This is a genomic window from Thermosynechococcus sp. (genome assembly GCF_046299635.1).
GTDB lineage: Bacteria > Cyanobacteriota > Cyanobacteriia > Thermosynechococcales > Thermosynechococcaceae > Thermosynechococcus.
This window is the reverse complement of the sequence record NZ_JBKBHV010000003.1, coordinates 1-55,679: the sequence shown is the minus strand read 5'-3', so window position 1 is coordinate 55,679 and position 55,679 is coordinate 1. Positions and strand designations below refer to the sequence as shown.

The window sequence follows — 55,679 nt, the reverse complement described above, 5'->3', positions numbered from 1 at the left end:
AAAGCAAGCACGAGTGACTCTGGACGGTTGAGGGGCGATAAAGCTGCTCCCCTCAATGGCAGTGATGACAATTTGATGGAGTCGATGCGGCTAGAGCTAGAGGCAAAAATTGCCCAAATCAATGAAGCAGTAGATGACCTACAAAACCGCCTCAGCAATGAGGATCAGCCTTGATCGGCAGGTGAGTAAAGGTTCGGGTTGGTGCTAGATACAGCAAATAAAAGACTTGAGACGTAGGGATGTTGCCTCAAGCCCAATCAAGAATTTGATGAAAGTTTCACAAAAGGGGGGACTAGTAGGCTAGACCCATGCTGCGGGTGGTTTCTGCACCCAGATAAACACGAATGCTCAAAAAGTCAGTAGGACAGGCCGTTTCGCAGCGTTTGCAGCCAACGCAATCTTCTGTGCGGGGGGAGGAGGCAATTTGGCCAGCTTTGCAACCATCCCAAGGAACCATTTCCAGCACATCGGTGGGGCAGGCCCGCACACACTGGGTGCAGCCAATGCAGGTATCGTAGATTTTGACAGTGTGAGCCATGGAATAACCGCTCCTAAAACGATCAGGATGACAGGTGGATGCCCTGACGCCAACTCAGGAAGCCCCTAAGCTACGACAATAAGGGCAGTCTGGAGATAAATACCGAGATTTAGGATACCGCAGTGGTTGATTGCTGGGCGGGGTGGATGAGCAAACTTCAAAGAATGTAACTTTTTTGTAAAGTCTGGTAAATTTACTTATTGCACCCTCAATCTTGGCCAAAACAGTTTTTAATCCGTGGTGCTTGCCGGCGTTGAGGAACTTGAAGGGGTTCTAGGGATTCCAAGTACAGTGTAGTCGGATGTGTTGTGTTTGGTGGTCAATGTCTTGGAAGTGGTTGCCCCTTGGTGTATGTAGTGCAGGTCTGCTGCTGGCACCTGTGTCTTTACCTCGTTCCTTGGCTCAGGCTGCCCCACGCCCAGAGATGATTGACCCGTGGGAGATCATTAACTATGCCCGCGTGGTTCTCGAAATTGAACCCATCCGCCAAAAATACTATCGTCAAGCCCAAGTAGCTTTCCAAGGTCAAGTGCCTCGGAATTCTTGCTTTGGTATGAATCCCGAAAATATTCCCATTGGCCTAGAAACTATTTGCGCCAACTATATGCGCGAGGCAATACAAGTACTGAAAAGATATAATATGAGCCTAGATCAATTCAATGGGATTACACGGCGAGCGCAGCAAGACAGTGCCCTGAGCCAACGTATCCAAGCAGAGATGTTGCGCTTGCAGCAGCGTCGATAATTAGAGCCACGTTTTTCCTAGCTTTCCAAGCAAGCCATCAACAGTACCTTTAACGCAAGCATAAATCTTTAAAAGCTTTTCAGAGTCCTCGAACAGCAAGATCACAATAATTTTCCTGAAACACTTAAAAAGGCGATAGAAAGTACTAATAAGGAAAAATAAACGATTTTTGGCCAATCTTGTTTCTAGGTAGGTATGGTTTCTGTGAACATAAAAATATCGTAGAGAGGAATACAGGTAGATGATTTTTCTTTTGTCAAAAAATCGAATACGTTTTGAATTGCAAAATCGGTGATTGATTTTTGCATTGTAGATAATAAATATTTTGTATTTCTTCTTTCTTAGTTTCATGCAGTAATCAAAATCAACGGCATCAATAAACAAAGATTCATTTGGCAAACCAACTTCTTTTGCTGCATGGCAGTTAAGTAATGTTCCCGAAGTAATGACAGCATCACATTCATAAATTGGATTTGAAGAATTAATTGTTTGCCGGCAAAAGTGATAATCACCATAAATAAATCCAAAATCAGCTTGGCCTGTTTCTCGGTCTTCTGCTACACAACAAAGAATACCAATCTCAGGCTTATTGGTATAGTTTTCATAGAAACTAATTAGGACTTCCAGAGAATTTTCATGGGCAGTGCTATCTTGATCAAATAGCCAAATGAAATCAAATTTTTTCTGAATTGCGTACTGAATTCCAATTGCTAAGCCACCAGCTACACCAATGTTTTGAGGGTAATGTTGGATTTCTATGAGAACATTTCGTTTGAGTGCCGTAATGGCAATAGGCTCGGGCGAATTATCAATAATAAGCAATTGGTCTATCATATAAGTTTGGTTAAGCAGACTGTCTATACATCTATTGACAGCAAATGAATCATTATACGCAGTAATATAGGCTAGTATTTTATATTTCATTATAACCCATCTAAAGATAACGGTAGTTTTTGATCAATCGATAAATCAGTAGTAGCAGCTGGATAGACTTCGGAAAAAATTGTTTCTGGATAAGAAATAGCTCAAAGAGAATACTTGCTTTATGGCGATGGGATAATCCTTTGGTATTGTATTGACCAGCAATAAATTCAGCAATTGCAATCTTGCCACCGCCCCGTTGAATCTTCAGAATAAACTCTGCATCCGCAGCCGTAGGGTAGTAATGGGAGTAATAGCCATACCGTTCATGTAGATTTCGCTTGATGAGTGTACCGACAGATTGAGCGGTCGTAAATGCTTGTACACCATGATGCCAAATAGCTCCCCCGGTTGGTTTAATCACTTCTTTTTTTTCTGTGTAGATATAGGCCGAAATTATATCTGCTTGAGAACTGGCAGCTGCCTGCTTATAGTTGGCTATTGCTAGGGGGTCAAGGCGATCGTCGGCACCAACGACGAGATAGTAGTCACCTGTTGCTCGTTGAATTCCTTTATTCAAGGCATGGAAAATACCAAAATCTGGTTCACTCACATAGTCGGTAATGACATCTCGCGCAGATTGAATCAATTCAAGCGTGCCATCCTGAGAGGCACCATCTATAACAATCCATTCAAAGTCGCGATCGCTCTGCTGACGAACAGATTCAATTAAGCTTGGCAGGTGATCGGTAGCATTATAGGTGGCTGTGATCAAGGAGATAGATGGAAAATCTGTCATGATTGATCGCAACCAGTGAGAAATGACGAGTATACCCCCCTTCTTTGATTTTAGATTTTATCGAGGAGGGGGGCAATCGCCATCTTCTGTTAAAAATTCTGACTTCTAGGCGCAGGTACAGCCTAGATGGCCACAGCCACCGCTTTGTTTGCAGGTACCGTTGGCACAGGCTTTAGAGCAGTAGGGTTTGCCGTCAACCAAGATCGCATCGCTAAGGGAGACGATGCAGAGGCAGTGGGGGCAGGCACATTTCATTTGCGTAACGGTGGTCATGGCTATTTCTCCAAATTGGGGAGTGAAGGGAGGCGCAGTCGGCCTCTCTTTCAATATATCTGAATAATTGTTCAAGTGTCAAATAGCTAATGGCTGAGGAGCGCCTATGATGGAAGTATGAATCCTAAAACTGTTGCTATCACTCATCCTTCTCATCCCGAAGCGTTGGCAAGGGCAAGCGATCGCTTGCTCTCCACGGAAAAGGCTCAACGAATGGCGCAATTTTTTGGCCTATTAGCTGACGCGAACCGACTGCGGATTGTGGCGTTGCTGGCGCAAGGGGAGTTTTGTGTCGGCGATATTGCTGTGGCTCTAGAAATGAGTGAATCTGCCGTCTCCCACCAATTGCGGATACTCAAAGCGATGCGACTGGTGAGTTTCCGTCGCCAAGGACGACATATCTTTTACCAATTACTTGATCACCACGTACTGGCGCTCTATGAGGCGGTGGCAGAACACCTAGATGAGGAAGACTCAGAAATAGCCTAGGGAGGAGAAGGGCAGCTTGCCGGCGAAGCAATGCTAGAACCCACAGGAGAGGTTTCTAGGATTTGGGTTGTGGTCAATGTGCTGAAGGTGGCGTAGGTGCAACCCGTAAAGGCTTTTAGCTCGGCTCGCTCAGGGGTAGCTTGAAACTCAGCGTAGAGACTATCGGCTTGGGTAATCTCATATCTATAGTCGGGCGTACCACTAAAGCCGATTTGTAGGCTTGCGATATCGGTGGTGAACGTGGGATTGGCTAAGCGGTAGGCCTGCTGGGCACGGTTGACGGCGCCAACATTGGTTTTGGCTTGGGATTCGCGGGCTTTTATGGCCTGATTCAACATGGAGGGGAGGGCGATCGCCGCCAAAACGGCAATAATAGTGACCACGACGAGCAGCTCTATGAGGGTAAAGCCTTTCGAGACGATGAGCGATAGATAGAGCCAAGGCAGATTAGTACGATAGGGAGACATAGGGATACTCCAGTGTTGGACTCGTCTTTACCCTAAAGTGTTCCCACAAATCTCCGTAAAATTACAGAGATCTTCCTTAAAGTCCCAGTAGTTTTTTCTTGGCCGCTTGAAACTCTGCCTCTGAGAGTAACCCCTGCTGGTACATGGCCATAAGTTGTTGCAGTTGCTCTAAGCCAGAGGAACTCGCTGAAGCAGTGGTTTCAGGTGTCGGTTCGGGTTGGGGCGAGGGTGGTTCAGGGGCAGAAGAGACGGGTGATGGGCTAGGAGCTGGTGTTCCTTGAGCCAATTGATAGGTTTGGATCACCTCTTGGAGAATGGCGGCTTCCCGCTTGTATTCAAGGCTATCGCGTCCCCCGGCTTTGTGGAGTTCGGCCTCGCGTCCCTTGAGGTAATTCAGTAAATGCTCGTAGAGGGCTTGCTTTTGTGCCGGGGTTTCCGCTGCGTTGAGGATAACAGTGACTTGCCGCTGAATTTCCTCTAGGTCGGGACGGCAGGCCAAGACCTCTAGAACTTGGGTGACTTCCTCCCAGTTGGCGGCAATGTCCACATCTTCAAGACCAACGGTGGTATGCCGAGTGTAGCGGATGGTAACTTCGCGGGTAGCACGGTTTTCTGCCTGTTTGAGGACATCAAGGGCGCGGGCAATCACCACCAGTTTCAGAATTTGTGGGCTTTCTGGGAAGACATCCCAGAAGGGGGGATCCTTTTGCAGATGGACAGGGATGGGGAGATCGCGGTTTTCGCCCCGCAGGCGGGCACGCTTGGCGGTAATCATTTGGCCTCGCCAATCTTGATAGGACTGGCGCAGTTCGGCCATGCCCTCAATACAGCGCAGGGAAAAGCCGCCCATCTCTTGGACAAAGACAATGCGGTGGCGCTCGCGATCGCCCAAAGGTTTAATGTCATCACTGGTAATACTTTGGCCGTTGGGTTTGACCAGGTTCTTAAGGAGGGGAATCAGTTTTCTGGCCGCCAAATCCGCTGTATTGTCACCGCCGACAATGGCAATGTTGGTATTCACCGAAGGCGTAAAGCCGGCATCACGGCCACTCATGACCGCTTGGGAGAGCAATAACAGCGGCTTGGATTTCTGGTAAGCCATGCGCAGGGCATTGAGAATCTCGGCTTCGTCATTGCGATAAAACTGCCAGAGGCGATCGCAGGCGGTGAGATCCCGCACAAGGCGGCTGTCTTCGGGGGCATTTTGCACCGTGCGCCGTACCGTTTCTTGGATAATCTCCCGCAAGTCACCTTCTTGAACCTCTGTCAATTGCGCCAAATCCAATAGGCGCATCACCTCATTGGCGGCACGGGTTTCCTTCCAGAGGGGGCTGGCTTCCTGCAACACCGTTGTTGCTGTTGTAGCACAGAGTTGATTGAGACCAATCGTGAAGGCGGATTCAGCACCGGTATTCGCCCCTGCATAGCGCTCGATGAGGTCTTGATAGAGGCCGTTGAGTTCTTGGCGATTGTAGAGCTTTACGCCGTTAATACGCAGGGCATCGGCACTGTCGGCTTGGGCGTCGGCCATGGCCTTAAAGCCATCCCGTAAATTGAGCAGCCGCTGGTTGAGCTTGGCCAAACGTGCCTCCATCCCCTGCAGCCATTCCTCGAGTTTGCTCATCACCTCTTTGGCCAGAAAGCGGGCTTTGGCCTGAATGATGGCGTTGAAAGTTCCCTCGATCCCTTCTAGGGCCTGCTGGCAAAATTCCTCCATTTTGGCTTGCTTAGAAATGCCAAAGAGGGTGCTGAAGTGGGTAATGTCTTGCAGGGCATTTTCGTATTGCCGCTGCCGATTGGCGATATTGGGCTGCCAAGTGTGCTGAATTTCGCGGTCATATTTTTCCGCTTGGCTCATGAAAATCTGGCGAATTTGCAGCAAAAAGGCGTGGGCAAACTTTAGGCCCCGATTGCGATCTTCAACAATGCGGTAGAATTCCTCTTCAAGGCTTTGGCGGGCCTGCTGGATAATTTGATTGCGGTTGTCGTACATGCGCTGCAAAAAATCCCCGTGGAGGCGCTCATCGGGGCTAAGTTCGCGCAGGTGGGCAGCTCGGTAATTCTCTACCTGTTCACTGAGCCAAGGCACAAACTGCAAAATTTTCCCCCTTTCGGCACCGAGGATGCCCCCTACCCCTTGTTGGGTACATTCCAAGAGGTTTTCACGGCTGATTTGGTTGCGCAGCTCGTTGACCCAGCGAGAAATTTCCTGCATGTAGGGGCGATCGCCCGCTGCTGCCAAGGCCAGCACCAAATCCATATCCAGCAAGTTCATGGGTTTTAGAAGACTGCGGGTGACCTCCAACAGCTGGGGGGGCAGCTGCACCGACTCGTTGAGCCACCAGCTCATAAAATCTTGGCAGAGGCGATAGGTGAGGGAAGCACGAATTTGGGCAATGGGAATTTCGATGCTGGAGAGGCCAAAGGCCATAAAGCTTTTGGGATAGCCTCGACCCCCTGCATCCTGAGACGCCCAAGCGGCTTTGATATTGTCGCGGATGGAGCGTTTGTGGGGGGCAAAGTCGGAAGTGAGATCCAAAAAGATGTTCTGGGCAATCATTTCGCGGATCTCATCCAGCTTGAACTCGCTCTCGCCATTTTTGGTGCCCACAAGGTACGTAAAGTCAAAAGGGGGGCAGGTGTAGCGCACCTCATCGTTGAGACTACTGCTAAATTGCGCCACGTACTCGGTGCGATAATCGGCAAAGTAACTGAGTTCCATAAGGGCAGCATACCCATTGGCCAAGACGCGATCGCCGACACTAATTGCGGCAAAGGCATCGGGCATGGGGACAATTCCCGTGACCAAAGGGCTAGACTGTCCTTTGAGCCAGTGGCGCACACAATAGCCCAAGTCAATGAGCATGCCGCTACCGGTGCCGCCGGAGAGAGACCCCGTAATAAAGACATTTAAGCTACTGTTGTTGACCTTAAGGCCGTAGCGGCTTTGCATGAAACTTTCATGACCCTTGACGCGATCGCAGGCGGCTTGGAATTTTTGTTGAATGGCATGGTAGTTGCAAAAGAAGGCAAAGCGACCACAGGCACGGATTTGTCCTGCACCGGCCTCTAGGGCAGTAATGTTGCGCTCTAGTTCTCTAGGAAACCAAGAGGCAATCCAAGGGTAGTTGTCGAGGTTTTGAAGGATTTGCTGCACGTTTTTGCCGCTGACACTGGCCCAGTGCTTTTCGTTGTCTTTGAGGGGAGAGCCGGCGGCGAGGGGGTTACTGACTTTGTAGTCGCGATCGGTGTCAATGGCAAGGAAGCTGATCACGGGAAACTGCTTGAGACTGCCGTAGGTTTCCTCCACCAAACGACGTACCCGCGAGAGCACCTCAAGGCCGGTTCCGCCAACGCCAACAACGACCGTCGGTACAATTGACTTTTCTTCCACCGCTGCAGCCATAGTAGCTATCTCCGCCGCAATTATCCCTATCCTAGCAAGGATGGTTTTCAAGTCTGGCGATCGCCCTTCTGCCCCGCCAACAGCTGGATCAAGAGCACATCCCCCTGCGGGAAATGCCCTTGGGGTCATTCCCTTATGGAACCGAATTTAAGATTGCTGTTAGATGCCTACGGTCAAAAACTTGCCCGTTTGTTCCGGTGGCAGCAAGCCGCAGCCGTTTCTAAAATTTGAGGCGCCTTCACGATAGATTGAAAAGTGTCCGCGCCCTGAGTCTGGTCATGACAGCTTCTTCTGCCGTTTCGACAACCCCTAGCCCTTCCCTCATGCCGGTGGCCGTCCCCCGTCGTGATCTGGCCGTTCCTCTCTGGTTGGCGCTGGCGATCGCTGCCGTTGCCACGGTCATCCTGTACATTTTCTTTTTGCCCTTTCAGGGCACCTATATCGGCCAACTGCTCCTCAATCGCGGCTGGACACAACCGGTGGCCATCTTTTTTGCCTGGACGGTGCTGATCTTTACGACGTTGAAGGCGATCGCCCTCTTGCAACAGGCACCCAGTCTGCGGCAAATCTGGATCCCCGCCAACTACCCCTTCACCTCGATGCGGGATATTTTGCAATTACAGCAAACCCTTGCCCAACGGCGGACGCTCCTTCCCAATCGCTGCGCCCGTGTTCTGGCGGCGTTTCTCAGTAGTGGCCAACGAGAGATTGCCGCTGAAGCCGCCGCCGAGGAGAGTGGCAGTGCCGCCGCCACCACCGATGCCTCCTATACGATTCCGCGGGTCTTGGTATGGGCGATTCCCCTCTTGGGCTTTATCGGCACCGTAGTCGGAATTAGTCAAGCGGTCAGTGGCTTTTCCAGCTTTTTGGAGACGGCTCAGGACGTAAACCAGATTAAGGAGGGGATTGGCGGGGTGACAACGGGGCTAGCCGTGGCCTTTGATACCACGCTCGTGGCTTTGGTGCTCAGTGTTCTGGTGATGATCCCGATGGTGATCGTTGAGCGCTGGGAGAATAAACTGCTGCTGCAGATTGACACCTACATTAACGATCAACTGCTGCCGCGGCTGCCCGTCCCCAATACCTACGGCGGGGTGGATCAGGAAACCCTTCAAGAGGTGATTCAGGCAACAATTCGCACAGAGTTGCCCACGGCAGAACGGCTGCAACAACTGTTGGACAACCTCAATCAACTGACCCATGCAGTGGCCAAGGATCGGCAGCAATTTGTGGACACACTGGAGGAGCGCCAGCAACGATCCATTGAGCAGTTCGAGCGCCTTGTGACCCAGATCCAGCAGCGGCAAGGGGAACTGCTGGCGCAGGTCAATCAGGAACAGACTGCCATTGCCCAAGAACTACGGCAACAGAGTCAATACATTGCCCAACTGCTTGCCCAGAGCGATCGCACCCTGCAACAGCGGTTACAACTGTTAGAAACCCTCCACCAAGCCCTGCAAGCCCTTGCCGATACAGGCAATCTGCACCTGCTCCTCAGCAACCTCAACCACACGTTGGGGACTCTGCAGCCGGTGCTGCGGCAACTGGCTCAACCTCGACGGGTCACCCTCGTGGAGCAGCCCGGTGCCGTGGAGGGGGGCGATCGCTTCCCTGAAATCGGTTAAGACGGAGAGCAATAGCCTTCAACCCGGCGGCCACTGCATCGCTCGCCCCCCCAACAGGTGCAGGTGCAGATGATAAACCGTTTGACCACCATCGGGGCCGTTGTTAATCACAATGCGATAGCCGTTGGTTAAGCCTTCTGCCTCGGCAATGCGTTTGGCCGTGAGGAGCAGGTGCCCCAGCACCCCGTGATCCTCCGGTTCTGCCAAGCTAAGTTGGGGAATCGGCTTTTTGGGGATCACCAGAATATGCACCGGCGCTTGGGGATGGATGTCGCGAAAGGCCAGACACAGCTCATCCTCGTGGACAATGTCGGCGGGCACCTCGCGGCGAATAATGCGGCTAAAAATAGTTTCGGTGGTCATTGTCTGAGTCCTCACAACTGCTTAATGGTTTAAGGATCAACCCAGCGGCCGTCGGCCTTGATTAACTCCACAAGGGCAGCTACTCCCTCAGATTCAGGGACTTTCTTGACCTCTTCACGACCGCGATAGAGGGAGATATAGCCGGGTTGTTTGCCCACATAGCCATAGTCGGCGTCGGCCATTTCACCGGGGCCATTGACAATACAGCCCATGACGGCAATGTTCAGACCCGTTAGGTGCTTTGTGGCTTCCCGCACTTTGTGCAGCACTTCCTCAAGGTTAAAGAGTGTCCGCCCACAGGAGGGGCAGGCCACGTATTCCACCATGGTTCGCCGCAGTCCCAAGGCCTGCAAAATGCCGTAGCAGACGGGGATTTCGTTTTCCGGCGGTTCGGTGAGGGAGACGCGAATCGTATCGCCAATGCCCTCCGCAAGAAGGGTGGCAATCCCGGCGGTGGACTTGATGCGGCCGTACTCGCCATCGCCGGCTTCGGTGACCCCGAGGTGCAGAGGGTAGTCCATGCCCAGTTCGTCCATGCGCTTGACCATGAGGCGGTTGGCGGCAATCATCACGGGCACCCGTGAGGCCTTGAGGGAAATTTCTAGGTTGTAGAAGTTCAAAGACTCGCAGATACGGATAAATTCAAGGGCAGATTCCACCATACCTTCGGGGGTATCGCCGTAGGTAAAGAGCATCCGCTCGGAAAGGGAGCCGTGATTGACCCCAATGCGCATGGATTTGCCCTGATCCCGCAGCGAGATGACCAATGGCTCAAGGGTTTCGCGAATTTTGGCTCCGATTTCTTCAAACTCAGCTTGGGTATATTCGGTGCGATCCGGCTTGGGTTTCTCAAAGACGTATAGCCCCGGATTGATGCGCACATTGTCCACATATTTAGCCACTTCGAGGGCAATTTTCATGCCATTGTGGTGCACATCGGCAACAAGGGGCACGGGTTTATAGGTTTTGTAGAGGCGATCGCGAATTGCTTCCATGGCCTTAGCATGGGCAAGACTGGGCACTGTCACTCGCACAATTTCGCAGCCAATTTCATGGAGACGCCGAATCGCGGCCACTGAGCCTTCAATATCCAAGGTGTCTTCATTGATCATCGATTGCACCGCGATGGGATGACCACCTCCAATCGTGACAGAGCCAATGGGCACAGGACGGGTTTTGCGACGGACAATGGCGGTTTCTGTCGGCGTAGCTTGAACAGGACTCGGCAGCGTTTGCATAGGATTTGCGTGGCCAAATTGCGCAACTTCTCCCTTTCAGGATGCCACAGAAGTTGTCTGATGCGGCAGGCGATTCCCCCATTGGCAGCGGTGGTCTGCGAAACCAAGTTCGACCGGCGGGCAGCTTGGCGATCGCCCCCACCTCCGCTACGATCAACATGAATTCCGTTTCCGCCAATGGCTATGAATGCGACACCGAACTACTTTATTGCTAGCCAAATGACCATTGAGCCGCAGATTATTGTGGCCCAAAAGTTCAAAGATACCCTCGGCGAAGACGTGGCCAAAGCGTGGGCCAATTTCGTTGATTCAGGTCAACTGTGGGCGGTGATTATCGGCTTTGCCATCGGTTGGATTTTTGGCAAGCTCCTGAATTTTTAGCCCTGAGAACGACCTGTGAGCGCCCAACCCCAGCCTTGGAGCCAGCGCTTTGAACAAGCCCTCCATCCGGCGATCGCCCGCTTTAACGCCAGTATTGGTTTTGACATTCGCCTCATTGAATATGACCTGAGTGGCTCTCAAGCCCATGCTAAGATGCTGGCTCAAACAGGCATTATTTCCCCCGCCGAAGCAGAAACCCTGATCCAAGGCCTAGAACAAATTCGCCAAGAATACCGAGCCGGCCAATTTACCCCCGGCATTGAGGCGGAGGATGTTCACCTTGCCGTCGAACGCCGCCTTATCGAATTGGTGGGGGAGGTGGGGAAAAAGCTGCACACGGCGCGATCGCGCAACGATCAGGTGGGCACCGACATTCGCCTTTATCTGCGCGCGGAAATTGACGGGATACTTCAGCAGTTGCGGCAGTGGCAGCGCACTCTTTTGGATGTAGCCGAATCCCATGTGGAAACCCTCATCCCCGGCTATACCCACCTGCAACGGGCACAGCCCCTAAGTTTAGCGCACCATCTGCTGGCCTATGTGGAAATGGCCGAGCGGGATATCGAGCGCCTGCGGCAAATTCGTGAGCGGGTGAATGTCTCTCCCTTGGGGGCCGGGGCACTGGCGGGCACCACGTTCCCGATTGATCGCCACTACACCGCCCAGTTGTTGGGCTTTCGTGAACCCTATCGCAATAGCCTCGATGCCGTCAGCGATCGCGATTTTGCCGTTGAATTTCTCTGTGCTGCCAGCCTAATCATGGTGCATCTGTCGCGGCTGTCGGAGGAGATTATTCTTTGGGCTTCTGAGGAGTTTGCCTTTGTCAAGCTCAGCGATAGCTGTGCCACCGGCTCTAGCATCATGCCCCAAAAGAAAAATCCCGATGTGCCGGAGTTGGTGCGGGGAAAAACAGGGCGGGTCTTTGGTCACCTGCAAGCGCTCTTGGTGATCCTGAAGGGGCTACCCTTGGCCTATAACAAGGATCTGCAAGAGGACAAAGAAGCCCTGTTCGATGCCGTGGATACCGTCCGTGCCTGCCTAGAGGCAATGACGATCCTGATGGCGGAGGGGGTGGTATTTCAAACGGAGCGCTTGGCGGCGGCGGTTGCCCAGGATTTTGCCAATGCCACCGATGTGGCCGATTACTTGGCGGCCAAGGGAGTGCCCTTCCGCGAGGCCTACAATCTAGTGGGGCAGGTGGTGAAAACCTGTCTTGCCCAGGGGAAACTCCTCAAGGATCTTACCCTTGAAGAATGGCAAGCCTTGCACCCGGCCTTTGCAGCGGATATTTACGAACGGATTGCACCGCGACAGGTGGTGGCTGCCCGCAATAGCTATGGAGGCACAGGGTTTGATCGGGTGCGCCAAGCCCTTGCGGCGGCTCGCGATCGCCTTAATGATTTTTAATGAAAAATAGTGTCATTTCCCCTTAGCCTGAGAAATAGACTGTACTCACGGTCGCTTTTAGAAACAAAACGTTGCAAATTTTTAAGAAGGATCTCGTGATGACCACGTCTCTAGCGACGAAATTGCGCGAAGGCACCAAAAAAGCTCATACCATGGCCGAAAATGTGGGTTTTGTGCGCTGCTTCCTTAAGGGCACAGTAGAAAAAAGCTCTTACCGCAAGCTCGTTGCCAGCCTTTATCACGTGTACAGTGCCATGGAAGAGGAGATGGAGCGACTCAAAGACCATCCCATTGTGGGCAAAATTTACTTTCCCGAGCTGAACCGCAAAAACAGCCTTGAGCGAGATCTCATCTACTACTTTGGTTCCAACTGGCGAGAAGAAATTACCCCCTCGCCGGCTACCCAAACCTATGTTGCCCGCATTCACGAAGTGGCCAATACTGCCCCAGAACTCTTAGTGGCGCATTCCTATACCCGCTACTTGGGTGATCTTTCTGGCGGTCAAATTCTCAAGGGGATTGCTGAGCGAGCCATGAATCTCCAAGACGGCGAAGGCACGGCATTTTATCGCTTTGAATCCATCAGTGACGAAAAGGCCTTTAAGCAACTCTATCGCCAACGCCTCGATGAACTAGCAGTGGATGAGGCAACGGCCGACCGAATTGTGGAGGAGGCCAATGCGGCCTTTGGCATGAATATGAAAATTTTCCAAGAACTGGAGGGCAACCTGATCAAGGCCATTGGCCAGCTGCTGTTTAATACCCTCACCCGTCGCAAGCAGCGGGGCAGCACCGAATTGGCCACTGCCGAGTAGCCTAGAGGGTAAACTGGAAAGCCTTGACCAGCATCCCCGGTACGGTAATGCCCCCAAGGGAGCGCTGCTCATAGGTGTCCGTATTGGTAATCCAAACCGGCGCATCGGTCAAGGCCTCCAGCTGGCTGCCCCAAAACGCGTAGAGGCTATCATCGAACCGCAAATCGCTAATGGGGGCAACAATTTTCCCCTTCTCGACCCAGAAGCAGGCGTAGCGGGTCATACCGGTGATGCGGCCATGGGGGCGATCGCTCCAGTTGAGGTAGTGCAAATTCCCCACATAGAGGCCTGTATCGAGGGCAGCCAGCACCTCCTGCGCTGGTAGGGTTCCCGGTAAGACAAGGGGCGATCGCAGGGTTTCTTGGCGATTGGCACCGTTGGCCACAAGATTGTATTCCTGAGCGGTGCGCCGACTAATGAGCAGTGTTTGCAATTTGCCGCGATCGATCAAACACAGGCGAGGGGGCGCAATATCGCCATCGGCATTAAAACGGGGGACGGTTCCCGTCGTAAAGTCCTCCTGCAAACTAAAAAGGGGAGAGAGGGTGGCTCCCTCCCGGAGCTTGGCCAGGGCACTGCCGCCTTGGCGATAGGCGGCTTCACTCACGGCTCCCCAAGAGAGCATACCCACCAGCTCGGCCACAGCCGCCGGGGCAAAGTAGGTGCGATAGCGGCCGGGGGCTACCTGACGAGGCGGCTGGCTTAACTGGGCTAACTGCCGGCGATCGCCCTCAATTTGCGCTTGATACGTGGCATTGTCCCAATGGGTACCGGCGTAGCTGTTTTTCACCGCCTTACCCGCCGCCGTAAAGAGGGAGTAGTCCAAGCAAAAGGTTTCCGTGGCAAACCAGTGTTCCTGACCGGCAGAGTTAAAGCTGCCGCGAACGATCGTCCCACCGCTGTAAATGCCGACAAAATCAAGGTCTTGAACGGGCGTCAGAATTGTCTCTACGAGGGCATCAGGGTCGGGTAAGCGGCCAAGGTAGGTGTCCTGAATAGAGCCTGTATCCATTGGCGGCACAAGGTAAGGATCCACAGGCAGTTGCACCGTTTCGGAGCGCAATTGTGCCAAGTGGTCTAGAGCAGCCCCTAGATCCGCCGTCCCTGTGTACGGAAAAGAAGTGCTAGCCGTCCGTTGCTGCGATTGCAGGCGCAGGGTTACCACCGTATCTTCCACCATGCCAATTTGACGAACCCGCGCCTGGTTGAAGCGAATAAACTGGCTGGATTCACTCGCAATCTCAATGAAAAGTGCCTCTGTCGGTTTCAGGACAGCAAATAGCTCATGGCTCAGGTGCTGAGCAGCAGAAAAATCAAGTGTCATGCGGCGCAGAGTTCTTCTGAAGATTCTCAAGGGTATTCCTTAGAGTAACGTATTCTTTCTCTGTCCTCTAATATCGGCTTGCATTGCGGCTCGTGCTAAGGCACGCTGAGACAAGAACCCCTTAATAGTTCCGCTTCATGTACTTGGTCACGGGTGCCACAGGACAATTGGGTTTGCGGGTGGTACGCCGCTGTATCAGGCTGGGGCTACCCGTACGGGCGTTTGTGCGCCTGACGAGCCAATACGATCTCCTCAAGGAATGGGGTGCCGAGATTTTCATTGGCGATCTGCAACAGCCCCGCGATATTCAGGCTGCCATGGGGGGGGTAGAAGCCGTCATTTGCTGCCATGGTAGTCAGTTACTCAGCCGTGCCATTCAGGCCATTGATTACCGTGCCACATTGGACGTGATTCAGGCGGCTCAGGAACGGGGAGTGCGCCATGTCACGCTGATTTCTCCTTTGGCGGTGACAGGCGATCGCCGGCAGTCCCCCTTTCTCAAGGCCAAGTACGAAGTCGAGCAGGTGCTCATTAGCAGTGGCCTGAACTACAGCATTTTCCGCTGTCCCACCCTCATGTCCAGTTTGCTTCCCCTTGCGGAGCGCTTTCAGCAGACGGGGGTTTACATTGTCCTTGGGAATCCGCAGCATCGCTTGCAACTGCTGAGTCCTGAGGATTTAGCCCGTTGTATTCTCATTGCCAGTCAAGTGAGTCAGCCAGCGATTTTTAGCATGGCACATCCAGAGGTCTTGACCCGCCAAGAGATTGCTGATCGCCTCGGCCGTTTTTTCAATAGGCGCCCCTTTGTGATGACGCTGCCCCTGAGTGTGATTGATGGTGCTCGCCAGTTTCTCGGCATCATGAGTCGTGATTTGGAGGCCAGTCTGGGAACGCTACGGACACTGTTGGCCTATGAAAGTCTCTGCCCTACTAGTGAAATTGAACGTGCCCAAGCCTATTTTCAACTCTCCTTTGAATCCCTAGAGACGTTTTTGGGTCGCTACTTTTAGGAGGGGATCTCCCCACAGGGGCGATCGCGATAGAACTGCAAATAGCGATTAAACTTAGCCCACTCAAAGCTGCGCGGATCCCTGCGCTCCCCAGAGCGATCCACCGCCGCATGGGTCGTAATCCGCTCCGGGTCAATGCCTGTTTGTGCTACCAGCCATGCCAAGGCACGGTATTGGGCATCGGTATAGCCTGTGTGTCGCGAACCATTGTGCCAGCCTTGGGGCGGTGTTTCTAGAGAGAAGTGGAGGGCAAAGTTATTCACTGAAGGGGCAAGGCGGGGATTAGTCTGGACAGTTTCATTGCCAAAAACGGAGTTCCCCGCTCCATAGGCACGTTTTGACCAAGGCACTAAGTGCAGCAGCCAACCCCTGAGGGTGATCAATTCATGGTAGCTGGCCTGATCCTCATCCCGCGGATGGGGTGTCCGGAAAAAGTCAAGCGTTGATTGGGCAGAGGCCGCCGTTTCATGGAGAACAATCAGGGGGGCATGCTCCACCACTTGGCCGCGAATATCGGTGCGGTAGCGATCGCCGAAATTGGTGGGATGCGCCGGCACGCTGTACCAAGGGGGAGCTAAGGAACACTGTTGATGAACTTGGCGCACTTGGGCAAAAAGGTTCTCATAGATTGCGCCGTCACTGCGTTGCAGGGGCAACAGGGAAGGGGGCGATGCCTCAGGTGAGGTTGCCGGTGAATCAAATTGGGGATCGTCAATGGACACCGCTTGGCGCAGGTCAAGGGGGCGATCGCCAGCGGGCATCGAACCGATCATCGCACTCCACAGCGAGAGGACAACAACGGTAGCGATCGCTAGGGAAATCAAAAACCGCAGGGCTTGGGGACGACGGCGCATAGGGCCGAACCAATCTGGCACAATACAATCAAACCTTAAGCCGAAATGTTGGGATTAGCAAGCCGATGATCATCGTTCTAAAAAGTGGCACCCCCACTGAAGAGATTGAACGGGTTAGCAGCGAGATGCGCAGTTGGGGACTCACCCCCGAAAAAATCGTGGGCAAGCACAAGGTAGTGATCGGTCTTGTCGGTGAAACAGCAGAACTCGATCCATTGCGAATTCAGGAAATTAGTCCTTGGATTGAGCATGTGCTCCGGGTTGAGCAGCCCTTCAAGCGAGCCAGTCGCGAATATCGCCACGGTGAACCCAGTGAAGTGGTGGTGCCCACCCCCAACGGAGAGGTGATTTTCGGCGAAGGCCATGATGTGGTGGTGGTGGCCGGCCCTTGTTCCGTTGAGAATGAGTCCATGATCATTGAAACGGCAGAGCGGGTGAAAGCGGCAGGCGCCAAATTCCTGCGCGGCGGTGCCTACAAGCCCCGTACCTCCCCCTATGCCTTCCAAGGTCACGGCGAGAGTGCCCTTGATCTGTTGGCGGCAGCCAAGGCAAAAACGGGTTTGGGCATCATTACGGAGGTGATGGATGCAGCGGATCTGGAAAAAATTGCCGAAGTGGCCGATGTGCTGCAAATCGGCGCCCGCAACATGCAAAACTTTTCACTGCTGAAGCGCATCGGTGCCCAACCCAAGCCCGTCCTCCTGAAACGGGGAATGTCCGCCACGATTGAGGAATGGCTGATGGCGGCGGAGTATATTTTGGCGGCAGGAAACCCCAATGTAATTCTCTGTGAACGGGGGATTCGTACCTTTGACCGCGAATATACCCGCAATACACTCGATCTGGCGGCAATCCCGGTGCTGCGCAAGCTCACCCACCTGCCGATTATGATTGACCCCAGCCATGGTACCGGCTGGGCGGAATTTGTTCCTCCCATGGCCAAAGCTGCCGTGGCCGCAGGCGCCGATGCCCTCATGATTGAAGTGCACCCGAACCCGGCAAAAGCCCTCTCCGATGGTGCCCAATCCCTGACGCCGGATCAGTTTGACGAGTTGATGCAGGCGCTGCAACGTCCCCTAGTCAGCCTTAGCCGCTAGGAAAGCACTCTATGACCGATATGCTGGTGAAGCTCTACGATCTCACCGTGGACTGGCCTGCCGTGATGGCGCATCAGCAGCAGGGAATTCACTATCGGCAGCCCTTGGGATCGGAAGTGGAGCATATTGTCCAATGGGTGGGCGATCGCTTTAGTGGGGGTTGGCGCAGTGAAGTAGCCGTTGCCCTGAGCCGGCGGCCGCCCCGAGGACTGATTGCGGTACAGGAGGGAGAATTGCTGGGCTTTGCCTGCTACGATGCCGCCGCCTTGGGACTCTTTGGGCCGATGGCCGTGGCCGAACCCTACCGCGGGCAGGGAATTGGTCGGCTGCTGTTGCAGTTAACGTTAGCGCAAATGCGTGCGGCCGGCTATGCCTATGCTGTCATTGGCTGGGTCTCCGCGGAGGCTTTTTATGCCAAGACCGTTGGCGCCATCCCCATTCCCGATTCTCGCCCCGGACTCTGGGCAACTGCCTTGCAGATTAGCCCATCAGGCTCTTAACCAGCAGGCCAAGGACAAATCCCAAGCCGCCAAAGCGAACCAATTGCCAAAAGTTTTCTTGGGCGAGAATTTCTTGCCAGCATTCCCGTGCCGCCTCCCCCAGATGAAACAGCAGGGTCAGGCCAAACTCCGCCTCCAGTTGCCGCAGCTCCTGTTGCAAGCGATCGCGCTCTTGATCTAAGGCCGCTTGATTACGTGCTTTCAACCGCGCTTGGGTGGCCTTGATCTGCTCATACTCACGATAAAGCTGTGCCATGCGCGCCTGCGTCTCTTCATAGACCTGACGCACCTCATCTTGGGGTTCCACAGTCTAGCCCCCATGACTGCGGGGATCATCACTGCGCCGGCGGGCCAGAGGACTTGGCAGTTGGGACATTTCACCCACCTGTTGACCGTAGGGGAGGGGGAGGTTATTGACGAGGGCTTCCAAGTTTTTGGCCATCACTTCCTTGGGTTGGTGGCCGATCGCCACCGCTTGGGGTTCTAAGTGCCGATTCAAAAAGACAAAGTGGGGAATGCCGTCCACATTAAACCGCTCAATTTCCGGTAGCCATTTGGTGTTGTCCACATTCAGCATGACAAAGTTCAGGCGATCGCGATACTGTGCCTTTAATTCCCCCAAGTCCTTGGCCATAGCGCGGCAGGTGCTACACCAGTTGGCGTAAAACTCTAAGAGCGTGGGCTTGCCATTAACTTGAGCCTCCTCCCAAGGGGTGGCGTGCTGGGCTTGCTCGGCGAGGGTGAGGGGTTGATGGCGACTGCGCAAACCGGCAAATAGGGCAAGACTAATGAGAATGGCCACAACCGCAATCACAAAGTTGCGTAGCCGTTGACCACTGGCTGCCGTTGCTGCTCCCATAGGGTGTTCCTTGCACGTCTCGACACGTTGATCCTAACGGATTTTCTTAGCGCAAGATGACTTTAAGGGTGAAAAGGACTGTTAAAAAGGCTGTACCTTTGCTACAATTTATACTCTGGAGTCTGGGCGGTTAACTCAGTTGGTAGAGTATCTCGTTTACACCGAGGCTGTCGGGGGTTCGAGTCCCTCACCGCCCATCGCAACATCAATGCCTCAAGCGTCTTGACTATCCTTGATCTGGGACTGCCGTTGCTGGTGTAACCATGTGGCTTCGTCCAAACTATCTTTGGCCACAACAATGTACTCATTCTCTTGGCGATCAATAATTAAAATTTCCTGACCATGCTGCGGGGTTACGGTTGCCCAAGAAGGCACTACGGCGGGCAGAATTAAGCGATTGCGATTGGCATCCAAAACACTCACTTGACCAATACCCGTACCACTGCGGGGAATATGGGCAGAACTGACGTGGCCACTACACCCCAGTAGGCGATCGCGACTGGTATCTTCGCTAAACTGCGCAAAAATCTGTCCCAAAGGCCGCGAACACAGGCTCCCAATTGTTAGCGCTAACAGCAGGGCAGCGATCGCAATGACCCCCGACCACACCACCCCCGGCCAACTGCCCCTCAACGTGTAAAAGAGGACATTGAAGAACCAGCCCAACACGCCCAAAAGGCTAAAGTCCAAGGCGAGCAAGAGAATGAGGGGTGCTCTCCCCACCCCCAACCAATGCAAAATCGTCAGAAACGAGATGCCCTCCTCCAGTTCGACCTCCACTTCCAAGGGATCGGCATCTCCCTCTAATTCAACCTCTTCATCGCTCACATCACCAAAGATCACTGTCAAAAAGAGCAAGACCCCCATGCCCAAGACAATCCAGTAGGGAGTGTGAATCAAGTGAAACAGCATTGCCCTAGTACATAAAGGGATTTTCAGGCTCAGGAATCGGCGTTATTCTCTCAGCAACCAGTACCAATTGGCGGCGGTCATTGAGGGTTTCTGTGGTCATCCGACCTTCCACGCGAAACCACTGATCTTGGGGATAGGCTTGGCGCGATCGCCCCAATTTTACCGGCAGTCCGACGGGATAGGCATCCGCTGCACAACAGGTAATGACAAAACGGGTGAGGGTGAGATAGGTCTCCGGCAATTGGGGACTATGGACGGCAAATCCCTCAATGCGAGCAGGCAAGCCCCTATAGGCATCGGGTTCGGGATAGACATCAAGGGTGCGAATCCAGTCAATGAGCGTGCGCTTCTCAGGCCGTTGATTGAGGCGAAAGGCCACCGGACTATTGCGTGTCACCGTCAAGCCATCCTCGAGACCGCGATGAATGGCCGTTGCACTATTGAAAGGACGGGGCGTAATCACCAACCCCACTACTGCCGCAAAAATCAGGACACTGAGCGTCCAACGGGCTGGTAAGAGCGCAACATGCTGCACAGGTGTCAGGCGCCCCCGCCACAACCGCCACCCTTGCCAACCACTCACAACAACTAAAAGAAACCCGGCAGCGATCGCCAGCCCAAAATAGTTAGGGTGAATCAGCAACCCCAGTCGCCCCTGCAACCAATATTGGAGAAACAAGGTTCCCCAGAGGAGGAGTGCCACAACCGTCCACCACTCCTGCTGTAGCCAGCGACGGCGCGTGATCATGCGTTGGACACGCGGAGAGTAGTGATTGGAGGAGCTAGAAAACATGGGGCGGTGGAGAATTCACCATGCCTAAATATTCTAGGGGGAATCCTGCCATTGCGGGCGTAGCTCACGAAAGTTAAACAGGGTGGCCTTGGGATGACATTGAGCACAACCATCGAGGGTGACTGGCTGCGATAGCTCAACACGGGGATGGAGGATGCGAAAGAAGGGCGATCGCCCGACGCGAAAGGGAATTGGGGCATCGTTAGGCAGGGGTCGAGAATAGGTGCGCAAATAGTTCCACAGGGGAACCAACTCGGGGCGGGGAATGGGTTCGAGCGTCGCACCGTAGTGATTGGTATCTTGAATCAGCACCTGCCATGCCTGCGTGGGCAATGTTTCCGGGGGCACTGCCAGATGACAACTGCCACAGCGCCGCAGATAGAGTTGCGCGCCCAACTGGGCATTGAAAGGCAAAACATCAACTGTGCCGCTCAAGTCTGGGGTGGCGATCGCTGCCAAGGCACTCCCCACAAGGGCACAGAGCATTAAAGAAACTGCCCCTACCCCCCAGCGCCAGTGTTGTCTAATCTTGGATATACTCAAGTCCTTCATCCAAACAAAACTGTGCCCGCATCAATTCACGACCGAGATAGGCCGCATGGTCAAACATTGTCACCAGTTGGCGATCCTTTTCAAACAGTTCAATACACAACTCCTTGGCTGTACGACCGCTGAGTACAAGATCGGGTTCCCGCGTTACTTTCCCTCTGGTGGGAATCGGTTCCCCCGTATCGGGATCCACCGCTAAGCCCTTCTCATTAATGTCATTGGGATAGTGTTTCATCCAGATCAACTCTTGCTCAGGGTCAATGTAGATAATGAAATACCCTGCTGGATCAAGATGAATAAATCGCTGCGATAGCTTGTTGTCAAGAGCCGTGCGTTCTGCTTTGCTCAACGCCTATCTTTCCTCTAACAGATCCACTCTTTATTGTACGGTGAACTCGACTTGAATCTGCTGGCCAGAGCCTTGAGTTTTGGGAGATTCGCGTTATAATGAAAATTACGCAAAAATTTCGGCTCAGTAGCTCAGTGGTTAGAGCAGGGGACTCATAAGCCCAAGGTCGCAGGTTCAAATCCCGCCTGAGCCACTCATTTCAGAATTCAAACTATACGGTTGCCGCTTCTAGCTCCACTCCCTCCAGCAAGTCATTCACGGGGAAGCGATCAAGGAGGTAACGTGCCTGCTGAGCACTTTGGCGCAGTTGGGGACTGGTGTGCGGCGCATGGGGAATCTGGGAAAGAAAATCGAGCGTCCGCCGCAGCAATCGCACAATATCGCCGGCATCGAGATTGGTTTCAGCACACAATTCATGCCACGGCGTGCCCAAGGCCCACTGCTCTACTAGGCCAATGAGATCCCATTCGTACCACAGGGGAAAGATAATGCGATAGCGGCGCTGTACCTGAAACAGGCGACGGCGAATCGGACTGAGGGCAGCAAGGCGTTCTTCCACTTCACTGGGAATGGGGTAGTTGCACCAACTGTCGGAACGGGGTGTTTCCGTGACCAGAGCCGCGATCGCCGCCGCCAAGAGATGGGGGGGCAAGTCATCGAGTTCGCCAGAGGCCAAGGCTAAGGCCAACCAGAGTTCGTTTTCGCCACGCAGGGCAGCGGCCATTTCCCCAAGGGGGGTGGGGGTTAGGTCATTAAGGCCGCCAAAGTCTTGTAGGGCAGCAATGAGGGCAAGAAATTGCTCCCAGTGGCGTTGGGACTGTTGATGCAGTTTTTGCTGACGATCGCGCAGTTCCGTTTGCAGCCGTTCTTCGCGACGAACTAAGCGCAGCAGCGCATGGACATTTTGCGGCAGACGCGCTTGCAGTTGGCTGAGTTTGGCTTCAAGGTCAGCAATTTTAGCGGCTTGGGCAGCCACTTCCGGCGCTGGTAAGACCGGTGGCAGATCGGGGAGGGTTCCTAAGTAGTGGCTCGCCTCATTGCAGGGATGACTTTCCCCTAGGCGCAGTTTCATCCCCTCTGGGGGTGGAGGGAGATTATCACAGGGGGGGCGATCGGGATAGACACCCAAAATGTCATCAATGCCAACTACCCGAAAACGACCATCGGCCGCGAGGCACAGCCAGTGGGGCAACTGTCCAGAACCGGCAACAGGTTGACAGAGGGCAGCGGCTAAGGGAGGATGCTCCCGAATCGGGGATTTGATATGCAGCCACGTTCCCGGCAGCACTGCCATCATAAAAGGGAGGAGTTCTTGAGCACGTTCCTGCTCCGCCTGCTGTTCAAGAATTTTCAGAAGCCGTTGATCCTGCCGTAGCCGTTCCCGCAGCTTTTGATACTGCGCCAGTTGCTGCCGATCAATGCCGGTAAGGCGTTGTTGTACGGTTTGCAGCTCTGTTTCTAGTTGGGCGATCGCCTGCCGTTGCGGTGTCAGTTGCAATGTGGCCAAGTACTGGCCAAAACTACGCTCCACCAATTCCCGTGCTTCTTCGAGAGTGTGGCGTTGCAACAGATTCAAGACCATGCCATAGCTGGGGGTAAATTGACTCATCAGGGGATCGGGAGCAGCTGTAGCCAAAAACGCCGCCTCATGGGCACCCTCAAAGGGGGTTTGCAAGGTAACCACATGACCCACAGTATCCATGCCCCGCCGCCCGGCTCGTCCTGCCATTTGCAGAAATTCCGAGGCTGTCAAGAGCCGATGACCGCTGTCGGTGCGCTTCGAGAGCGTAGAAATCACAGTAGTGCGCGCGGGCATATTGATCCCTGCCGCTAGGGTTTCCGTGGCAAAGACAAGTTTGATCAGGCCTTCCTGAAAGAGGGTTTCCACCAGGGTTTTCACCACAGGTAGCACCCCAGCATGGTGAGCGGCAATCCCTTGGTAGAGGGGGGCAATCATTTCCGGGGCGACAATGTCCTGATGCTGGCTTAGAAAAGTTTCAACCCGCTCAGCCAGTGCCTGTTGTTCAGCCTTGGTGAGGAGATTCATGCCCAAGACCTCTTGAACTGCTTGGTCACAACCCCGGCGACTAAAGATAAAGTAAATGGCCGGCAGCATCTCCCGCTGTTGCAGTTGGCTGACCACATAGCGGATGCTCAAAAAGTCTCGCTTGCTGCCGCGTCGCCGCAGTTCCGGCTGGCCGTGGAGTTTGGGGTTGAGGCGTTTGCGTTGGCCATCCAAGAGGGGAAAGAGTCCCTTGCCATTGCAGAAGTAAAAGTGCAGTGGAATTGGTCGCCAGTCGGAGTAGATGAGTTCAGCCTCCCCATGAACGGATTGAATCCAGTCGGTGAGTTGCTCGCCGTTGGCGATCGTGGCAGAGAGAGCCACCAGTTGAATTTCCTTGGGGCAGTAGATGATGGATTCTTCCCAAACGGTGCCCCGTTGGCGATCGTTCATGTAGTGGCATTCATCGAGCACCACCACTTCTACCCCCGCAAGGGAGGTACCCACTTCACCAATGGGGGTGCCGTAGAGCATATTGCGGAAAATTTCCGTTGTCATTACCAGAATCGGGGCATCACGGTTAATCGAGACATCCCCGGTCAAGAGGCCGACCTGCTCCGTACCAAACTGCTGCTGAAAGTCACGCCACTTCTGGTTCGAGAGCGCCTTCAAAGGGGTGGTGTAAAAGACCCGCTGCTGCCGCATCAGGGCACGGTGAATCGCATACTCACCAATGAGGGTTTTCCCTGACCCCGTAGGAGCACAGACCACCACCGAGCGACCCGCCTCAAGGGCAGCGATCGCCGCTTCTTGAAAGGCATCCAGTTGAAAGGGGAGTTGGGCAAGAAAGTCAGCTAGGGCAGGCGATCGCTCACGCATGGGATTCATGGAGTAGGTGTCGGCTCCTGCTGCACAAGGACTTCACCCCTGAGGAGGCGCGCAGCGGCATCCAGTAATTGCTCCTCTAGATAGGGCTTCGTAAAGTAACCCCGTGCCCCTAGTTGGGCAGCCATCTTGCGGTGGCGATCGGCACCCCGTGAGGTCAGCATGGCGATCGGTAAATGGTTGAGTTTGGGATCCTTCTGAATCCGTGAGAGCAACTCCAAGCCATCCATGCGCGGCATCTCAATGTCACAGAAGACCAAGTCACAGGGTAAGCCCGAACGCAGTTTTTCCCACGCATCTTGACCATCCCGTGCCTGCTCAACGCGATAGCCCGCCCGCGTAAACGTCATTGAGAGCAACTCCCGCACCGTAATCGAGTCATCAACGATCAGTACCAAGGGTTCGGAGGCTTCCTCTGGTTCCGCAACATCCACTGTGTAGCCAAATCCACGCCAATCGCGATCCATGCGTCCTAAGGAGAGATCAATAATCTCCAGTACGTCGGCGATCGCCATTGCGCGGCCATCCCCTTGAACGGTTACCCCAGCCACACCCACCGGCTTCGGCACAGGACCCGACAACTGTTTGATCACGATTTCCTGTTCGCCGATGACCTGATCCACCTCCATGGCCACAAGATCATCGCCACTGCGCAGCACGACAATCGAGACCATGCCATCATCTTGGGTACTCCCGCCATAGACATTGCTACGGCTAATGTTGCGGCTGTACTTCAGCAAGTCCCCAAGTTTACGCACCGGCAGCGGGCGATCGTGCCACGAGAGGACACGTTGACCATCTTCTAGGGTTTGGATGCGCTCTTGAGGAATATCCAGCATATCCTCCACGCCGTCAATGGGGAAGGCAATGCGGCAGTGGTTATCAATGCAGCAGAGGGCTTTGGTAATGCTCAGGGTCAGCGGCAAGCGGATGGTAAACGTCGTCCCTTTGCCCACGGTGGAGTCAATGTTAATCGTGCCGCGAATGTCCTCCAGATTTTTGCGCACCACATCCATCCCCACACCGCGACCGGCCAGGGCATCCGCTTGATCTTTGGTGCTAAATCCAGACTGGAAGAGGAAGGCATAGACCTCTTGGCGCGACAGGCTGGGGGCATCCGCCTCCTTCAGGAGACCCTTCTCAATGGCCTTGCGTTTTACTCGTTCGGGGTCAATCCCCGCCCCATCGTCACTGACGGAGATAATCGCTTGACTACCTTGGTAAAAAGCCCGCACGCGAATCAGCCCTTTTTCCGGTTTGCCCAAGCGCCGCCGCTCTTCGGGGGGTTCAATACCGTGATAGACGGCGTTATTGATCAGGTGGGTCATCGGGTCAAAGAGCTTTTCGAGGATGCCCTTGTCAATGAGCGTATCCTCCCCTTCAATCTTTAGTTCCACCTGTTTGTTGATGGTACTAGCCACGCGGCGCACAGCTCCTGGTAAACGGGCAGACATTTCACGGAAGGGCACCATGCGTGAGCGGCTCAAGCCCTCTTGGACTTGAGTGGTGACTTGCCGAAATTGTCGCGCTACCTGCTCTACTTCATCAACGACGTATTCGATGTCATCTGCTGCCTCCCGTATCCGCACAATCCGCTCAATGATTTCTTGGGAGAGGGTGTGGAAGCCGGTAAAGCGATCCATTTCTAGGGCATCAAACTCAACCCCTGTGGCGTGGGTTCCCCGCTCCCCTTGGCCGTTGGCTGCCCGGGCTGTCCTTATCCCCAGCAGTGAACTCTCAAGGAGCGATCGCTCGTAGAGGTCTTGCATCTGTTGGCTGACCTCCCCTAGTTGTTGCACTTGGTAGAGCAAATTATCGAGAAACTGCCGCAGGCGTTCTTGGGTGTCTTCCAGGCTATTGCGGTTGACCACCAACTCCCCAACGAGGTTACTCAGGGTGTCGAGGTGACGTACCGGTACGCGCATGGTTTGTTCTACCAAGGAGCCACCTTTTGCTGCTGCTCCTGTTCGCCGCGGGGTGGCCGCCTTCGCACTACTTCCTGCGGGTTGGGGAATTAATTTCTCTAAATCGGCAAAACTATCCTCAACGGTGGCGGGTGCTGGGGTGGGTGCCGCAGGTGTGGCTTGACCCAAGAGTTGCTCTAGATCCTCAAAGGCTGGCGGAGGTGGCGTCGCCGTCTCTAAAAGCTGATCCAATTCGCTGAACGTGGCAGACTCTGGTGGGGTTGTACTGGTTATACTTTGCTCAATCAACCCCTCCAATTCCTCTAGGACGCTTTCGGGGCTAGCAGGCACAGTGGCATCATTCACCAGTGCTTCCAGTTCTGCCATGCTGGTCGCTTCAGGGGAGAGGATCGATTCCTCTGCCACCACGTCGAGTTCCGGGATGCCGGCAACTTCAGGCGACGGGACAGACTCTTCAAGGAGTGATTCTAGCTCGGCAATGCTGGTAACCTCAGAAGAGGGTACAACCTCCTCTGTTGGTACTTCAGGTTCAGCAGCTGCTGTGAACTCAGGAAGACTCGGCTCAGCGATCGCCGCCGCCTCCGAGGCGGATAGGGTTTCTGCCCAAGGATCATCAGTGCTTGGCGGGGTAACAAATTCTGCGAGGGCTTCTTCCACCGCATTATCCACGACCAAGTTTTCCAGGACATCATTGAGACCCGGCACCTCATCGAGAAACTCTGCCACATCCTCAGTAACATCGCCAAAAGCGGCCACCTCCATCTCCTCTTCTAGGGGAAGCAGATCTGGGGTATCTGTGGCCTCACCCAAGAAGTCTTCTAGGGAAGCAACTGCCTCATCAAGAGCGGCCATCTCTGGGGGGGCTTCCTCAGTGAATTGTTCAAGGAAGGCATCTAGACCAAGTTCGGCTGTTTCTGCAGTTGCACTCTCCTCAGCAGGACTGTCAAGTGTCAAGGGCGCCTCAAGAGCCTCAGCCATGCTTTCGGCGATCGCTGGCGGCGTGAGATCATCGAGGGATACTTCCGCCACCTCCGCAGAAACCACCTCACCAGAGAGTTCTTCAATTTCATCGAGGATGGCATCGAGGCTGGGTTCTGCTTCAGGCAATTCCTCAGCAGCGGTCATGTTCAAAAAGTCGGAAATCTCCTCATCAAAGGCGGCTTCATCCCCCAGCCCTAAACTGGCCAAATCCTCCTCAAGAGTGTCCTCCAACCAGTCTGTCGGCAGTGCCGTTGCATCACTAAAAATGTCACTCAATTCTTGGAAATCAGTCCTGCTCTCTTCACCGAAAACAGTGACACCATTGCCACCGCTGGCTGTTGGCGCCATTGGCTCAGAAATCTCTTCTTCAGGTAGACTGGCCTCCGGCGGCGCTACCGAGGAGGCAACTTCGGGGGGAGCTGGTGGTATTTCAGGGCTCACGGGTGCCACAGCCGCGGCTTCTGGCGCTTCTGGCACAACAGCCGGAGCTTCCTCAACTAAAGGGGGCTGAAGCGCCACTAAACTATCGCTAGGGCGAATAGCACTGCCTTGACCATTCAGCACCAAGTCGCGAGCTGCCATAATCTCTTTGATCACCACCGGTGCCAAAGCCGTGAGGGGCTGAGCAGTGTTACTCACCACCTGTTGGGCGATCGCCAGCAGTTCAACCCATTCAGGCAGCGCAAAGGTTTCCCCCAATTGACCCAGATTAGAACAGGCCTCCGCCAATTCTTGGCGCACTTGGGGTGAATCAGGCTGCTTAAAGAGTTGCAACATTGCCCGCAGGCGATCGGGCACCTCCGTTTGAAAGACTAAGCGATAACTCGAATCGGCAACGGGTTGTACCGGCGGTTTAACGGGTTCTGCCACGGCTGCAGAAGGAGCAACCACAGGAGGCGCCGCCTCTGCTCCTTGGGTCAGGCGGCTTAAGTGGGCTTGCAGTTGATTAAAGACCGGCTCCACCCGATTCAGCGTTGCGGTTGCTGTCTCCTCCGTCAAACCAAAGGGGCCTTGCAATTCATCGAGGAGTTCCCGCAGCGCATCAAAGGCTTGCAAAAACAACTGCTCTAGGGTTTCATCCACCGTTACGGGGTGTTCCCGCAGGATTTTGAAGTAATCCTCCAGCTTGTGGGCCGTGTGTTGAATACTGTGCAGCCCGAGCATTGCCGCCCCCCCTTTGACCGAGTGCGCCGCCCGAAACATTTCACTCATGGCCTCGGGGTCATTGACCACCTGCTGAAGATTCATCAAACTGTCTTCAATGGTGGTCAGGTGTTCCTGCGCCTCCTCAATGAAGTAGCCGAGAATGCGCTTTTGTTGATCGCTTTGCATAGCCCCCTCCCGGATTGCTTAGGCTTGATCTTCAATATTTTCAACGCGGAACCGTTCCACCGATGCCTGCAAGTTGCGTGCCACACTCACTAGACCTTGCAACGAGTCGGACACCCGCTGTGCCTCCTGAGAAGTGGCCTGCGCTGTCAACTCAATGGATTGCATCACCTGAGCCATGGCGCGTGCCGATTCTGTTTGTTCGACCGTAGCGTTGGTAATCGAGCGCACAAGCGTATCAATTTGCGACGACACTTGGATAATGTCCTCGAGAGCATGCTTGGCCTGTTCTGCCCGCTTGGTTCCCTCAATCACCTGTTGGGTGCCCTCTTCCATTGCCGTCATCACGGCACCGGTTTCACTTTGAATTTGCAATACAATTTGTTCAATTTCCTTCGAGGCCTTTGCCGAGCGATCGGCGAGTTGCCGCACCTCATCGGCCACCACCGCAAAACCGCGACCGGCTTCCCCGGCCCGTGCGGCCTCAATACTGGCGTTCAAGGCCAAGAGATTCGTGCGGTTGGCGATTGATGAGATCACACCGACAATCTTGGCAATCTCCTGGGACGATTCCGCGAGGCGTTTCACCTTGCGAGTGGTCTCTGCCACCGTTTCGCGAATCTGTAAAATACCCGCCACCGTGCGTTCCACCGCCTCACCGCCACGGAGGGCTGTTTCTGAGGCATTGCGTGCCACTTCATTGGCTTCTTGGGCACTTTCGGCCACCCGCTGAATAGCATTCGTCATCATCTGCACCGAGTTTAGGGTGACGGCTAGCTCCTCCGCTTGCCGCAGGGCATCTGCTGAAAGGCTACGGGCAAAGGTTTCGTTTTCGGCGGCACCGCGACTCACCTGCTGGGCAGCAATCTTCACCTGTTGCACAATCGTACGCAGGTTGTGAATCGTCAGGTTAAAGGAGTCCGCCACTGCCCCAAGCACATCCGCTGTCACTTCTGCTTGTACGGTCAGGTCACCTCGGGCAGCCCCCTCCACATCATCAAGGAGGCGAATCACTTGACGCTGCAAATCATCCCGCTGCCGTTCGTTTTCCTCTGCTTTTTTCTGGGCATCAGCGGTAATTTGCTGGATGGTATCCGTCATTTGGTTAAAGCTTTGGGCTAAAAGCCCTAGCTCATCGTTAATGGTGACCGGCATCCGCGCCGTCATCTCACCGGCAATCACGGCATTACACTGTGCCTGCAAATCCGTACAAAAACGCTTGATGCGACTGACGCTGCGCTGCCCCATCGCATAGACGGCCACTCCGGCGGTGAGACCAGCAGCAGTACCACTAACCAACGGCGCAGGGCCAGGGGCACTAAAGCCTAAACTGACCGCACCGGCAGCCAAAGCGGAGAGTACGCCGGTGGTTACTGCCGATGTAATATTTTGTTGGCCAAAGGAACTCGTGGCTGTTGTGGCTGCTGGAACGGTTCCAGCCACAGGACTAGGACTACGGGAAGGAGTTGGCGGAGTAGCCACTGGTGCTGCAATGGACACTTTCTCGGTAAAGGCCGAGAGATCCTGACTTTCTGGAGGGACTGTGGCTTCAGCACGGCTGGCGGTGCTTTGGCTCAGGTCGAGGCTAAAATCGGCTAACTCGTCTAGACCTTGCTGGCTGAGATCAAATTCGTCCGGTAAAACCGCAAAGGTCTCTGTACCCGCATCAGTCATGCTGGTTGTTTCCGCACTGCCTGTGCCCATTCCATGCGCTTGGGGATTGGCGATCGTCATTTCATCGTCAAAAGCAGCACCTGAAGTTTCTGCATTACCGAAGGACAAATCGTCTAAGTTAAAATCAGCAATTGATTCACAGGGTTCAGCACCCCCAGGGCTAGCTTCCCCTTCAGCGATCGCTGGTGCCTCTGGCTTCCTCGCGTCTTTGGCAACGGCTTCACGTCCGGGAAACTCAGACATCGCGAGCGTTGGCTCATCCTCAAAGCTGGCGGGGTCAAAGGCCTCAGGAGACAGGGGTTCTGCCACAATATCTGGGGCTTCAAAAGCCTCAAAGGAAGCTGAGAAGCCACCAAAGAGATCGTCTTCCTCCTCGGTAGCATGATAAGAACTCAGTTCGGGCTGCGGCAACAGCTTAATGGCCTCTGCCGTCTCATTGGTTAGCAAATCACTGATACCAGCAGCAGAGGTAGAGACTTCAGGAACGTTGGTCGCAGCAGATTCCGTCAGATTTGGAAAGAGGTTCTCTTCAGAAATGCTTGCTGCTGGGGATTCCTCAATATCACCAAAGAGACTTTCTCCCGAAGTAGTTGCCGCTGGAGATTCCTCCAGCCCCGGAAAAAGACTCTCCTCAGGTGCGGCAGCGGCTAGTGGTGCCATTTCAGCGGCAAAGGGATCATCAAATGTTTCTAGGGAGGGCGGTGTCATTTCTTGAAAAGGTTCTACTGCACTTTCTGGCGCCTCAGCATTAAAAATAGGGCTGGCCGGTTCGGACGGGGTTAAAGGAGAACTTCCCATGAGGAGCGTGACTTCCTCATCCCCAATGGCTTCAGTACCTAGGGGTTGCACCGATTCTCCAATGGGAATTTCTGGAATGTCAGCCACTTCAGATACCGCATCTTCAAAAGCATCAGCAGAAAAGGCAAAGGGGTCTTGGATTGGTGCATCTTCGTCGAAGGGGTTAAAGGTACCCTCTTCTAAACTGACGCCTAGTTCCTCCTCAATGCCTGCAATTTCCGGATCGTCAAAGGGGTTGCTTGTCCCTAAATCGCTGCCAAAGTCATCAAAGTGTTCAAGCCTGAATGTTTCAAGGGGGTTTATAGCTTGGGTCTCCTCAATGGGTGGGGTAGTCTGGAGAAAGGTATTGTCCCCCTGAAGTTGGGTGTGATCTCCTTGCAGGGTGGCGTGGTGTTCTTCGCCCCCATTCTTGGCACGTTCAGCAGCAGGAATCAAATCCTTGATCTTAGCGAGGCTCTCGTTGGCTAGATTGATTAATTCTGGATCAGTTGTGGCATTGAGAACCGCATGGTACTGCTCTTGAGCTTCGCTGTAGCGCTGTTGGCAGCAGTAAATGTGCCCCCGCAGCAGCCGTAGGTTGGGATCGCCCGGTCGGGTGCCCACCAACTGGTCGGTGATTTTAGCCGCTTCTTCATAGTTGCCTTGCACATAAGCGGCGACTGCTTTTTGATATTCTTGGGTGTGTTGGGTGCTGCTGGATGCCATGGGCTTACTCCCATAATGGACAATGACAAGGGGCGGATAATTCTAAGGACTAAATCAAGGAAGCTTTAATTACAAAGTATGCGCCAATTCCTGGGAAAGGTATCACAGGGGTGTTAATTTTCCTAAAGTGACTGGTGTAGATGAGTTCCATTGAGATTCTTGAGATTCTACTTTTTCTAGTTTAGAGTCCCCAGCGAGCACTGCGTAAAATAGCAAGGGGATCTAAGAGCTTAACAATGTCCTGTTGCTCGGCATCAAAAACCCATTCGCCGCGTACAAAGGGAGCCATCTGATCGCTGACATGGGTAGCCGGCTTAATGGTGTCATTGTTGAGCCACTCCATGCCTCGGACCTGATGAACCGCTAGCCCTACCATTAACTCATCATCCTCAATGGCAATAATCGATAGCTCGGAGCGATCGGTATTCAAGGGAGTTTCATCTCCCAGAAATTTACCGGTATCCGCTACCCAAATCACCTGCCCCCGCAAGTTCAAAATCCCCAGTAGCAGATTGGAAGTATTGGGCACTGGGGTAATGCGATCGGGAGTCACAGCCACAACTTCGCGCACCCCAATAGCCGGTAGGGCTAGGGTATCACCGCTAGGGATCGTAAAGAGGATATGCAAATCCCCCTCTGGGGTTCTGAGGTCATCGATATTGCCGCTTTCGAGGGGGGCATTGGTTGCGAGTAGATCCGAGCTACTAAACATCTTTTTTAGCCTCGCAAGAGTTGCTTGATGGTGCCAACGAGTTCTTTGGGGTCAAAGGGCTTCGTAATGTACGCATCAGCCCCCTGTTTCATGCCCCAATAGCGATCAAACTCCTCACCTTTGGAGCTACAGATAACTACGGGAATCGATTGGGTGCGGGGGTCAGACTTAATTTGGCGGCAGACTTCATACCCATTCATACGGGGCATGACAATGTCGAGAACCACCACATCTGGAGTGCTCTGCTGCAATTGCTCCATTGCCTCGACACCATCGGTGGCAACCGTCACTTCAAAGCCTGTTTTCGCTAGCAATTCGCTAATCATTTCCCGCTGGGGTGGACTATCTTCGACAACTAAGACTTTACTCATAGGAGGTTACACGTAGAATTAAGGGGTTGCTTTATATTCTAAAAGCCTAAGAGGATGACAGGTGGATGACAGCCAACCTGCGGAGGTTAACGGGGCGTCTCGAGGCCTGATTTTGGTTCTAGCACGTCGCCAAAGGACTCGTCTGTTAAGGAGGTTACAGGTGGAGCCGCACCAATATAATGATGCGTAATTGTTAACAATTCTTGAGTTGAAAAGGGCTTGCTGAGGTAATCAGTGGCACCGGCTACCTTGGCTCGCAGGCGATCGCTCCAACCGACGAGGCTAGTCAGCATAATAATCGGCGTATAACGGAAGCGAGGCGTGTGTCGTAGCAAAGTGCAAAATTCATAGCCATCCAATTCGGGCATGGCAATATCGAGGAAAATCAGGTCGGGGTTGAGTTGGAAAATGAGACTCAAGGCGGTCAAGGGATGGGCGATCGCCGTGGCTTCATAGCCCGCTGCTTGAAGCGTGGACTCAACGACTTGACGGACAGTGGCGGCATCATCCACACACACGACACGAGGCGATCGCCGCCAAGAGAGGGGTGGAAATGTACGGGTGTGGCCATTGGTTCCCCAAGAACTAACTTGTAGGTACCCTTGATGCAGGTAGGGCAGCAGGAGTTTGCCCACAGTCACCCCATCCCGTCCCAGTTGCCGACTCAGACGGCGCAACGTAATCCGCTCGCGCACGAAGGGTTCGAGTTGGCGAAACCACTGATCCGCTGGATCGTTGCCCGTGGGTTTAATATCCGTCAGCTCGAGGGATTGATCGAGGGAACGCAAATCGGGATGAAGCTTTTTCCATTCCCGCAGATGACTCAGGCTGTCATTGAGCAGCGCTGTCAAGGAGAGATTGTGCCATTGGGGGGTAAGGGGACTCGCACTATAAAATTTGAACCAAGCGCGATTGAGGCTAACAACGTCAAAGAGACTTTCCCGCAGCAGCGCACGCCACACGCTATGGATTTGACTGAGCTTGCAGTGATCGAGGAGCCACCAGAGGCATTCGTATTCCACCCAACTAGCACCGGCTTTGCTTTCGATGAAGCTATCGGGACTCGGCCAAGGAATGCCCTGTCCATAAAGGAGATCCTGCAATCGCTCTAAACTGTGGCTGTGGCGATCGGCAATATAAACCAAATGACCATGATTCAAGAAGAGAAGCCACGTATGACCGGCGTCATCTTCGAGGTACAGTTCCCCCGTGCGCTGGCCAAGGGCAAGGGTTTGGCACAGCGTGTAAATATCCGTATCGTTGAGGCATCCTTCCATGGCGCTATTATAGCGATCGCCAGCGGGCTAACTGCGACACGGGAAATCTGGCCTGAGTTATCGCTGAGTGTAAGTGGAGAGCAATTGCACCAGTTGCTTGACGAGGGCTTCTTGATCGCGATTGATCTGCGGGAAGTTAAAGTCATCGCGAATGTGTACCTCGAACCCCGGCACCACCTCAATGCGCTTCCAAGACTCCGGTTGCGGTGAATGGCTGGCGGGCGGCACCTCACGGCGGCTGACACTGGTACTGACGCGCATGGGCTCCCCATAGCGATGCTCGGAGCGATCCTGCACCTGCTGCAAAAAGGCCAAGGCTGGGTTGATCGGAGGTGGATTCAATTGAAGATGAACCCCCTGCTCAAGGAGTGCCCGCAGTTCTGGGGTGCTCATGCGATACACCAGCTTGTAGATGGCCCCTGCGGTGTAGCCCTCCATCAAGAGCCGCCGCACCACGAGCAATTGCACAAGATGGCGATAGCCGTAGCGCCCTTCACGGCCAATGCGGGTGGGGCGATCAATCAACTTGCAGGAGGTGTAATGGCGCACTAGACGCGGGTTGACCTCTTCCAACACACGGTTTTTGGAGTCCTCCTGGGGGAGGTGCTGGGGCAAGAGTTCGTTGGCGATTTCCACCAACTCATCTAATGACCATTGATCCTGAACGTGGATGAAATCTTGAATTGTTGCCATGATGAACAAACACAGCCTTTTTTGAACGAAAAAACAAAGAAGCCAGTTGGAGAGGGATTGACCTGTCCTAGGTGAAACGCAAGGGCGCTCCTAGAGCAGGCGTGAAACTATATTATCGTATTTTTTTGGTTCTGTATCATTTTGGGTCTCATCTAGTGTTCCAATTGTCAAGGAAGGTAAACACACGAATATTAGAAGACTACGAAGGATTTAACGCAACGCAAAGCTGCATTGTGCCACCAAAACAATTTATTTGATGCTAGCATACAGCGTTTGGTGTTGAGCAAAGTTCTCCCAAAAATTACTGGGATTTTTGTGCTTTCAAGCAATTTGTTGCAGAGTTGTTACAAATTCTGGATAGGAGATGGCTGCTGCACTGGCGTTGTGAATGTGGCTTGTTCCTGTGGCATTGAGGGCAGCGATCGCCAGACTCATGGCCATGCGATGATCACGGTAGGTTTCCACATGGGTACCTTGCAAGGGCACACCCCCCTGAATATCAAGACCATCACTGAGTTCAGTAACCCTAGCCCCCATTTTTTGCAATTCTGTGGCCACCGCTTGGAGGCGATCGCTCTCCTTTACCCGCAGTTCTGCGGCATCGCGAATTTCGGTGACTCCCTCGGCAAAGGCCGCCGCCACGGCCAAAATCGGAATCTCATCAATTAAGCGGGGAATCAATGCACCGCCAATCCGGGTTCCCTTGAGCTTTGCCGATCGCACCCGCAGATCTGCCACCGGTTCGCCGGTGACAAGCCGCCCATTTTCAAGGGTAATCTCGGCTCCCATTGCCCAAAGAACGTCGAGAATGCCCGTGCGGGTGGGGTTGATGCCCACATTGGTCAGCAGCAGTTCTGAACCGGGGAGAATGGACGCTGCCACCAACCAAAAGGCGGCTGAACTAATGTCACCGGGGACAATGACCTTTTGCCCCTTTAGAACCGCCGGCCCTTCCAGCGTCACCGTACAGGTGGCCTCATCCACCGCCACACAGGCCCCGAAAGCCTGAAGCATGCGTTCACTGTGATCCCGTGAGCGGTGGGGTTCGTGAATAATAGTAGTGCCCTCGGTGTGGAGAGCGGCCAGCAAGAGCGCTGATTTCACCTGCGCCGAGGCAATGGGACTGTAGTAGGTAATGGGTTCTAAGGGCTGCCCCAAAACGGCCAAGGGAGCACGGCTGTGGTGTTGACGCCCCCAAATCTGGGCACCCATCTGCAACAGGGGGGTAACGACCCGCGCCATGGGGCGGGATCGCAATGAGGCATCTCCGGTGATTGTAAAAAAGCGACCCGTTTGCGCTGCCAATACTCCCAGCAGTAGTCGCATCGTCGTACCAGAGTTGCCGGCATTCAGCACATCTCCGGGTTCTTGCAGATGGCCAATCCCCAAGCCTTGAACCGTGACCGCTGTGGCATTGAGATGCGAAATCTCAGCACCAAGGGCGCGGAAACAGGCAGCGGTACTACAGGTATCCTCCCCCACGAGCAGACCTTCAATATAGGTAGTGCCCTCTGCCATTGCCCCCAACATCAGGGCACGGTGGGAAATGGATTTATCGCCCGGTACTTGGAGGGTACCCCGCAGGGGATGGCCATCGGCCTGAATCTGCCAAGTGTCGTCGGATGTAATCTGAATAACCGCCATGGAACCTTTGGATAAAACCGCGTTCTCGATTGTCCCACGTCTGTTGCGCTATCGCCCCATCGAGCGTTTCAGTTCCTCAAGGGCAGTTTGCAGTTCCAAGCGGCGAAACTCAGCTTCAATGGGATCATTGAGGTCACTGGTCATGGACGGTGGCGGGGGGGGTGGCGGTGGCGCACTGGCGGTAGGAACGCGGTTCATCACTTCCCGCCGGCGATCGCGAATCTTTTGCAGCAACTGCTGGGTAACAGGAATTTGATTCAGGGCATTGAGGCGCTGCGTCCACCATTGCTCTCCGCGTTGGCGTAATTCAGCCTCCCGTTGCTGTGCCAATTCCGCAAGGTCAGGGCGTTGAGCTGCCATCGCCGTTTGGATGCGATCGCGCCAGCGGCGAATTTCAGAAACAAGGCTGAGAATTTGCTGTTCACAGGTATTGACTTCCTGTTGCAACCGCAGCAGTCGCTCCTGGGTTTCCCGTTCCTGATCCTCCAGCTCCAGCAGCAGCAGATTGAGTTCAAGCTGCGGATTGGCACGGATAAAATCCTCCAGTTTTTGCTCTAGAAATGCATTCAAGTCGCGGAAAAAACTCATGAGTGCCCCTTTTCTAAAAACTTTGGCCAACGGTGAGGGAGCGCACTTCCCCTTGGTGCCGTAGTACAGCTCGCTGATTTTGAATCTGTACCAGTTGCCAGCCGTCGTTGCCAATTGTATCGCCCACACTTAAGCGCAGAGTCTGGCCATTGCTTTGAAAGAGGGCTACCGAGCGATCGCCCATTTCGAGGATGCCAATTAGGGTATGTTGGGGGGGCGTGGGGGTCGGGGGTGGCGGCGCCGGTGTTACTGCCGGAGTAGGGGTTGTCACCGTCGGTAAATTGGGCAGGGGCACCGTTGGGGCTGTGGGGGCTTGATAGACGGGAACGTAAATCCGTTCCACTGGCAGGGGGGAGGGGGAATTGCTGGCGATCGCCGGTGGTGAGGGGGTCGAGGTAGCAGCCTGTTGGCCAAGGAGTTGAAGGGAGTTTTGCAGATACTCAGCAAAGGCAACATCCGCAGGGTTAGGGGTTGTTGCGACCACAGCCTCAGGGGCAACTGCGACCGGCTGGCGATTCAGACTGATCCAGAGGCCAATCCCTAGAACAAAAGAAGCAATGCCGACCCCCATCAAAAAGCGATCGCTCCAAGAAAACTCTTGCTCAGGTTCTGGGCGGTGCAGCCAGCGGGAAGGTTCTTCCGTTGGGGGGGGCGGGGGAGTCGTCGCTTCAAAAGGGACGAGGAGAGAAGGCTCAGGTTCTAAAATCGCTGCTAGGAACTCTGGCTCATTCAGCTCAGCCTCTATTGCAGCAAAAACTTCATCTAGCACGCGATTGGCTTGGGCATCCGTCAGACAGGTTTCCATGGTGTAGGGGTCTGTCTGCTGCGGATCATCGCTCTGTGTCATCGCCAATGCCTCACAATGATCACCAAAAACGCCCAACCTTGACTTGTTTGCTTACGATGGATGACTAAAGTCTATGCAATCCCTATCCTATTGGCCACCCTTGCCGTTGCGCTCCGGCGTGATCCACACGATCTTTACTGCCTATGGCCAACGCTGGGAGTGCCTCTATCCTTGGCGACCGCAAACGAGCCATATTTTCCAGGGGGCGGAGGGGGTACCCCTGTACGGTGAGGGGTATCGGGTTGGGCCGGCGCGCGGAACGGTCATTGCCACCTATGGGATTACGGGAGATCTACAGAATCAATGGTACCTGCATACCCTTGCCCATTGGGCGATCGCCCGCCGCTTTGAGGTGGTGCTTTTTGATTGGCGTGCCCATGGCCGCAGCGCCGCACTGTCGCCGGTGTTAACCAGTGATGGCCTCTACGAGGGGCAGGACTTTGTGGCGATCGCCCGCCAGTGTCAAGCCCTTGGCTATACGCCTCCCTATTGGTTGGTGGGCTATTCCTTGGGGGGTCAGTTGGCGCTGTGGGGAACATGGTATGCCCAACAGCAAGGCGCCACAGACATCGGGGGGGCAGCGGTCATTTGCCCTAATCTTGATTCCAACCGTTCCCTTGCCCATCTCGGCACCACCTTTTGGGGACGCCAGTTTGAACGTGCCATTAGCCGTCAACTCCAACGCTGGGCCTACCGCCTCCATCGCCTTCACCCCGACCTCTTTGACCTCAAAACCATTGCCCAGATTGACACCATTGCAGGTTTTGATGCCGCCCTTGTTATTGACCGCCTTGGCTTTGCCAGTGTGGCCGACTACTATGCTGCCAGTAGTCCTTTGCCGCTGCTGCTGCAACTGCGCTTGCCCACTTGGATCCTCTATGCCGCCGACGATCCCCTCTATGCTCCGGCTTTGGTGCCCGAACTCTTGGCCATTGCCCAAAACAATCCTGCCCTCACCCTGCTGATGACCGAACAGGGCGGTCACGTCGGCTTTACCAGCGATCGCCAGTGCCAACGCCTCTGGGGTGATCCGGATTACTGCTGGGGGATTCATCGGCTCTTGGACTGGCTAGAGGAGCAGACTGAAACCACAGGCCGAATCAACGAAGGCGGCACCCGGATTCGAACCGGGGAATAAAGGTTTTGCAGACCTCTGCCTTACCACTTGGCTATGCCGCCCCATTTAGCGCTTTCTCATTATACTCGATAGCGCCGACAGACATCCGACCTTGGTGGGGTCAACCGGATTGCTCAAGGTAACGCTGAATGGCTTCACGGGTCACCGCTGCCAGCGACATGCCCTTCGCTGCTGCCAATTCCTTGAGCTGCTGGTATTGATCAGCCCGCACATCCACGCGGTAGCGCTTTGTTGCAGCAGCAGGCACATAGGTGGCAGCAAACTCCCGCACTGCCGCCAGGCCAACCCGATGGCAAAAATCCCCAAAGGACTCTCCCTGCTGGCGGCGATCGCGATAAAAGACCAAGACCGGTTCTAACGCTTGCTCTAGGTCGGCAAGGGGCAACCGCTCCATATAGACCTCTGCCAAGCGGGTCTGATCGGGACTGCCACCTAACCACACTTGATAGGTATTGGGAACAATGCCGACAAAGCCCAGCTCTGCCAAGTAGGGACGAGCACAGCCGTTGGGGCATCCCGTCATCCGAATCACAAAATGCTCCTGCTGTAGTCCCAGCCGATCCATCAGGCGACGGAGCCGCTCCAAGACCCCCGGAATCGCCCGCTCCGACTCAGTAATGGCCAAGCCACACGTCGGCAATGCCGGGCAGGCCATGCTATAGCGTTCGAGGGGATCAATGGCATTGACATCACGAACCCCGTGCTGTTCAAGGATGTGCTGAATTACTTCCTGTTGATCGGGAGAGACATCGCACAGGAGCAGATTTTGGTGGGGGGTAACCCGCAGGGGAAGGTTAAACTCCTCCACGATTTTCCTGAGGGCAGACTTGAGTTTGAAATGTCCCTTGTCGAGGATGCGGCCATTGGCAATGGCAAGGCCGTAAAAGAATTTGCCATCCCCTTGGGGATGCCAGCCCAAAAAGTCCTGGTAGCGCCACGGCGGCAGCGGGCGAAAGGGTTCAAGGGGCTTGCCAAAGTATTCTTCGACCTTGGCTTTGAACTTTTCAACTCCCCAGTCGTGGATCAGGTATTTCAAACGGGCATGGCGCCGATTGTAGCGATCGCCATAATCCCGCTGGGTCGCCACAATTGCCTTGACCACCTCATAGACATCTGCCGCTTGCACAAAGCCGATTTCATCGGCCAGTCGGGCAAAGGTTTCTTCCTTATTGTGGGTGCGCCCCAAGCCACCGCCGGCATAGATATTAAAGCCCTCCAGATTCCCTTGCCCATCGGTGATCACCACCAGGGTTAAATCTTGGGAGAACAAATCCACGGAGTTATCCCCCGGCACCGTGACGCAGCACTTAAATTTGCGGGGCATGTAGTGATCGCCGTAGATCGGCTCTTCGTTGTTGGGAAAGAGGGTGCCGTTGTGATTGCGCTGCCGTGCCGCCTTGACCTCCGGGTGTTCCTCTGCGGAAATGACCTTTTCCCCATCCAGCCAAATCTCGTAGTAAGCACCCGTTTGCGGGGTCAATAGATCAGCAATGCGATGGGCATACTCATAGGCAAGGGTATATTCGGGGCGATCGCGAAAGGGGGCAGGAGGCGCCATGACATTGCGGTTCAAATCACCACAGGCACCCAACGTGGATCCCATGCTGCGGACAATGGCAGCAATGGCAGCCTTCAGATTCTTTTTGAGAATGCCATGCAACTGAAATCCCTGCCGTGTAGTCGCCCGCAGCGTGTGGTTGCCGTACTCATCCGCCAGGCGATCTAGGGTCAAATAGAGCTGCGGCGGAATATACCCCGCCGGACTGCGGGTGCGCAGCATGAACTGGTAATCTTTTTCCTGCCCTTTGACGCGGTTATCGCGATTGTCCTGCTGATAGGAGCCGTGGAACTTGAGGATCTGCACCCCTTCTTCGCTAAAATGGCTCGTTGGTTCCAGTAATTCTGTAGCAACGGGTTCTCGCAGGTGTTGGCTCCGTTCTTTAAGAGCCTCGATTTTTGAGCGTTTCAGTGCAGCATCGGCAGAGGGGGGCGAAGCAACCATAGCGTTTTGTCTTCCCACAGGCGAGAGTAACTAAAATGATGACAGTCAAAAGTCCCTAATCTTGATCGGGAAAGTGAACTATCTCATTTTAGCGAACCTGTGGAACGATTAACAGGAGGGTTCTTCCTTGGAGGCACAGTCCTTTTGCCAGCAGCGTTCGAGGTAAGCATCGTAATACTGCCGCCAGAAGCGTTTGGGATTGAGGGTAAAGTCTGGACTAAATAGCCGTTGGTTCAAATACTGCCAAAGCGGAAAGGCAAAGACACGACGCATAGCCATAAGCACACCGTGAGCGTGAGCGATTCAGCAACTTGAACTTACCTTGATCATAGACGAGGGGTCTGGGGGGCAAGGCTCTCTGCCAAGTTTCTTAACGCGAGGGAAACTGTCCGAGGGGCGAAAAATGTTAAAATCTGTAAAGTTTTCTGGGATCACCGATGCGGGTTGTCATTGTGGGTGCAGGATTAGCCGGCTTAGCCGCCGCCGTGGAGTTGGTGGAGGCCGGTCACAGTGTCGAAATCTATGAATCCCGTCCCTTTGTGGGGGGCAAAGTCAGCAGTTGGCAGGATGCCGACGGCAACCACATTGAGATGGGGCTGCATGTTTTCTTTTACAACTACGCCAATCTCTTTGAACTAATGACGAAGGTGGGGGCGATCGCCCACCTCCTGCCTAAGGAACATACCCACACATTCATCAATCGCGGTGGCCAGGTGGGGCAATTGGACTTCCGCTTTCCCTTGGGTGCCCCCTTCAACGGTCTTAAGGCCTTCTTCACCACCAATCAGCTTTCCGCTGCCGATAAATTCTTCAACGCCATTGCCCTTGGCACCAGTCCCATTGTGCGCGGTCTGGTGGACTATGAAGGGGCGATGCGCCAAATTCGCGCTTTGGATCGGCTCAGCTTTGCCGAGTGGTTTCGCCGCCATGGCGGGTCAGAAAATAGCCTCAAACGCCTCTGGAATCCCATTGCCTACGCCTTGGGCTTCATTGATACGGAGCAGATCTCCGCTCGCTGCATGTTGACGATATTTATGATGTTTGCCGCCAAAACCACTGCCTCCCGCCTGAATATGCTCAAGGGATCGCCGGCGGAATATCTGCTCAAGCCCTTGGTGAACTACATTGAAGCGCGGGGGGGAAAGATTCATCTGCGGCGCCGGGCAAAAGAAATTCTCTTTCGCGGCGAAGATCCTAGCACTTGGCAGGTGGAAGGGTTAGTGATTCTGCGGGGCGAAGAGCGAGAAACGGTTACCGCAGATGCCTATCTGTGTGCCTGTGATGTGCCGGGGATTCAACGGCTGATTCCGGAGGCATGGCGATCGCACCCCACCTTCGACAACATTTTTAAGCTGGAGGCGGTGCCGGTGGCGACGGTACAACTGCGGTTTGATGGCTGGGTCACAGAACTGCAAGACCCCGCTAAACAAAAACAAGTGGCAGCAACGGGCATTGATAACCTGCTCTACACTGCCGATGCCGATTTTTCCTGCTTTGCCGATTTGGCGCTCACCAGCCCGGCGGACTACTATCGGGAAGGGCAAGGCTCCCTTCTGCAAGTGGTGCTCACCCCCGGCGATCCCTTTATCAAAGCGAGCAATGAGGAGATTGCCCACCACGTACTGCGCCAAGTCCACGATCTTTTTCCCTCCTCACGCCATCTGAACATGACTTGGTACAGTGTTGTCAAATTGGCGCAGTCCCTCTACCGCGAAGCCCCCGGCATGGATCCCTATCGTCCGCCCCAAAAAACCCCTGTTCCTAACTTTTACTTGGCGGGCAGCTATACGCAGCAGGACTACATTGACAGCATGGAGGGGGCCACGATATCGGGACGACGGGCCGCCCAAGCGATTTTGGCAGGAGGTCATGGATGAGTTGGTTAGAGCATACGGTTCAGATTGAGGTGGCCGCCGGTGTCGATCGCGTCTGGGCCCTGTGGTCGGATCTGGAGAAAATGCCCCTGTGGATGAAGTGGATTGAATCGGTGGTCGTCACCGCGGAAGACCCCACCCTATCCCGCTGGACATTGGCCACAGGAAACTGGCACTTTAGCTGGCGATCGCGCATTTGCCGCCAAGTCAAGCACCAGCTCATTCAGTGGGAGTCGGTGGATGGCCTGCCGAATCGGGGCGCCATTCGCTTTTACGATCGCCAGGGCAGCACCATTGTCAAGCTCTCGGTTGCCTATGCCATTCCGGGAGTGTTGGGACAAATCATGGATCGTCTTTTCTTGGGGCGTGTGGTGGAAAGTACCTTGCAGGCGGATCTCGAACGCTTCCGCGAGTATGCCCAAAAGATGCAGCCCACACAGGTTTCCTAGGGGCAACTCAAAGTTGGGATAGGCCAAAGGAGAGGGCGATCGCCAGCAGGGCGGCACCGGGAAACGTGAATATCCACGCTAGGAAAATTTGCCCCCACACCTGCCAGTTCACTTTTCCTTGATGGCGATAGCCGACCCCCGTAATCGCCCCCACCATCACTTGCGTGGTACTGACGGGGAAGCCCACAAGACTGGCAACGCCTACTGTGAAGGCGGCACTGAGGTTGGCCAAGCAACCACTCACAGGGTCAAGGGGTGTAATTTTCTCCCCCGTGGTGCGGATAATGCGTTCGCCGCCGCCGTAGGTACCAATGGCGATCGCCAAGGCACAGGCCCCCATTACCCAAAGGGGCACCCCGGCCGCCGGCGACAGTTGCCCCCAACTCACCAGTGCCAGGGTAATCACTCCCATGGTTTTCTGGGCATCATTGGCACCGTGGGCAACGGCCATCAACGTGCCCGAGAGAATCTGCAAGCGTTGCCAGCGTTCCGCCGGAATCTCTCCCTGCCATTGCAGCCATTTCTCCACCAGGGTCATGAAACCCAAGCCAAGGGCGATCGCCACCAAGGGGGATACCACCATGGGAATGACCACGGCCTCAACAATCCCCTGCCAATAGATGATTTGCGGTGACACTTGAAAGAGGGCAGCCCCTACTAAGCCACCGATCAAGGCATGGGAAGAACTACTGGGCAGCCCCCAATACCAGGTGAGCGCATTCCAGCCCATCGCCCCTAGGAGGGCAGCGGCCATCACGCCAAACCAATGACCCCCCAAGGCATCGCTGTGGAGAATCCCCGACTCAATGGTGAGCGCCACCCGCGTACTTAAGAAGGCACCGCCAAAATTGGCCACCGCCGCAAGGATAAGCGCCCCCCGCAGGGAAAGGGCACGGGTCGCCACCACCGTAGCAATGGCATTGGCGGCATCATGAAAGCCATTGGTGACATCAAAAAGGAGGGCGATCGCAATCAGCCCCCCCTTGAGATCAAGGGCCATGCCCTAGACCGAGGCACTCACTTGCTCTTTGTCCTTGGCAAGAAATTTCTCCAGCTCTGCCAGGGCATCGGCATCCACTTTGGTCTGCATGGGACAGAACTTCGGCCCGCACATGGAGCAAAACTCGGCGGTTTTATAAATGTCGGCCGGTAGGGTTTCGTCGTGGTATTCCCGTGCCCGCTCCGGATCAAGGGCCAGTTCAAACTGGCGATTCCAGTCAAAGTTGTACCGTGCCCGCGACAGTTCATCATCGCGATCGCGCGCCCCCGGACGGTGACGGGCAATATCTGCTGCATGAGCAGCAATTTTGTAGGCAATCAAGCCATTGCGCACATCCTCGGCATTGGGCAGGCCAAGGTGTTCTTTGGGGGTAACATAACAGAGCATAGCGGCGCCGTACCAACCCGCCATTGCTGCGCCAATGGCACTGGTAATGTGGTCATAGCCGGGCGCAATATCCGTCACCAACGGCCCTAGGACATAGAAGGGGGCTTCGCAGCATTCCTCCATCTGCTTGCGCACATTAAATTCAATTTGATCCATCGGCACATGACCCGGCCCTTCCACCATGACTTGTACATCGTGCTCCCAAGCCTGGCGCGTCAGTTGACCAAGGGTTTTCAATTCCGCCAGTTGAGCCTCGTCGGAGGCATCGTGGAGACACCCCGGCCGCAGCGAGTCCCCCAAGGAGAAAGAGACATCATATTTTTTGAAGATCTCGATAATGTCACGGAAGTGGGTGTAAAGGGGATTTTGCTTGTGGTGATAGAGCATCCACTTGGCAAGAATGCCGCCGCCGCGCGACACAATCCCTGTGATGCGGTTTTTCACCAAGGGCAGGTATTCAATGAGAATCCCCGCATGGATTGTCATGTAGTCTACCCCCTGCTGGGCATGCTTTTCAATGACGTGGAGAAAATCATCAGGGGTGAGCTGCTCAACATTGCCGTGGACACTTTCAAAGGCTTGATAAACAGGCACCGTACCGATGGGCACGGGTGAGGCATTGATAATGGCAGTGCGAATGGCATCGAGGTCACCGCCCCCGGTGGAGAGATCCATCACCGTATCGGCACCGTACTTCACTGCTAGACGCAGTTTGGCCAATTCTTCCTCAAGGCTTGAGGAGTTGGGAGAAGCCCCAATGTTGGCATTGACTTTGCACTTGGCGGCAATCCCGATCGCCATCGGTTCGAGATTGGGGTGATTGATATTGGCAGGAATAATCATCCGCCCACGGGCGACCTCATCACGAATCAATTCCGGAGGCAAGTTTTCCCGCCGCGCCACGTAGTGCATTTCTTCGGTGATGATCCCTTGGCGGGCATAATGCATTTGGGTAACATTGTCGTGCCCCTTGCGGGCAGCAATCCATTCGCTACGCACCATTGATAGAATCCTCTCTAGACAGCTTCCCTGCGCCAGCATGACCTGGTTCAGGTTCTAAGGGTTTACTCTCAGCCTGCTCTGACCGCAGACACCCCTAGCATGTCGTTCATTCTATCACTTTGCCCTTGGGGGGTGGGGATCAATCCAAAACGTCAATGCGCACAGGCCCCACACCCACACCAATGAGACCAATCGCAGCCGCAGCGCCCCGTGAGAGGTCAATTTCCCGTCCCCCTGTAAAAGGCCCGCGATCGTTAATGCGCACCACCACCGAGCGCCCATTTTGCAGATTGGTCACCCGTACTCGTGTGCCAAAGGGCAGCGTGCGGTGAGCCGCCGTCAGGGCATTTTGATCAAATCGCTCGCCATTAGCCGTGCGGGCACCATGGAAGCCAAAACCATACCACGAGGCAAGACCTGTCAACTGCATCCGAATCGGCCCCATGGCCACAATGGTATTTCGGCTGCCCTCGACGTTGGTGAGAGCCGGGGCATTACCCAGTTGGCGACGAATGAGGTTGGCAATTCGCAGGGCGTTTTCATCGTTGCGTTGTGAGCCATTGGGAAGCATTACCTGATTGTTGAGGGTCAGCAGCAGTTCTTGGTCGGCATAGATGCGATAGTGCTGCTGTTGGGCATCCCAACGAACACGCACAAGGTTAGCGTCAAAGCCCTGTTCGTGAAGCTGATTGAGGCGAGCGGTGAGAATGGTTGCCTGTTGTGCCGCTTCTGAGAGGGTGGTTTGCTCTGGCATCTCGGCAACGTTAACAGCAGCTACTTTGACGCCCTCTGTGGCTGCGACCCGTTGACCCAAGAAAGTGAGCACGGGAATCCCGCGCAAATAGACGGTTACGGCTTCACGTCCCTGTTGCTGGTGACGATGGAGACTGGCGATCGCCCGTGTTGTCGTCGGCGCCGTGGATTGGCGTTCCCCAACTTTGGTAGCAACGACCGGCGAGGCAGGGGCTGAAACGGATTCTTTAGCTGCTGTGGTTGTGGTTGCACGGCTACTGGAAAGCATTCCCAACACAGCTAAGGTGGTTGTTGTCAGACCCACATAAAGCGTTTTTTTCATAGGCGTCCGTTAAAAAGGGCATCCATACGGCTGAACAGTAGGGCACCAACATCACACAGGGAAAACCCCTACTGGTGCCGTGTTCGCTCTCATTGCGGAACTGTCTCAACTTACCATGAAGGCCTAGAATCAAGCATCAGGGGCATTTTGTTCTTGGCAAACATTTTGAAAAAGAATAAAAAAACAATGAGGGCGGTGAAACCTACGCAGACTGGCATATTGACGGAATTTACGGTTGACGAAAGAAAATAAGAAAATTTTATAAAGTTTTAACAAACTGTTTTTAATTTCTGAATATTTTTGTGACTCAGATCACCGAAAATAAAAATTCCTCTAAAAGACAAAATTTGCTTTTTGTAACCTTTTTTGGGTGCCATAGGACGATTTCTGACCCAATTTTGTTTCCCGTTGTACCCCCCTTGGAATGCTCCTCTAGCCACTTCATAAAGTGCATTGGCCAAGAAACTGCTCTCCCTGTTAGGGCATAAAACGGGGATATAACCCGTAGGGGGGCGAACCATGGAAGACAGGGATGACTTGCGGCGTCGTCTTGAAAACTTAGAAGCCACTGTGGCTGCCCTCCAGCGATCGCTCGAGAGTCTGCAAACCGCCATTCTCCGTGAAGACCTCTCCTCCTCTGGCCCCCCAGAACCTTCAACTGAAGCAACTCCACCCGAGGAAGCGGCGGCTCCCGCCCCTGTTGAACTGCAACCCCCAGCCCCTGAATCACCGTTACGCCCCGTGACGCCTTCCCAAGCGGACTGGCTGCAAAATTGGGAACTGTGGCTCAACCGTCTCGGCATTGGCCTGCTGCTGTTGGGGATTGGCTTTCTCTTTCGGTACGCGGTTGAGTTGGGCTGGATTACCGATGCAGTTCTTGTGGCCATGGGCTTTCTCATCGGCACGGTGTTGATGGGGTTGGGGTGGCGATTGCAGCGGCGAGTCATTTTTAGCCAGTTTTTGCAGGGGGGTGGTCTTGCGACGAATTACCTTACCATCTTTGCCGCCTATCAGTTTTTGACCGTGATGCCTTGGGGTGTGGCGTTCTCGTTGATGGTGGCAGTGACCCTAGGGGCATTTTTTATATCGTTGCGCCAAAATCGAGCCATTTTTGCAGTGATTGGTGTGGTTGGCGGCTTGGCGACCCCTTTGCTGCTCTACAGCACAGAGATGAGTCGTCCTTTGGCATTGGCCAGTTACACCTTTTTAATTCTCTTGGGCAGTTGGGCGATTTATGGGGTGAAGGGCTGGCGATCGCTCCTGCTGTCAGCCTTTTGGCTAGGATGGCTGATGTTAATGGTGTCTATGACCGTTCACCAGCCGGATCGAGCTGGGGTGTTACAAGCGATTCTGGCGTTGACTTGGCTGGGCTTTACGGTATTGCCTCCTTGGTACCAGTGGCGCGATCGCGACAGCGCAGCGGAGCTGTATCGCTCCCAGCAGACTTCCCCAGTTCCCATTGGTTATGGTCAAACAATTGCTCTCTTTAATCCACTGATTGCCCTTGGCTTAAGTGCTTTCCTCTGGAAATGGTCCGCAACGGTAACGGCTCGTGTGTTTATCCTCTTTGGCGGCCTTTATCTTGGAACGAGTCTGCTCTGGCGACGGCTGCCGCAACCTTGGCGCTGGGTCTATAGCTTGACGGGACTTGTGCTGGTTGCCTTCGGCATTGTTGTTCGCTATTACAGTAATCGCTTTATCCTCGCACCGCTGGCGATCGAGGGGCTGATTTTGCACTACCTCAGCCAACACTATGGCGCGCGAACCCTAGGGGTGATTGCCCATCTTTGGTGGGGACTGCTCAGCCTTGGTCTTATTGGTCAACTGCTGTTTACCGCCGCCGATCGCCCCCCGCTGTTGAACCTTGCTTTTTTCACGCATTTGGTGGTGCTTGGTGCGGCAGCGGCCAGTATTCGCTTTTTGCCCCCACCCAGCCGCCCGCTGTACTGGATCTTGGGCTATGGCGTGACAATGATTGGGATTCAGCACGAACTAGCATCTTTTGGCACTGGGGCAGCGACCCTTGTTTGGGGACTCTTTGGCGGGGGGCTACTGATCTATGGGTTGCGACGGGACACCTCAGCCGTGCGCACTATGGCTCTGATCACACTCATCATTACTTTGGTCAGGCTTTTCTTTGTCGATCTCATCAATCTTGCGCCGGTGTGGCGAGTGCTCCTATTTATAGGGTTTGGTTTGATGTTTTTGCTACTGAGCTATTTTTTCCGCGCTCTCTGGGGGCGATCGCCCGTGGCATCCTCTAGGATCAGTGAAGAAACTCCAACAAACGAGTCCGAAGAAAACCCATGAGCCGCATTGCTGATCTGCGCCGTGATTACCGTCGTCAGCGTCTGCTTGAAAGTGAGGCTGCCCAGGATCCAATCCAACAGTTTCGGATTTGGTTTACCGAGGCCGTCAATGCCGAACTGCCGGAACCCAATGCCATGACCTTGGCCACCCTTGGTCTAGATGGCATGCCCGCTGCCCGACTGGTGTTGCTCAAAGAGGTGGACGATCGCGGCTTTGTCTTCTTTACCAACTATCGCAGCCGCAAAGGTCTGGAATTAGCCGCCCATCCCAAGGCTGCCCTTGTGTTTTGGTGGGCAGAGCTAGAGCGGCAGGTGCGCATTGAGGGCACGGTCGAACAAATCAGCGCAGCGGAGTCTGATGCCTATTTCCAAAGTCGTCCCCTCGGCAGCCGTTGGGGGGCATGGGCTTCCCAGCAGAGTGAGATTTTAGAGTCCTACGCCGATCTGGAAGCCCGCTTGGCGGAAGTGGAAGCCCGCTACGGCGAAAACGTGCCCCGACCAGAGCATTGGGGGGGCTATCGCGTTTTGCCGACTCTGATTGAATTTTGGCAAGGGCGACCCAATCGCCTCCACGATCGCCTATGCTATCGGCGCCAAGGAGACCACTGGCAGCGGGTGCGCCTCTACCCTTAAGGATACTTTAGAGATTGGCTGAGACGCCCATGATTGCCGGTGAACTGATCCCCACAGAGGGAACCATTGAACTCAATGCTGGCCGGCCAACGGCGACTTTCACGGTGACCCATACGGGCGATCGCCCCCTTCAAGGGGGATCTCACTACCACTTTTACGAAGTGAATCCTGCCCTCCAGTGCGATCGCCACTAGGCACGAGGAATGCGCTTAGATAGTCCCGCCGGCACAGCCATTCCCTTTGAGCCGAGGGATGAGCGGGGGAATCTATGGCTTTCGCGGTGAAGTCAACGGTGCGCTCTAGTCGATATTCCAAGCATCCTGTAGATTAAACAGTATGGATGACAATGATTTCCCCCTTCTGGACACCTCAGAGGATGCACTAGCGGCACTACCGAGTGAGGAGAGCGATCGCCCCGATCCGGAAGCCATGTTGCCTTTGCTGACCTCCGCTAATGTGACGGAGCGGATGTTGGCAGCTCGCGCCTTTTGTGAATTGCAGGATGAACGCGCCACACCCTACCTGATTCATCTGTTGCAAGAACCCTGTCCCCTTGTCCGTGTCAGTGCTGCCTATGCCCTTGGCCGCAACCCCAGTTTGGCGGCAGTGGATGCCCTCATTCAGCAATTGGAGCGGGACTGGAATGGCTATGTCCGCAAAGGTATTGTTTGGGCGCTGGGCAATTGTGGCGTGCGCTTTCCCTTGCCAGAAATTTATCGTCGCACCCTTGACCCCTTGATTCGTGCTCTGCAAACCGATATTTCTGCCGTGCGCCTGTGGGCCGCTAGTTCCTTGGGTCAGGTGGCAGAAGCCAGTGAAGAAGCCGCTACGGTTGCCATTCCTGCCCTTGCCCTTGCCTTGGCTCAGGATGCGATCGCCGCTGTGCGCAGTAACTGTGCTTGGGCCTTAGGTCATGCTTGTCGCAAAATTCCCCTTGGGTCTCTCTACACGCAAGCCATTGATCAACTGATTGCTGCGCTGCGAGACAGTGATATGGGTGTCCAAGAAGATGCCAAAGCAGCCCTCTTTAAGCTGGGGGATGCACGGGGACTGCAAGCGATCGAAGATCTGCAACTAGAAGCCTTTGGCTAAGGGATGCGTCAGATGACCAAACCACTGGTAGAGCTGCGCGGTGTCTGCAAAGCCTTTGGCAATAAGCATGTCCTCAATGATGTAGATTTGGTCATTTATCCCCAAGATGCCCTTGTGATTCTGGGACCTTCTGGTACCGGGAAGTCAACCATGCTGCGGATTATTGCTGGGTTACTTGCTCCCGATAAGGGCGAAGTCTATGTGGCCGGTCAACGTCGTCAGGGGTTGCGCCAAGATGGTCTGTGTCGGTTGCGCATGAGCATGGTCTTTCAGCAATCTGCCCTCTTTGACTCTCTCACGGTTGCTGAGAATGTCGGCTTTTATTTATACCAGCACACCCGTTTGCCCGAAGCCCGCATTCGCGAAATTGTCAGTGAAAAACTGGCGATGGTCGGCCTCTCTGGCATGGAAGATCTCTACCCAGCGCAGTTGTCTGGGGGGATGCGCAAGCGAGTTAGCTTTGCCCGCGCCATTGTCGATAATCCGGAAGACCCGGATGATGATCCCTATCTCCTGCTTTACGATGAGCCAACGGCAGGGCTAGACCCCATTGCCTCGACAGTGATTGAGGATCTGATTCGCGAATTACGGGAGAAGACGGGTCATGCCTACGTTGTCGTTACCCACCAAAATAGTACGATTGAACGCACGGGCGATCGCCTGATTCTCCTCTACCAAGGTCGCGTTTGTTGGCAGGGCACCCATGCCGAAGCTCGCACGACCGATAATCCCTACTTGCGGCAGTTTCTTAGCGGTGATGTCAACGGTCCCATTCGCATCATTGATCAAGTGGGTACCGCTGCTCTGTAAATTTAACGTATAAGTAACAATAAAAAGGAATTAATAATCGTGGCTCTACATATCGCGTGGCTTGGCAAAAAATCTCCCCCCTGCGGCAATGTCACCTATAGTCGTGAGATTACGAATGGACTATTGGATCGCGGTTATCAGGTGAGCTTTCTGCATTTTGCCCAAGAGGATGAACAGGAAGCCGACAGCGAAAGTGAGATGCCAGATGTCACGCTCCCTTGCCTCTATAAATCGCAAGTTTATACCCTACCTTCCCTGCGAGCCAACAAAGTTCTGGTTGAATCCCTCAAGAAACTTAAACCCGACATTGTCCATGCCTCATTGACCCTTTCCCCCCTAGATTTCTTTCTTCCAGATATTTGCGAAGAGTTAAGCATTCCCCTAGTTGCCACGTTTCATCCGGCCTACAGCGAAAAGTATCGCACCCTCACGGCGAGCACGGCCTTGATGACCTATCAGCTCTATGCTCCCTTTTTGGCTCGCTATGACCGAGTTATTATTTTTTCTCAGTCGCAAAAAGAACTTTTGATGCGTCTTGGGGTCAGTGCCGAGACCCTGCGGGTGATTCCCAATGGAGTAGATACGCGCAAATATGCCCCAGGCCCCTCTGCGGCCAAAGAGGAGTTTAAGGCACGCTACCTCTATGTCTATCAAGGACGGATGGCGATCGAAAAAAATGTCGAGGCGCTCCTGCGCTCGTGGTGTGCAGCAGAAATGCCCGCTGATTGTAAGCTGCTAATGGTAGGTGGCGGTGCGCTGATGCCCTCGCTGATGGCGAACTATGGCCCTGATCAAAATATTCTTTGGCTTGGCTCGATCGTCAATGATCAAGAGCGGTTGCACATTTTACGCGGTTGCGATGTCTTCATCCTGCCCTCACAAATTGAAGGACTGTCCCTTTCTCTTCTGGAGGCAATGGCCTGTGGTTTGGCCTGCTTGGCCACGGATGTAGGTGCCGATGGTGAAGTCCTCACAGGAGCAGGCATTGTCTTGAATCCTCAGTATGTGAAAACCCAGTTACAAACGCTGCTGCCCATTTTTTATCAGCATCCGGAAATGATTCGCCTACTGGGGGACAAAGCCCGCAAACGAGTGCTCGAGCACTATAGCCTCAGTCATAACTTGGATCGCCTAGAGGCCTGTTATCAGGAACTGATGGCTTCCTATTCTTTGGCACGACCTGCGGCCAAGGTAAAAAGCTAGCTCCCTCTAGTCTGGCAAGCGCTCAAAGCGAGCATTGAGACAACACCATTCGTGTCGCCGCCAGACACTACCCAAGCTCCAGCCCTGTTGTTCCAGTTGTTCTGCCACTCGATCCGCCTGATCTAAAAGAATCCCACTAAAGATTCCCCAGCCCTTGGGCTTTACAATTGCTGGCAAGTGGGGCAGAATCTCGATAATCACGGGTGCCAGAATGTTGCAGACAACCCCATCGACGAGTTCGAGGACTTGCTCCCAACTTCCTTGGTGGACGATCAACTGGTCGGCTTTAATGCCATTAAGTTCTGCATTGCGTTGGGTGGCGGTAACCGCAAGATCCGAGGTATCCACACCATAGGCTTTTTGTGCCCCTAATAGTAGGCTGGCGATCGCCAGAATGCCACTGCCACAGCCAATATCGGCAATCACCGTAGGGGGCAGCGGCTCAAAGGTTTGATCCAATTGCATTTCTAGGGCTTCAAGACAAAGCTGGGTGGTTTCATGGGTGCCCGTGCCAAAGGCCATGCCGGGATCGAGCTTGATCACCAAGCGGGTGTTATCCGCAGGCGGCGTTTCCCACGCAGGACAAATCAGCAGGCGATCGCCCACCGATATCGGGTGCCAGTAGGCTTGCCAACTATGAGCCCAATCCTGTTCATTCACCAACTGCCAGTGGAGTTTTGGTGAGAGATAGCCCTGCGCCACCACATCCTGCTCAATCCAAACCCCTAGAGCCGCAATGTCCAGTAATGTCACTTGCTGCTGCGGCACATACCCCTGAATCAACACCCGCCCCTGCTGTTGCTGGGTTGCCGTTCCTTGACAGCCAAAAGATTGAAGTCGCCAATAGACTAGCTCTTCCGCCTCAGCTTGACAAGTGACGGTAATTTCCCACCAACGCTGTACCACAATCAAGCCTACAGATTGACAATATAGGCATCACGAATGCCGGGCACTTTGAGGATTTCCTCCAAAAGGCCTTCGGGAAGTGGATCATCGAGGCTAATCACCATCACCGCATTACCGCGTACCATTTTGCGACCCACCTGCATACTGGCAATGTTGACATTAAAGCTCCCCAACTGGGTGCCAATTTTACCAATGATGCCGGGCATGTCGCGGTGCAGCGTCAGCAGCATATAACGGGTTGGCGCCACACTAATGGGAAAGTCATCAATACTGGTGATGCGCAACTCACTGTGAGCCAGCAACGCACCAGATACCGAGCGAGTTTCCGATGGACTTTTAGCAATTAGCGTCAAGGAGCCAGCATAGTCCCGTTGTGATTCATCTCGGGTTTCGACAACGCGAATGCCCCGTTCCTTAGCCTCTAGGCCAGCATTTACGTAGTTCACTCGCTCCCGCAACGCTGGCGAGAGCAACCCTTTCAAAGCTGCAATCACAATGGGTTGACTGTCATTGGTGGCCAGTTCCCCTTGCAAACGGACTTCCAGAGACTCAACGCGACCACCAGCTAATTGCCCCACAAGGTTACCGAGGGTTTCTGCCAACTGCATATAGGGAGCGAGTTTCTCAAGGACTTCGGGACGCAGACCCGGAATATTCACCGCCGATCGCGCCGGCAATCCTAGGAGCACATCGCGAATTTGTTCAGCAACATCAATGGCCACATTTACCTGTGCTTCTTCGGTGGACGCCCCCAAGTGGGGAGTCAAAATTGCTTCCATCCCCAAGGCACGCAGCGGAGACTCCGCCTCAAGGGGTTCATTTTCAAAGACATCGAGAGCAGCCCCCGCCAGTTTACCCGTCTTGAGCGCCTCCACCAGTGCTGCTTCATCAATAATGCCGCCCCGCGCACAGTTAATAATGCGGGCTGTGGGCTTCATCTTGGCAATGGTTTTGGCGTTAATCAGATGCTGCGTTTCTGGGGTCTTCGGCAGGTGCAGCGTGATAAAGTCCGACTCTGCAAAAAGCACATCTAGATCCACAAGGCGGCAGCCCAGTTGTTCGGCTCGTTCTGTCGATAGATAGGGGTCATAGGCCAGGAGTTTCATACCCATGGCACGAGCAACCGTGGCCACATGGGAGCCAATTTTTCCCAAGCCAATAATGCCAAGGGTTTTCTTGTAAATTTCTACTCCCGTAAAGCGTTTGCGATCCCATTGACCTGCTTTAACCGCAGCATTCGCATCGGGAATATGCCGAGCAAGGGAGAGCATCATTGCCAAGGTGTGTTCCGCCGCAGCAATCGTGTTGCCCTCCGGAGAGTTGACCACCATAATGCCTTTGCGGGTGGCAGCAGGCACATCAACATTATCTACGCCAACCCCAGCACGACCAATAATTTTCAGTTGATTGGCCGCTTCGATGACTGCCTTGGTCACCTTGGTTCCCGATCGAATCATTAGGGCATCGTATTCGGGAATGATTTTGATCAGTTCTTCCTCTGAGAGGCCAACTTTGACATCCACTTGGGCCACTTGGGCAAGCAAATCAAGCCCCACCTGTTCAATGGGATCGGAAACCAGAACTTTGGGCATAGGTAAACAGCTAGGTATAATGCCAGAGTTGCTATAGTATCACATTCTACCTGAAAAGTGCCGCAGTGCTGGTGAAGCGGCAGACGACCAGCGGGAGGAATTACTCAATTTCAGCTTGTTGC

53 protein-coding genes, 3 tRNA genes, 1 pseudogene and 1 riboswitch (1 of these 58 running past the window's edge) are annotated in these 55,679 nt (G+C 54.2%); of the genes and pseudogenes, 22 read left to right on the top strand and 35 right to left on the bottom strand.

Annotation, left to right across the window (positions count from 1 at the left end; all coding sequences use genetic code 11):
• A protein-coding gene (locus tag ACK4IR_RS01935; protein ID WP_409871853.1) for a hypothetical protein crosses the window boundary here: on the top strand, window positions 1-174 show its 3' portion. The gene continues 105 nt to the left of window position 1, outside the view; 174 of the gene's 279 nt are visible here — the last part of the coding sequence; its start codon lies beyond the left edge, outside the window; the stop codon is at window positions 172-174.
• A 118-nt stretch (window positions 175-292) separates the two neighbouring features.
• On the opposite strand, the gene psaC is transcribed toward ACK4IR_RS01935, so the two are convergent.
• Window positions 293-538, bottom strand: a complete 246-nt coding sequence (psaC, locus tag ACK4IR_RS01930; RefSeq protein ID WP_011056855.1) for a photosystem I iron-sulfur center protein PsaC — start codon at window positions 536-538, stop codon at window positions 293-295.
• Between the two features lie 322 nt (window positions 539-860).
• Here psaC and ACK4IR_RS01925 point away from each other — a divergent pair, with 322 nt between their 5' ends.
• On the top strand, window positions 861-1,283 hold the full coding sequence (locus ACK4IR_RS01925; protein WP_409871850.1) for a DUF4168 domain-containing protein: 423 nt from the start codon (window positions 861-863) through the stop codon (window positions 1,281-1,283).
• Here ACK4IR_RS01925 and ACK4IR_RS01920 read toward each other — a convergent pair whose 3' ends face one another.
• From ACK4IR_RS01920 to ACK4IR_RS01910, 3 genes are all read right to left on the bottom strand, one after another.
• Window positions 1,284-2,207, bottom strand: coding sequence for a glycosyltransferase family 2 protein (locus ACK4IR_RS01920; protein WP_409871848.1), 924 nt, complete (start codon window positions 2,205-2,207; stop codon window positions 1,284-1,286).
• Window positions 2,208-2,217: 10 nt separating this feature from the next.
• Window positions 2,218-2,943, bottom strand: a complete 726-nt coding sequence (locus tag ACK4IR_RS01915) for a glycosyltransferase family 2 protein (protein WP_409871845.1) — start codon at window positions 2,941-2,943, stop codon at window positions 2,218-2,220.
• 105 nt (window positions 2,944-3,048) lie between these two features.
• A complete protein-coding gene (locus ACK4IR_RS01910) occupies window positions 3,049-3,216 on the bottom strand; it encodes a metallothionein (protein WP_409871842.1) in 168 nt (55 codons plus the stop codon).
• 117 nt (window positions 3,217-3,333) lie between these two features.
• On the opposite strand from ACK4IR_RS01910, the gene ACK4IR_RS01905 reads away from it, so the two are divergent.
• Window positions 3,334-3,705 carry an ArsR/SmtB family transcription factor gene (locus ACK4IR_RS01905; RefSeq protein WP_409871839.1) on the top strand — a complete coding sequence of 124 codons (372 nt, stop codon included), beginning with the start codon at window positions 3,334-3,336 and terminating at the stop codon, window positions 3,703-3,705.
• On the opposite strand, the gene ACK4IR_RS01900 is transcribed toward ACK4IR_RS01905, so the two are convergent.
• Together ACK4IR_RS01900 and ACK4IR_RS01895 are read right to left on the bottom strand one after the other, a co-directional pair.
• Window positions 3,702-4,172 carry a type IV pilin protein gene (locus ACK4IR_RS01900; RefSeq protein WP_409871837.1) on the bottom strand — a complete coding sequence of 157 codons (471 nt, stop codon included), beginning with the start codon at window positions 4,170-4,172 and terminating at the stop codon, window positions 3,702-3,704. The two genes, ACK4IR_RS01905 and ACK4IR_RS01900, sit on opposite strands and share 4 nt — an antisense overlap.
• A 76-nt stretch (window positions 4,173-4,248) precedes the next feature.
• Window positions 4,249-7,578 (bottom strand): tubulin-like doman-containing protein, encoded by a 3,330-nt coding sequence (locus tag ACK4IR_RS01895; RefSeq protein ID WP_409871834.1) that lies wholly within the window; start codon window positions 7,576-7,578, stop codon window positions 4,249-4,251.
• A 278-nt stretch (window positions 7,579-7,856) separates the two neighbouring features.
• On the opposite strand from ACK4IR_RS01895, the gene ACK4IR_RS01890 reads away from it, so the two are divergent.
• The gene (locus ACK4IR_RS01890; protein ID WP_409871831.1) at window positions 7,857-9,203 is read left to right on the top strand and encodes a MotA/TolQ/ExbB proton channel family protein; all 1,347 of its coding nucleotides are present in this window, start codon (window positions 7,857-7,859) and stop codon (window positions 9,201-9,203) included.
• An 18-nt stretch (window positions 9,204-9,221) separates the two neighbouring features.
• Here the strand turns inward: ACK4IR_RS01890 and ACK4IR_RS01885 are convergent, their stop codons facing one another.
• Window positions 9,222-9,566: a histidine triad nucleotide-binding protein gene (locus ACK4IR_RS01885; protein WP_409871828.1), complete on the bottom strand. Its 345-nt coding sequence runs from the start codon at window positions 9,564-9,566 to the stop codon at window positions 9,222-9,224.
• 29 nt (window positions 9,567-9,595) lie between these two features.
• A complete protein-coding gene (ispG, locus tag ACK4IR_RS01880) occupies window positions 9,596-10,804 on the bottom strand; it encodes a (E)-4-hydroxy-3-methylbut-2-enyl-diphosphate synthase (protein WP_409871825.1) in 1,209 nt (402 codons plus the stop codon).
• Between the two features lie 53 nt (window positions 10,805-10,857).
• Here ispG and ACK4IR_RS01875 point away from each other — a divergent pair, with 53 nt between their 5' ends.
• From ACK4IR_RS01875 to ACK4IR_RS01860, 4 genes are all read left to right on the top strand, one after another.
• On the top strand, window positions 10,858-11,019 hold the full coding sequence (locus ACK4IR_RS01875) for a hypothetical protein (RefSeq protein ID WP_409871822.1): 162 nt from the start codon (window positions 10,858-10,860) through the stop codon (window positions 11,017-11,019).
• Window positions 10,988-11,185 carry a hypothetical protein gene (locus tag ACK4IR_RS01870; RefSeq protein ID WP_409871820.1) on the top strand — a complete coding sequence of 66 codons (198 nt, stop codon included), beginning with the start codon at window positions 10,988-10,990 and terminating at the stop codon, window positions 11,183-11,185. Before ACK4IR_RS01875 ends, ACK4IR_RS01870 begins: the two co-directional genes overlap by 32 nt.
• Before the next feature lie 15 nt (window positions 11,186-11,200).
• Entirely contained in the window at window positions 11,201-12,592 is a 1,392-nt protein-coding gene (gene argH, locus ACK4IR_RS01865) for an argininosuccinate lyase (RefSeq protein WP_409871817.1), read from the top strand.
• A gap of 98 nt (window positions 12,593-12,690) precedes the next feature.
• A complete protein-coding gene (locus ACK4IR_RS01860) occupies window positions 12,691-13,407 on the top strand; it encodes a heme oxygenase (biliverdin-producing) (protein ID WP_409871816.1) in 717 nt (238 codons plus the stop codon).
• A gap of 1 nt (window position 13,408) precedes the next feature.
• Here the strand turns inward: ACK4IR_RS01860 and ACK4IR_RS01855 are convergent, their stop codons facing one another.
• On the bottom strand, window positions 13,409-14,731 hold the full coding sequence (locus ACK4IR_RS01855) for a TldD/PmbA family protein (protein WP_409871813.1): 1,323 nt from the start codon (window positions 14,729-14,731) through the stop codon (window positions 13,409-13,411).
• Window positions 14,732-14,868: 137 nt separating this feature from the next.
• Between ACK4IR_RS01855 and ACK4IR_RS01850 the strand changes: the two genes are divergently transcribed.
• Window positions 14,869-15,741 carry an SDR family oxidoreductase gene (locus ACK4IR_RS01850; protein WP_409871810.1) on the top strand — a complete coding sequence of 291 codons (873 nt, stop codon included), beginning with the start codon at window positions 14,869-14,871 and terminating at the stop codon, window positions 15,739-15,741.
• Here the strand turns inward: ACK4IR_RS01850 and ACK4IR_RS01845 are convergent.
• On the bottom strand, window positions 15,738-16,595 hold the full coding sequence (locus tag ACK4IR_RS01845; RefSeq protein WP_409871808.1) for an N-acetylmuramoyl-L-alanine amidase: 858 nt from the start codon (window positions 16,593-16,595) through the stop codon (window positions 15,738-15,740). The genes ACK4IR_RS01850 and ACK4IR_RS01845 overlap by 4 nt on opposite strands.
• Window positions 16,596-16,660: 65 nt before the next feature.
• On the opposite strand from ACK4IR_RS01845, the gene aroF reads away from it, so the two are divergent.
• Together aroF and ACK4IR_RS01835 are read left to right on the top strand one after the other, a co-directional pair.
• Entirely contained in the window at window positions 16,661-17,692 is a 1,032-nt protein-coding gene (gene aroF / locus ACK4IR_RS01840) for a 3-deoxy-7-phosphoheptulonate synthase (RefSeq protein ID WP_409871805.1), read from the top strand.
• 11 nt (window positions 17,693-17,703) lie between these two features.
• Window positions 17,704-18,192: a GNAT family N-acetyltransferase gene (locus tag ACK4IR_RS01835; RefSeq protein WP_409871802.1), complete on the top strand. Its 489-nt coding sequence runs from the start codon at window positions 17,704-17,706 to the stop codon at window positions 18,190-18,192.
• On the opposite strand, the gene ACK4IR_RS01830 is transcribed toward ACK4IR_RS01835, so the two are convergent.
• Window positions 18,173-18,499 carry a hypothetical protein gene (locus ACK4IR_RS01830; RefSeq protein ID WP_409871800.1) on the bottom strand — a complete coding sequence of 109 codons (327 nt, stop codon included), beginning with the start codon at window positions 18,497-18,499 and terminating at the stop codon, window positions 18,173-18,175. The two genes, ACK4IR_RS01835 and ACK4IR_RS01830, sit on opposite strands and share 20 nt — an antisense overlap.
• Before the next feature lie 3 nt (window positions 18,500-18,502).
• Window positions 18,503-19,051: a thioredoxin family protein gene (locus ACK4IR_RS01825; RefSeq protein WP_409871797.1), complete on the bottom strand. Its 549-nt coding sequence runs from the start codon at window positions 19,049-19,051 to the stop codon at window positions 18,503-18,505.
• Between the two features lie 124 nt (window positions 19,052-19,175).
• Between ACK4IR_RS01825 and ACK4IR_RS01820 the strand changes: the two genes are divergently transcribed.
• Window positions 19,176-19,248: transfer RNA gene (locus ACK4IR_RS01820), tRNA-Val, on the top strand.
• A 16-nt stretch (window positions 19,249-19,264) separates the two neighbouring features.
• On the opposite strand, the gene ACK4IR_RS01815 is transcribed toward ACK4IR_RS01820, so the two are convergent.
• The 4 genes from ACK4IR_RS01815 to ACK4IR_RS01800 are packed head-to-tail and all read right to left on the bottom strand — an operon-like array spanning window position 19,265 to window position 21,654.
• The gene (locus ACK4IR_RS01815; RefSeq protein ID WP_409871794.1) at window positions 19,265-19,963 is read right to left on the bottom strand and encodes a DUF1449 domain-containing protein; all 699 of its coding nucleotides are present in this window, start codon (window positions 19,961-19,963) and stop codon (window positions 19,265-19,267) included.
• 4 nt (window positions 19,964-19,967) lie between these two features.
• A complete protein-coding gene (locus tag ACK4IR_RS01810) occupies window positions 19,968-20,756 on the bottom strand; it encodes a TIGR03943 family putative permease subunit (RefSeq protein WP_409871791.1) in 789 nt (262 codons plus the stop codon).
• 33 nt (window positions 20,757-20,789) lie between these two features.
• Complete coding sequence (locus ACK4IR_RS01805; protein ID WP_409871788.1) at window positions 20,790-21,308, bottom strand: cytochrome C; 519 nt, start codon at window positions 21,306-21,308, stop codon at window positions 20,790-20,792.
• Window positions 21,280-21,654 (bottom strand): DUF4346 domain-containing protein, encoded by a 375-nt coding sequence (locus tag ACK4IR_RS01800; RefSeq protein WP_297050990.1) that lies wholly within the window; start codon window positions 21,652-21,654, stop codon window positions 21,280-21,282. The genes ACK4IR_RS01805 and ACK4IR_RS01800 overlap by 29 nt, the downstream gene beginning before the upstream one ends.
• Before the next feature lie 120 nt (window positions 21,655-21,774).
• Between ACK4IR_RS01800 and ACK4IR_RS01795 the strand changes: the two genes are divergently transcribed.
• A tRNA-Met gene (locus tag ACK4IR_RS01795) sits at window positions 21,775-21,847 on the top strand.
• An 18-nt stretch (window positions 21,848-21,865) separates the two neighbouring features.
• On the opposite strand, the gene ACK4IR_RS01790 is transcribed toward ACK4IR_RS01795, so the two are convergent.
• From ACK4IR_RS01790 to ACK4IR_RS01745, 10 genes are all read right to left on the bottom strand, one after another.
• Window positions 21,866-24,535, bottom strand: a complete 2,670-nt coding sequence (locus ACK4IR_RS01790) for a DEAD/DEAH box helicase (protein WP_409872023.1) — start codon at window positions 24,533-24,535, stop codon at window positions 21,866-21,868.
• A gap of 5 nt (window positions 24,536-24,540) precedes the next feature.
• On the bottom strand, window positions 24,541-28,779 hold the full coding sequence (locus ACK4IR_RS01785; RefSeq protein WP_409871785.1) for a response regulator: 4,239 nt from the start codon (window positions 28,777-28,779) through the stop codon (window positions 24,541-24,543).
• 18 nt (window positions 28,780-28,797) lie between these two features.
• Entirely contained in the window at window positions 28,798-31,953 is a 3,156-nt protein-coding gene (locus tag ACK4IR_RS01780; RefSeq protein WP_409871782.1) for a methyl-accepting chemotaxis protein, read from the bottom strand.
• A gap of 181 nt (window positions 31,954-32,134) precedes the next feature.
• Complete coding sequence (locus ACK4IR_RS01775; protein WP_409871779.1) at window positions 32,135-32,665, bottom strand: chemotaxis protein CheW; 531 nt, start codon at window positions 32,663-32,665, stop codon at window positions 32,135-32,137.
• A gap of 5 nt (window positions 32,666-32,670) precedes the next feature.
• Entirely contained in the window at window positions 32,671-33,036 is a 366-nt protein-coding gene (locus ACK4IR_RS01770; protein WP_149817109.1) for a response regulator transcription factor, read from the bottom strand.
• 86 nt (window positions 33,037-33,122) lie between these two features.
• A complete protein-coding gene (locus ACK4IR_RS01765) occupies window positions 33,123-34,313 on the bottom strand; it encodes a response regulator (RefSeq protein ID WP_409871776.1) in 1,191 nt (396 codons plus the stop codon).
• Between the two features lie 57 nt (window positions 34,314-34,370).
• Complete coding sequence (locus tag ACK4IR_RS01760) at window positions 34,371-35,006, bottom strand: MerR family transcriptional regulator (protein WP_409871774.1); 636 nt, start codon at window positions 35,004-35,006, stop codon at window positions 34,371-34,373.
• A gap of 321 nt (window positions 35,007-35,327) precedes the next feature.
• A complete protein-coding gene (gene aroA / locus ACK4IR_RS01755) occupies window positions 35,328-36,650 on the bottom strand; it encodes a 3-phosphoshikimate 1-carboxyvinyltransferase (protein WP_409871771.1) in 1,323 nt (440 codons plus the stop codon).
• Between the two features lie 48 nt (window positions 36,651-36,698).
• Window positions 36,699-37,238 carry a TIGR04376 family protein gene (locus ACK4IR_RS01750; RefSeq protein WP_409871769.1) on the bottom strand — a complete coding sequence of 180 codons (540 nt, stop codon included), beginning with the start codon at window positions 37,236-37,238 and terminating at the stop codon, window positions 36,699-36,701.
• Between the two features lie 13 nt (window positions 37,239-37,251).
• Entirely contained in the window at window positions 37,252-38,085 is an 834-nt protein-coding gene (locus tag ACK4IR_RS01745; RefSeq protein WP_409871766.1) for a hypothetical protein, read from the bottom strand.
• A 73-nt stretch (window positions 38,086-38,158) separates the two neighbouring features.
• Between ACK4IR_RS01745 and ACK4IR_RS01740 the strand changes: the two genes are divergently transcribed.
• On the top strand, window positions 38,159-39,223 hold the full coding sequence (locus tag ACK4IR_RS01740) for a YheT family hydrolase (protein WP_409871763.1): 1,065 nt from the start codon (window positions 38,159-38,161) through the stop codon (window positions 39,221-39,223).
• On the opposite strand, the gene ACK4IR_RS01735 is transcribed toward ACK4IR_RS01740, so the two are convergent.
• The 3 genes from ACK4IR_RS01735 to ACK4IR_RS01725 form a co-directional block, all read right to left on the bottom strand.
• Window positions 39,193-39,264, bottom strand: a tRNA-Cys gene (locus tag ACK4IR_RS01735). The two genes, ACK4IR_RS01740 and ACK4IR_RS01735, sit on opposite strands and share 31 nt — an antisense overlap.
• A gap of 59 nt (window positions 39,265-39,323) precedes the next feature.
• Window positions 39,324-41,225 carry a sulfite reductase, ferredoxin dependent gene (gene sir, locus ACK4IR_RS01730; protein WP_409871760.1) on the bottom strand — a complete coding sequence of 634 codons (1,902 nt, stop codon included), beginning with the start codon at window positions 41,223-41,225 and terminating at the stop codon, window positions 39,324-39,326.
• Window positions 41,226-41,333: 108 nt separating this feature from the next.
• Complete coding sequence (locus ACK4IR_RS01725) at window positions 41,334-41,504, bottom strand: hypothetical protein (RefSeq protein ID WP_409871758.1); 171 nt, start codon at window positions 41,502-41,504, stop codon at window positions 41,334-41,336.
• Between the two features lie 158 nt (window positions 41,505-41,662).
• Here ACK4IR_RS01725 and zds point away from each other — a divergent pair, with 158 nt between their 5' ends.
• Together zds and ACK4IR_RS01715 are read left to right on the top strand one after the other, a co-directional pair.
• Window positions 41,663-43,102: a 9,9'-di-cis-zeta-carotene desaturase gene (gene zds / locus ACK4IR_RS01720; protein WP_409871756.1), complete on the top strand. Its 1,440-nt coding sequence runs from the start codon at window positions 41,663-41,665 to the stop codon at window positions 43,100-43,102.
• Window positions 43,099-43,548 carry an SRPBCC family protein gene (locus ACK4IR_RS01715; RefSeq protein ID WP_409871753.1) on the top strand — a complete coding sequence of 150 codons (450 nt, stop codon included), beginning with the start codon at window positions 43,099-43,101 and terminating at the stop codon, window positions 43,546-43,548. Before zds ends, ACK4IR_RS01715 begins: the two co-directional genes overlap by 4 nt.
• Before the next feature lie 7 nt (window positions 43,549-43,555).
• Here the strand turns inward: ACK4IR_RS01715 and ACK4IR_RS01710 are convergent, their stop codons facing one another.
• The 4 genes from ACK4IR_RS01710 to ACK4IR_RS01695 all read right to left on the bottom strand — a co-directional run bounded on the left by ACK4IR_RS01710 (window position 43,556) and on the right by ACK4IR_RS01695 (window position 47,473).
• The gene (locus ACK4IR_RS01710; RefSeq protein ID WP_409871750.1) at window positions 43,556-44,548 is read right to left on the bottom strand and encodes an inorganic phosphate transporter; all 993 of its coding nucleotides are present in this window, start codon (window positions 44,546-44,548) and stop codon (window positions 43,556-43,558) included.
• A 3-nt stretch (window positions 44,549-44,551) separates the two neighbouring features.
• A complete protein-coding gene (gene thiC / locus ACK4IR_RS01705) occupies window positions 44,552-45,934 on the bottom strand; it encodes a phosphomethylpyrimidine synthase (RefSeq protein WP_409872020.1) in 1,383 nt (460 codons plus the stop codon).
• 10 nt (window positions 45,935-45,944) lie between these two features.
• Window positions 45,945-46,043, bottom strand: a riboswitch (TPP riboswitch).
• A gap of 33 nt (window positions 46,044-46,076) precedes the next feature.
• On the bottom strand, window positions 46,077-47,012 hold the full coding sequence (locus ACK4IR_RS01700) for a septal ring lytic transglycosylase RlpA family protein (RefSeq protein WP_409871747.1): 936 nt from the start codon (window positions 47,010-47,012) through the stop codon (window positions 46,077-46,079).
• A gap of 269 nt (window positions 47,013-47,281) precedes the next feature.
• A complete protein-coding gene (locus tag ACK4IR_RS01695) occupies window positions 47,282-47,473 on the bottom strand; it encodes a hypothetical protein (RefSeq protein ID WP_409871745.1) in 192 nt (63 codons plus the stop codon).
• 58 nt (window positions 47,474-47,531) lie between these two features.
• Here ACK4IR_RS01695 and ACK4IR_RS01690 point away from each other — a divergent pair, with 58 nt between their 5' ends.
• The 6 genes and pseudogenes from ACK4IR_RS01690 (at window position 47,532) to ACK4IR_RS01665 (ending at window position 53,059) form a co-directional block, all read left to right on the top strand.
• Window positions 47,532-49,322 carry a DUF2339 domain-containing protein gene (locus tag ACK4IR_RS01690; RefSeq protein ID WP_409871742.1) on the top strand — a complete coding sequence of 597 codons (1,791 nt, stop codon included), beginning with the start codon at window positions 47,532-47,534 and terminating at the stop codon, window positions 49,320-49,322.
• Entirely contained in the window at window positions 49,319-49,954 is a 636-nt protein-coding gene (gene pdxH / locus ACK4IR_RS01685) for a pyridoxamine 5'-phosphate oxidase (RefSeq protein ID WP_409871739.1), read from the top strand. Before ACK4IR_RS01690 ends, pdxH begins: the two co-directional genes overlap by 4 nt.
• A 29-nt stretch (window positions 49,955-49,983) precedes the next feature.
• Window positions 49,984-50,257, top strand: a pseudogene (gene ureB / locus ACK4IR_RS01680) (urease subunit beta).
• A 33-nt stretch (window positions 50,258-50,290) separates the two neighbouring features.
• The gene (locus ACK4IR_RS01675) at window positions 50,291-51,046 is read left to right on the top strand and encodes a HEAT repeat domain-containing protein (RefSeq protein WP_409871738.1); all 756 of its coding nucleotides are present in this window, start codon (window positions 50,291-50,293) and stop codon (window positions 51,044-51,046) included.
• Window positions 51,047-51,058: 12 nt separating this feature from the next.
• Window positions 51,059-51,856 carry an ABC transporter ATP-binding protein gene (locus tag ACK4IR_RS01670; protein ID WP_409871735.1) on the top strand — a complete coding sequence of 266 codons (798 nt, stop codon included), beginning with the start codon at window positions 51,059-51,061 and terminating at the stop codon, window positions 51,854-51,856.
• Between the two features lie 39 nt (window positions 51,857-51,895).
• Window positions 51,896-53,059, top strand: coding sequence for a glycosyltransferase family 4 protein (locus ACK4IR_RS01665; protein WP_409871732.1), 1,164 nt, complete (start codon window positions 51,896-51,898; stop codon window positions 53,057-53,059).
• A gap of 6 nt (window positions 53,060-53,065) precedes the next feature.
• On the opposite strand, the gene prmA is transcribed toward ACK4IR_RS01665, so the two are convergent.
• Both prmA and serA read right to left on the bottom strand, forming a co-directional pair.
• Complete coding sequence (gene prmA / locus ACK4IR_RS01660; RefSeq protein WP_409871730.1) at window positions 53,066-53,965, bottom strand: 50S ribosomal protein L11 methyltransferase; 900 nt, start codon at window positions 53,963-53,965, stop codon at window positions 53,066-53,068.
• An 8-nt stretch (window positions 53,966-53,973) separates the two neighbouring features.
• Window positions 53,974-55,557: a phosphoglycerate dehydrogenase gene (gene serA, locus ACK4IR_RS01655; RefSeq protein ID WP_409871728.1), complete on the bottom strand. Its 1,584-nt coding sequence runs from the start codon at window positions 55,555-55,557 to the stop codon at window positions 53,974-53,976.
• Between the last annotated feature and the right edge of the window lie 122 nt (window positions 55,558-55,679).

Bases quoted from the DNA above. Each gene is read 5' to 3' on its own strand.
- ACK4IR_RS01885 (WP_409871828.1), bottom strand. From the start codon at position 9,566: ATGACCACCGAAACTATTTTTAGCCGCATTATTCGCCGCGAGGTGCCC.
- ACK4IR_RS01870 (WP_409871820.1), top strand. From the start codon at position 10,988: ATGAATGCGACACCGAACTACTTTATTGCTAGCCAAATGACCATTGAG.
- ACK4IR_RS01925 (WP_409871850.1), top strand. From the start codon at position 861: ATGTCTTGGAAGTGGTTGCCCCTTGGTGTATGTAGTGCAGGTCTGCTG.
- ACK4IR_RS01910 (WP_409871842.1), bottom strand. From the start codon at position 3,216: ATGACCACCGTTACGCAAATGAAATGTGCCTGCCCCCACTGCCTCTGC.
- psaC (WP_011056855.1), bottom strand. From the start codon at position 538: ATGGCTCACACTGTCAAAATCTACGATACCTGCATTGGCTGCACCCAG.
- sir (WP_409871760.1), bottom strand. From the start codon at position 41,225: ATGGTTGCTTCGCCCCCCTCTGCCGATGCTGCACTGAAACGCTCAAAA.
- ACK4IR_RS01855 (WP_409871813.1), bottom strand. From the start codon at position 14,731: ATGACACTTGATTTTTCTGCTGCTCAGCACCTGAGCCATGAGCTATTT.
- ACK4IR_RS01900 (WP_409871837.1), bottom strand. From the start codon at position 4,172: ATGTCTCCCTATCGTACTAATCTGCCTTGGCTCTATCTATCGCTCATC.
- ACK4IR_RS01765 (WP_409871776.1), bottom strand. From the start codon at position 34,313: ATGGAAGGATGCCTCAACGATACGGATATTTACACGCTGTGCCAAACC.
- ACK4IR_RS01775 (WP_409871779.1), bottom strand. From the start codon at position 32,665: ATGTTTAGTAGCTCGGATCTACTCGCAACCAATGCCCCCCTCGAAAGC.
- ACK4IR_RS01920 (WP_409871848.1), bottom strand. From the start codon at position 2,207: ATGAAATATAAAATACTAGCCTATATTACTGCGTATAATGATTCATTT.
- ACK4IR_RS01690 (WP_409871742.1), top strand. From the start codon at position 47,532: ATGGAAGACAGGGATGACTTGCGGCGTCGTCTTGAAAACTTAGAAGCC.
- ACK4IR_RS01740 (WP_409871763.1), top strand. From the start codon at position 38,159: ATGCAATCCCTATCCTATTGGCCACCCTTGCCGTTGCGCTCCGGCGTG.
- ACK4IR_RS01810 (WP_409871791.1), bottom strand. From the start codon at position 20,756: ATGTTTTCTAGCTCCTCCAATCACTACTCTCCGCGTGTCCAACGCATG.
- ACK4IR_RS01805 (WP_409871788.1), bottom strand. From the start codon at position 21,308: ATGAAGGACTTGAGTATATCCAAGATTAGACAACACTGGCGCTGGGGG.
- ACK4IR_RS01780 (WP_409871782.1), bottom strand. From the start codon at position 31,953: ATGGCATCCAGCAGCACCCAACACACCCAAGAATATCAAAAAGCAGTC.
- pdxH (WP_409871739.1), top strand. From the start codon at position 49,319: ATGAGCCGCATTGCTGATCTGCGCCGTGATTACCGTCGTCAGCGTCTG.
- ACK4IR_RS01915 (WP_409871845.1), bottom strand. From the start codon at position 2,943: ATGACAGATTTTCCATCTATCTCCTTGATCACAGCCACCTATAATGCT.
- ACK4IR_RS01845 (WP_409871808.1), bottom strand. From the start codon at position 16,595: ATGCGCCGTCGTCCCCAAGCCCTGCGGTTTTTGATTTCCCTAGCGATC.
- zds (WP_409871756.1), top strand. From the start codon at position 41,663: ATGCGGGTTGTCATTGTGGGTGCAGGATTAGCCGGCTTAGCCGCCGCC.
- ACK4IR_RS01895 (WP_409871834.1), bottom strand. From the start codon at position 7,578: ATGGCTGCAGCGGTGGAAGAAAAGTCAATTGTACCGACGGTCGTTGTT.
- ACK4IR_RS01700 (WP_409871747.1), bottom strand. From the start codon at position 47,012: ATGAAAAAAACGCTTTATGTGGGTCTGACAACAACCACCTTAGCTGTG.
- aroA (WP_409871771.1), bottom strand. From the start codon at position 36,650: ATGGCGGTTATTCAGATTACATCCGACGACACTTGGCAGATTCAGGCC.
- ACK4IR_RS01670 (WP_409871735.1), top strand. From the start codon at position 51,059: ATGACCAAACCACTGGTAGAGCTGCGCGGTGTCTGCAAAGCCTTTGGC.
- ACK4IR_RS01745 (WP_409871766.1), bottom strand. From the start codon at position 38,085: ATGACACAGAGCGATGATCCGCAGCAGACAGACCCCTACACCATGGAA.
- ACK4IR_RS01725 (WP_409871758.1), bottom strand. From the start codon at position 41,504: ATGGCTATGCGTCGTGTCTTTGCCTTTCCGCTTTGGCAGTATTTGAAC.
- ACK4IR_RS01710 (WP_409871750.1), bottom strand. From the start codon at position 44,548: ATGGCCCTTGATCTCAAGGGGGGGCTGATTGCGATCGCCCTCCTTTTT.
- serA (WP_409871728.1), bottom strand. From the start codon at position 55,557: ATGCCCAAAGTTCTGGTTTCCGATCCCATTGAACAGGTGGGGCTTGAT.
- ACK4IR_RS01770 (WP_149817109.1), bottom strand. From the start codon at position 33,036: ATGAGTAAAGTCTTAGTTGTCGAAGATAGTCCACCCCAGCGGGAAATG.
- ACK4IR_RS01715 (WP_409871753.1), top strand. From the start codon at position 43,099: ATGAGTTGGTTAGAGCATACGGTTCAGATTGAGGTGGCCGCCGGTGTC.
- ACK4IR_RS01750 (WP_409871769.1), bottom strand. From the start codon at position 37,238: ATGAGTTTTTTCCGCGACTTGAATGCATTTCTAGAGCAAAAACTGGAG.
- ACK4IR_RS01860 (WP_409871816.1), top strand. From the start codon at position 12,691: ATGACCACGTCTCTAGCGACGAAATTGCGCGAAGGCACCAAAAAAGCT.
- ACK4IR_RS01790 (WP_409872023.1), bottom strand. From the start codon at position 24,535: ATGCGTGAGCGATCGCCTGCCCTAGCTGACTTTCTTGCCCAACTCCCC.
- ispG (WP_409871825.1), bottom strand. From the start codon at position 10,804: ATGCAAACGCTGCCGAGTCCTGTTCAAGCTACGCCGACAGAAACCGCC.
- ACK4IR_RS01815 (WP_409871794.1), bottom strand. From the start codon at position 19,963: ATGCTGTTTCACTTGATTCACACTCCCTACTGGATTGTCTTGGGCATG.
- ACK4IR_RS01890 (WP_409871831.1), top strand. From the start codon at position 7,857: ATGACAGCTTCTTCTGCCGTTTCGACAACCCCTAGCCCTTCCCTCATG.
- ACK4IR_RS01675 (WP_409871738.1), top strand. From the start codon at position 50,291: ATGGATGACAATGATTTCCCCCTTCTGGACACCTCAGAGGATGCACTA.
- ACK4IR_RS01760 (WP_409871774.1), bottom strand. From the start codon at position 35,006: ATGGCAACAATTCAAGATTTCATCCACGTTCAGGATCAATGGTCATTA.
- ACK4IR_RS01785 (WP_409871785.1), bottom strand. From the start codon at position 28,779: ATGCAAAGCGATCAACAAAAGCGCATTCTCGGCTACTTCATTGAGGAG.
- ACK4IR_RS01905 (WP_409871839.1), top strand. From the start codon at position 3,334: ATGAATCCTAAAACTGTTGCTATCACTCATCCTTCTCATCCCGAAGCG.
- aroF (WP_409871805.1), top strand. From the start codon at position 16,661: ATGATCATCGTTCTAAAAAGTGGCACCCCCACTGAAGAGATTGAACGG.
- ACK4IR_RS01850 (WP_409871810.1), top strand. From the start codon at position 14,869: ATGTACTTGGTCACGGGTGCCACAGGACAATTGGGTTTGCGGGTGGTA.
- ACK4IR_RS01825 (WP_409871797.1), bottom strand. From the start codon at position 19,051: ATGGGAGCAGCAACGGCAGCCAGTGGTCAACGGCTACGCAACTTTGTG.
- ACK4IR_RS01835 (WP_409871802.1), top strand. From the start codon at position 17,704: ATGACCGATATGCTGGTGAAGCTCTACGATCTCACCGTGGACTGGCCT.